General features: G+C 44.9%; 53 protein-coding genes, 4 tRNA genes, 1 other RNA gene and 2 pseudogenes (1 of these 60 running past the window's edge). 35 read left to right on the forward strand and 25 right to left on the reverse strand.

The window, feature by feature from the left end:
* The 3 genes from A9E74_RS14325 to greB form a co-directional block, all read left to right on the forward strand.
* A partial coding sequence (locus A9E74_RS14325; protein WP_176718897.1) for a hypothetical protein occupies nt 1-1,439 on the forward strand: 1,439 nt, incomplete at its 5' end.
* A gap of 105 nt (nt 1,440-1,544) precedes the next feature.
* Nucleotides 1,545-2,891, forward strand: a complete 1,347-nt coding sequence (locus A9E74_RS02500) for an FAD-dependent oxidoreductase (RefSeq protein ID WP_069295089.1) — start codon at nt 1,545-1,547, stop codon at nt 2,889-2,891.
* Nucleotides 2,891-3,358 carry a transcription elongation factor GreB gene (gene greB / locus A9E74_RS02505; RefSeq protein ID WP_069295090.1) on the forward strand — a complete coding sequence of 156 codons (468 nt, stop codon included), beginning with the start codon at nt 2,891-2,893 and terminating at the stop codon, nt 3,356-3,358. Before A9E74_RS02500 ends, greB begins: the two co-directional genes overlap by 1 nt.
* Here the strand turns inward: greB and A9E74_RS02510 are convergent.
* From A9E74_RS02510 to A9E74_RS02530, 5 genes and pseudogenes are all read right to left on the reverse strand, one after another.
* Nucleotides 3,355-4,461 (reverse strand): PQQ-dependent sugar dehydrogenase, encoded by a 1,107-nt coding sequence (locus A9E74_RS02510; protein WP_069295091.1) that lies wholly within the window; start codon nt 4,459-4,461, stop codon nt 3,355-3,357. The two genes, greB and A9E74_RS02510, sit on opposite strands and share 4 nt — an antisense overlap.
* Nucleotides 4,462-4,478: 17 nt before the next feature.
* Nucleotides 4,479-6,107 (reverse strand): protein adenylyltransferase SelO, encoded by a 1,629-nt coding sequence (locus A9E74_RS02515; protein WP_069295092.1) that lies wholly within the window; start codon nt 6,105-6,107, stop codon nt 4,479-4,481.
* Between the two features lie 102 nt (nt 6,108-6,209).
* Nucleotides 6,210-8,961, reverse strand: a pseudogene (locus A9E74_RS02520) (valine--tRNA ligase).
* Between the two features lie 87 nt (nt 8,962-9,048).
* Nucleotides 9,049-9,483 carry a DNA polymerase III subunit chi gene (locus A9E74_RS02525; protein WP_069295093.1) on the reverse strand — a complete coding sequence of 145 codons (435 nt, stop codon included), beginning with the start codon at nt 9,481-9,483 and terminating at the stop codon, nt 9,049-9,051.
* Nucleotides 9,484-9,493: 10 nt separating this feature from the next.
* Nucleotides 9,494-10,981 carry a leucyl aminopeptidase gene (locus tag A9E74_RS02530; RefSeq protein ID WP_069295094.1) on the reverse strand — a complete coding sequence of 496 codons (1,488 nt, stop codon included), beginning with the start codon at nt 10,979-10,981 and terminating at the stop codon, nt 9,494-9,496.
* An 86-nt stretch (nt 10,982-11,067) separates the two neighbouring features.
* Here A9E74_RS02530 and lptF point away from each other — a divergent pair, with 86 nt between their 5' ends.
* Together lptF and lptG are read left to right on the forward strand one after the other, a co-directional pair.
* Entirely contained in the window at nt 11,068-12,198 is a 1,131-nt protein-coding gene (gene lptF / locus A9E74_RS02535; protein WP_245652019.1) for an LPS export ABC transporter permease LptF, read from the forward strand.
* Nucleotides 12,195-13,256 (forward strand): LPS export ABC transporter permease LptG, encoded by a 1,062-nt coding sequence (gene lptG, locus A9E74_RS02540; protein ID WP_069295095.1) that lies wholly within the window; start codon nt 12,195-12,197, stop codon nt 13,254-13,256. The genes lptF and lptG overlap by 4 nt, the downstream gene beginning before the upstream one ends.
* Before the next feature lie 23 nt (nt 13,257-13,279).
* Here lptG and A9E74_RS02545 read toward each other — a convergent pair whose 3' ends face one another.
* The 3 genes from A9E74_RS02545 to A9E74_RS02555 form a co-directional block, all read right to left on the reverse strand.
* On the reverse strand, nt 13,280-13,858 hold the full coding sequence (locus tag A9E74_RS02545) for a hypothetical protein (RefSeq protein ID WP_141696756.1): 579 nt from the start codon (nt 13,856-13,858) through the stop codon (nt 13,280-13,282).
* A gap of 151 nt (nt 13,859-14,009) precedes the next feature.
* Nucleotides 14,010-14,085 (reverse strand) — tRNA-Glu (locus tag A9E74_RS02550).
* 24 nt (nt 14,086-14,109) lie between these two features.
* Nucleotides 14,110-14,185: transfer RNA gene (locus tag A9E74_RS02555), tRNA-Ala, on the reverse strand.
* Between the two features lie 285 nt (nt 14,186-14,470).
* Between A9E74_RS02555 and A9E74_RS02560 the strand changes: the two genes are divergently transcribed.
* The 9 genes and pseudogenes from A9E74_RS02560 (at nt 14,471) to A9E74_RS02595 (ending at nt 22,529) form a co-directional block, all read left to right on the forward strand.
* On the forward strand, nt 14,471-16,711 hold the full coding sequence (locus A9E74_RS02560) for an LPS-assembly protein LptD (RefSeq protein WP_069295194.1): 2,241 nt from the start codon (nt 14,471-14,473) through the stop codon (nt 16,709-16,711).
* A 250-nt stretch (nt 16,712-16,961) separates the two neighbouring features.
* Nucleotides 16,962-17,911 (forward strand): annotated as a pseudogene (locus tag A9E74_RS02565) (peptidylprolyl isomerase); the annotation flags it as partial.
* 3 nt (nt 17,912-17,914) lie between these two features.
* The gene (locus tag A9E74_RS14985; protein WP_342670159.1) at nt 17,915-18,109 is read left to right on the forward strand and encodes a peptidylprolyl isomerase; all 195 of its coding nucleotides are present in this window, start codon (nt 17,915-17,917) and stop codon (nt 18,107-18,109) included.
* Nucleotides 18,106-19,101, forward strand: coding sequence for a 4-hydroxythreonine-4-phosphate dehydrogenase PdxA (pdxA, locus tag A9E74_RS02570; RefSeq protein ID WP_069295097.1), 996 nt, complete (start codon nt 18,106-18,108; stop codon nt 19,099-19,101). Before A9E74_RS14985 ends, pdxA begins: the two co-directional genes overlap by 4 nt.
* Nucleotides 19,098-19,904 carry a 16S rRNA (adenine(1518)-N(6)/adenine(1519)-N(6))-dimethyltransferase RsmA gene (gene rsmA / locus A9E74_RS02575; protein WP_069295098.1) on the forward strand — a complete coding sequence of 269 codons (807 nt, stop codon included), beginning with the start codon at nt 19,098-19,100 and terminating at the stop codon, nt 19,902-19,904. Before pdxA ends, rsmA begins: the two co-directional genes overlap by 4 nt.
* A 207-nt stretch (nt 19,905-20,111) precedes the next feature.
* Nucleotides 20,112-20,384 (forward strand): HU family DNA-binding protein, encoded by a 273-nt coding sequence (locus A9E74_RS02580; protein ID WP_014707392.1) that lies wholly within the window; start codon nt 20,112-20,114, stop codon nt 20,382-20,384.
* Between the two features lie 13 nt (nt 20,385-20,397).
* Nucleotides 20,398-20,472: transfer RNA gene (locus tag A9E74_RS02585), tRNA-Val, on the forward strand.
* 9 nt (nt 20,473-20,481) lie between these two features.
* Nucleotides 20,482-20,558 (forward strand) — tRNA-Asp (locus A9E74_RS02590).
* A gap of 78 nt (nt 20,559-20,636) precedes the next feature.
* Entirely contained in the window at nt 20,637-22,529 is a 1,893-nt protein-coding gene (locus A9E74_RS02595) for a SurA N-terminal domain-containing protein (RefSeq protein WP_069295099.1), read from the forward strand.
* Nucleotides 22,530-22,561: 32 nt separating this feature from the next.
* On the opposite strand, the gene A9E74_RS02600 is transcribed toward A9E74_RS02595, so the two are convergent.
* Nucleotides 22,562-23,779, reverse strand: a complete 1,218-nt coding sequence (locus tag A9E74_RS02600) for a dicarboxylate/amino acid:cation symporter (RefSeq protein ID WP_069295100.1) — start codon at nt 23,777-23,779, stop codon at nt 22,562-22,564.
* Nucleotides 23,780-23,862: 83 nt separating this feature from the next.
* The gene (locus A9E74_RS02605) at nt 23,863-24,651 is read right to left on the reverse strand and encodes an enoyl-ACP reductase FabI (protein ID WP_069295101.1); all 789 of its coding nucleotides are present in this window, start codon (nt 24,649-24,651) and stop codon (nt 23,863-23,865) included.
* Between the two features lie 120 nt (nt 24,652-24,771).
* Here A9E74_RS02605 and A9E74_RS02610 point away from each other — a divergent pair, with 120 nt between their 5' ends.
* The 13 genes from A9E74_RS02610 (at nt 24,772) to folC (ending at nt 40,218) form a co-directional block, all read left to right on the forward strand.
* Nucleotides 24,772-26,928 (forward strand): ABC transporter substrate-binding protein, encoded by a 2,157-nt coding sequence (locus tag A9E74_RS02610; protein WP_069295102.1) that lies wholly within the window; start codon nt 24,772-24,774, stop codon nt 26,926-26,928.
* Nucleotides 26,929-27,017: 89 nt separating this feature from the next.
* Complete coding sequence (pomA, locus tag A9E74_RS02615) at nt 27,018-27,791, forward strand: flagellar motor protein PomA (RefSeq protein ID WP_069295103.1); 774 nt, start codon at nt 27,018-27,020, stop codon at nt 27,789-27,791.
* Between the two features lie 21 nt (nt 27,792-27,812).
* Entirely contained in the window at nt 27,813-28,709 is an 897-nt protein-coding gene (locus A9E74_RS02620; RefSeq protein WP_069295104.1) for a MotB family protein, read from the forward strand.
* Nucleotides 28,710-28,915: 206 nt separating this feature from the next.
* Complete coding sequence (gene leuD / locus A9E74_RS02625) at nt 28,916-29,554, forward strand: 3-isopropylmalate dehydratase small subunit (protein ID WP_069295105.1); 639 nt, start codon at nt 28,916-28,918, stop codon at nt 29,552-29,554.
* 27 nt (nt 29,555-29,581) lie between these two features.
* A complete protein-coding gene (gene leuB / locus A9E74_RS02630; protein ID WP_069295106.1) occupies nt 29,582-30,652 on the forward strand; it encodes a 3-isopropylmalate dehydrogenase in 1,071 nt (356 codons plus the stop codon).
* 20 nt (nt 30,653-30,672) lie between these two features.
* A complete protein-coding gene (locus A9E74_RS02635; RefSeq protein ID WP_069295107.1) occupies nt 30,673-31,695 on the forward strand; it encodes an aspartate-semialdehyde dehydrogenase in 1,023 nt (340 codons plus the stop codon).
* Between the two features lie 33 nt (nt 31,696-31,728).
* The gene (locus A9E74_RS02640; protein WP_069295108.1) at nt 31,729-34,533 is read left to right on the forward strand and encodes a FimV/HubP family polar landmark protein; all 2,805 of its coding nucleotides are present in this window, start codon (nt 31,729-31,731) and stop codon (nt 34,531-34,533) included.
* A gap of 11 nt (nt 34,534-34,544) precedes the next feature.
* Nucleotides 34,545-35,324: a tRNA pseudouridine(38-40) synthase TruA gene (gene truA / locus A9E74_RS02645; protein ID WP_069295109.1), complete on the forward strand. Its 780-nt coding sequence runs from the start codon at nt 34,545-34,547 to the stop codon at nt 35,322-35,324.
* Nucleotides 35,325-35,361: 37 nt separating this feature from the next.
* The gene (locus tag A9E74_RS02650) at nt 35,362-35,976 is read left to right on the forward strand and encodes a phosphoribosylanthranilate isomerase (RefSeq protein WP_069295110.1); all 615 of its coding nucleotides are present in this window, start codon (nt 35,362-35,364) and stop codon (nt 35,974-35,976) included.
* On the forward strand, nt 35,969-37,189 hold the full coding sequence (gene trpB / locus A9E74_RS02655) for a tryptophan synthase subunit beta (RefSeq protein WP_069295111.1): 1,221 nt from the start codon (nt 35,969-35,971) through the stop codon (nt 37,187-37,189). Before A9E74_RS02650 ends, trpB begins: the two co-directional genes overlap by 8 nt.
* 10 nt (nt 37,190-37,199) lie before the next feature.
* Nucleotides 37,200-38,027, forward strand: coding sequence for a tryptophan synthase subunit alpha (trpA, locus tag A9E74_RS02660; RefSeq protein ID WP_069295112.1), 828 nt, complete (start codon nt 37,200-37,202; stop codon nt 38,025-38,027).
* Between the two features lie 19 nt (nt 38,028-38,046).
* A complete protein-coding gene (gene accD, locus A9E74_RS02665; protein ID WP_069295113.1) occupies nt 38,047-38,904 on the forward strand; it encodes an acetyl-CoA carboxylase, carboxyltransferase subunit beta in 858 nt (285 codons plus the stop codon).
* Between the two features lie 9 nt (nt 38,905-38,913).
* Nucleotides 38,914-40,218 carry a bifunctional tetrahydrofolate synthase/dihydrofolate synthase gene (folC, locus tag A9E74_RS02670; RefSeq protein ID WP_069295114.1) on the forward strand — a complete coding sequence of 435 codons (1,305 nt, stop codon included), beginning with the start codon at nt 38,914-38,916 and terminating at the stop codon, nt 40,216-40,218.
* Here the strand turns inward: folC and A9E74_RS02675 are convergent.
* From A9E74_RS02675 to trmB, 3 genes are all read right to left on the reverse strand, one after another.
* A complete protein-coding gene (locus A9E74_RS02675; RefSeq protein ID WP_069295115.1) occupies nt 40,201-42,015 on the reverse strand; it encodes an AMP-dependent synthetase/ligase in 1,815 nt (604 codons plus the stop codon). The two genes, folC and A9E74_RS02675, sit on opposite strands and share 18 nt — an antisense overlap.
* Nucleotides 42,016-42,017: 2 nt before the next feature.
* On the reverse strand, nt 42,018-43,316 hold the full coding sequence (locus tag A9E74_RS02680; protein WP_084002865.1) for an OmpP1/FadL family transporter: 1,299 nt from the start codon (nt 43,314-43,316) through the stop codon (nt 42,018-42,020).
* Between the two features lie 80 nt (nt 43,317-43,396).
* Nucleotides 43,397-44,083 carry a tRNA (guanosine(46)-N7)-methyltransferase TrmB gene (gene trmB / locus A9E74_RS02685; RefSeq protein ID WP_069295116.1) on the reverse strand — a complete coding sequence of 229 codons (687 nt, stop codon included), beginning with the start codon at nt 44,081-44,083 and terminating at the stop codon, nt 43,397-43,399.
* A 427-nt stretch (nt 44,084-44,510) separates the two neighbouring features.
* Here trmB and edd point away from each other — a divergent pair, with 427 nt between their 5' ends.
* The 3 genes from edd to A9E74_RS02695 are packed head-to-tail and all read left to right on the forward strand — an operon-like array spanning nt 44,511 to nt 46,998.
* Nucleotides 44,511-46,121, forward strand: coding sequence for a phosphogluconate dehydratase (gene edd, locus A9E74_RS02690; RefSeq protein ID WP_425412303.1), 1,611 nt, complete (start codon nt 44,511-44,513; stop codon nt 46,119-46,121).
* A complete protein-coding gene (locus A9E74_RS15045) occupies nt 46,088-46,333 on the forward strand; it encodes a dihydroxy-acid dehydratase domain-containing protein (RefSeq protein WP_425412304.1) in 246 nt (81 codons plus the stop codon). Before edd ends, A9E74_RS15045 begins: the two co-directional genes overlap by 34 nt.
* A 32-nt stretch (nt 46,334-46,365) precedes the next feature.
* Complete coding sequence (locus A9E74_RS02695) at nt 46,366-46,998, forward strand: bifunctional 4-hydroxy-2-oxoglutarate aldolase/2-dehydro-3-deoxy-phosphogluconate aldolase (RefSeq protein WP_069295117.1); 633 nt, start codon at nt 46,366-46,368, stop codon at nt 46,996-46,998.
* Nucleotides 46,999-47,083: 85 nt separating this feature from the next.
* Here A9E74_RS02695 and A9E74_RS02700 read toward each other — a convergent pair whose 3' ends face one another.
* From A9E74_RS02700 to A9E74_RS02715, 4 genes are all read right to left on the reverse strand, one after another.
* The gene (locus A9E74_RS02700; protein WP_069295118.1) at nt 47,084-47,827 is read right to left on the reverse strand and encodes an HvfC family RiPP maturation protein; all 744 of its coding nucleotides are present in this window, start codon (nt 47,825-47,827) and stop codon (nt 47,084-47,086) included.
* The gene (locus A9E74_RS02705) at nt 47,811-48,659 is read right to left on the reverse strand and encodes an HvfB family MNIO-type RiPP peptide maturase (RefSeq protein ID WP_069295119.1); all 849 of its coding nucleotides are present in this window, start codon (nt 48,657-48,659) and stop codon (nt 47,811-47,813) included. Before A9E74_RS02705 ends, A9E74_RS02700 begins: the two co-directional genes overlap by 17 nt.
* 77 nt (nt 48,660-48,736) lie before the next feature.
* Nucleotides 48,737-49,486 (reverse strand): hypothetical protein, encoded by a 750-nt coding sequence (locus A9E74_RS02710; RefSeq protein WP_245652020.1) that lies wholly within the window; start codon nt 49,484-49,486, stop codon nt 48,737-48,739.
* Nucleotides 49,487-49,520: 34 nt separating this feature from the next.
* Complete coding sequence (locus tag A9E74_RS02715) at nt 49,521-49,880, reverse strand: rhodanese-like domain-containing protein (protein WP_069295120.1); 360 nt, start codon at nt 49,878-49,880, stop codon at nt 49,521-49,523.
* A 217-nt stretch (nt 49,881-50,097) separates the two neighbouring features.
* On the opposite strand from A9E74_RS02715, the gene A9E74_RS02720 reads away from it, so the two are divergent.
* Both A9E74_RS02720 and A9E74_RS02725 read left to right on the forward strand, forming a co-directional pair.
* Nucleotides 50,098-51,078: an ABC transporter permease gene (locus tag A9E74_RS02720; RefSeq protein ID WP_069295121.1), complete on the forward strand. Its 981-nt coding sequence runs from the start codon at nt 50,098-50,100 to the stop codon at nt 51,076-51,078.
* Complete coding sequence (locus tag A9E74_RS02725; protein WP_069295122.1) at nt 51,071-51,877, forward strand: ferritin-like domain-containing protein; 807 nt, start codon at nt 51,071-51,073, stop codon at nt 51,875-51,877. Before A9E74_RS02720 ends, A9E74_RS02725 begins: the two co-directional genes overlap by 8 nt.
* Here A9E74_RS02725 and A9E74_RS02730 read toward each other — a convergent pair.
* From A9E74_RS02730 to A9E74_RS02740, 4 genes are read right to left on the reverse strand one after another with little or no spacing between them, the layout of a single operon-like run.
* Nucleotides 51,867-52,193 (reverse strand): RnfH family protein, encoded by a 327-nt coding sequence (locus tag A9E74_RS02730; RefSeq protein WP_069295123.1) that lies wholly within the window; start codon nt 52,191-52,193, stop codon nt 51,867-51,869. The two genes, A9E74_RS02725 and A9E74_RS02730, sit on opposite strands and share 11 nt — an antisense overlap.
* Nucleotides 52,180-52,620, reverse strand: coding sequence for a type II toxin-antitoxin system RatA family toxin (locus tag A9E74_RS02735; protein WP_069295124.1), 441 nt, complete (start codon nt 52,618-52,620; stop codon nt 52,180-52,182). The genes A9E74_RS02730 and A9E74_RS02735 overlap by 14 nt, the downstream gene beginning before the upstream one ends.
* A gap of 32 nt (nt 52,621-52,652) precedes the next feature.
* On the reverse strand, nt 52,653-53,054 hold the full coding sequence (locus A9E74_RS14990) for an SLC5/6 family protein (RefSeq protein ID WP_342670156.1): 402 nt from the start codon (nt 53,052-53,054) through the stop codon (nt 52,653-52,655).
* Entirely contained in the window at nt 53,051-54,028 is a 978-nt protein-coding gene (locus A9E74_RS02740; RefSeq protein ID WP_342670157.1) for a sodium-dependent transporter, read from the reverse strand. The genes A9E74_RS14990 and A9E74_RS02740 overlap by 4 nt, the downstream gene beginning before the upstream one ends.
* 76 nt (nt 54,029-54,104) lie before the next feature.
* On the opposite strand from A9E74_RS02740, the gene smpB reads away from it, so the two are divergent.
* The 3 genes from smpB (at nt 54,105) to A9E74_RS02755 (ending at nt 55,804) form a co-directional block, all read left to right on the forward strand.
* The gene (gene smpB / locus A9E74_RS02745) at nt 54,105-54,596 is read left to right on the forward strand and encodes an SsrA-binding protein SmpB (RefSeq protein WP_136553711.1); all 492 of its coding nucleotides are present in this window, start codon (nt 54,105-54,107) and stop codon (nt 54,594-54,596) included.
* 57 nt (nt 54,597-54,653) lie between these two features.
* Nucleotides 54,654-55,014: a transfer-messenger RNA gene (ssrA, locus tag A9E74_RS02750) on the forward strand.
* 259 nt (nt 55,015-55,273) lie between these two features.
* Nucleotides 55,274-55,804: an REP-associated tyrosine transposase gene (locus A9E74_RS02755; protein ID WP_069295125.1), complete on the forward strand. Its 531-nt coding sequence runs from the start codon at nt 55,274-55,276 to the stop codon at nt 55,802-55,804.
* A 113-nt stretch (nt 55,805-55,917) separates the two neighbouring features.
* Here A9E74_RS02755 and msrA read toward each other — a convergent pair whose 3' ends face one another.
* From msrA to A9E74_RS02775, 4 genes are all read right to left on the reverse strand, one after another.
* Complete coding sequence (gene msrA, locus A9E74_RS02760) at nt 55,918-56,424, reverse strand: peptide-methionine (S)-S-oxide reductase MsrA (RefSeq protein ID WP_069295126.1); 507 nt, start codon at nt 56,422-56,424, stop codon at nt 55,918-55,920.
* Nucleotides 56,421-56,882: a peptide-methionine (R)-S-oxide reductase MsrB gene (msrB, locus tag A9E74_RS02765; RefSeq protein ID WP_069295198.1), complete on the reverse strand. Its 462-nt coding sequence runs from the start codon at nt 56,880-56,882 to the stop codon at nt 56,421-56,423. Before msrB ends, msrA begins: the two co-directional genes overlap by 4 nt.
* A gap of 238 nt (nt 56,883-57,120) precedes the next feature.
* Nucleotides 57,121-57,591 (reverse strand): nuclear transport factor 2 family protein, encoded by a 471-nt coding sequence (locus A9E74_RS02770; protein ID WP_069295127.1) that lies wholly within the window; start codon nt 57,589-57,591, stop codon nt 57,121-57,123.
* Nucleotides 57,592-57,605: 14 nt separating this feature from the next.
* On the reverse strand, nt 57,606-57,671 hold the final stretch of the coding sequence (locus tag A9E74_RS02775; RefSeq protein ID WP_342670160.1) for an SDR family oxidoreductase. It continues 627 nt past the right edge of the window; 66 of the gene's 693 nt are visible here — the last part of the coding sequence; its start codon lies off the right edge, out of view — the gene reads right to left on this strand; it ends in the stop codon at nt 57,606-57,608.

Genomic DNA, 57,671 nt, shown 5'->3' on the forward strand with positions numbered 1-57,671 from the left:
AAGCCGAAGCCGAAGCCGAAGCCGAAGCCGAAGCCGAAGCCGAAGCCGAAGCCGAAGCCGGATTTGATAACGAGGCAGAAAGACTGTCCGGGATTATGGCGTCGCAACCTACACCTGAAGATTTGGCTGATGACAACGTCAATAATCTGGCTCAAACCGAAGATGAACCGCTTAATGAAATCGACAAACTGCGTGCCAAGTTACGTGAGCGGACTGAGCGATTAAAAGCCGCCAGACAGCAGCGGATGGCTGAAAATCAATCAGAACTATCTACTTCAGAGCAACCAACGCCATTAGATAATTCAACTGAGACTATCGAGCAACCATCGACTTTCGAACAAACTGCTTTCTCTGAACCATTAGCTGATGAAACGGCTATTAGGACGGATAGTGATACAGCAACCAATGCTCTAGTTATTGAAGATGTTATTGAGCCGCAAACCGAAGAGGATCTGTTACGACAAAAACTTGCCGCTGCACAAATGGAAATCGCTACCGATGATAACGCTGAGCAGGTGGAGCCCAATGAAGACACGATCAGTGCTGAAACACTTCAAACCATTGAAGAACCTCTAGTCGAGGAAGCTCAATCAGTTGAATCGTTTGATTCTCTGGCTACCGATGATGCAGCCGATGTTGAAGAAATCGCGATTGGAGATGAAGAAAATGATTTTGTCGTTGAAGAGATTGAACTGATTTCTGATGAGAATGACTTAGCGGAATTTACCTCGCCACAAGAACTTGAAGATGAGCCGAGTCAGCCTAACGAAGCAGCAATATCATCTGGTGGCGAAAAACGCTCGTCAGTGGCTGATGAATGGGTTGCCGAACTGCTTAATGAAGAAGAGAGTATTGCTGAGGTTTCAATTGATGAGCTGGAAATTGAACCATTATCCGAGCAAACGGAAACGGTAGAAGAGATGTCGACTGACTTGTCAGTCGAAGATGCATTACCCGAGTCAACTGAAATACTAGCTGCCGAAGCCGAAGCCGAAGCCGAAGCCGAAGTTGCACTTTTACCGGAGGAAGATTCTAAGCCGCGGGATATCGATAGCACCAAGGCTGAATTGGACTTTGCTGCTGCACTTGAAGCAGAAAAAGCCCAGGCAGAATTGGATCGCAAACAGACCCTGTCTGAAATAGCGGTTTTTGATATTCCTGAGCAGCCAGATCTACCTGAACCGGAGCAGCTGGAATCTTTACTCAAAGATGTCGAACAGCTGCAGGCCTCACAGCCAGCTGAACCTGCGTCACTAATTCCGCCGACTCAGCAAGCACCACTACCAGATCCTGCGCAATTGGATAATTTATTAAATGAAGTTGATAAATTAACCTCGGCTAAAAAACCGGTAAAGAGCAAAAAGAAACGCAGTGAGTTACAAGCGATTCTTTCAACAATACCGTCTTTCTCTGGCAGTAAAAAAACGAAATACAAATAAACAGAGCTAATTTATCCAGCTTTACTGCTTAAAACAAAGTGATATTTTTAAACGGTCTGATTAACGGTTTGCTAAAATTTCCGTCGTTTTAGCACGGGAAAATATATGACCGACCAAATTCATCAGGTAGCCATTATCGGTGGCGGTGTCTGTGGCACCGCGCTGCTGTATATGCTGGCTGAATACACTGATATCAATGACATTGTCCTGCTGGAAAAATACGCCGGGGTGGCCAGGGTCAACTCGCATGGCCGTAACAACAGCCAGACCATTCATTGTGGTGACATTGAGACCAACTATACTTTGGAGAAAGCCACCAAAGTGAAGGCGGCAGCCGAGATGCTGGTGAATTTTGCTGCTGAGTTACCCAATGTTGATCAGGTTATTTTCAAATATCCCAAAATGGTTTTAGGGGTTGGCGATCAAGAATGTCGTCAGCTTCGTCAGCGCTACCAAACCTTCCGCGAAGTGTTTCCCAATATGCAATTGCTGGAGAAATCCGATATTGCCTCCCATGAACCTGCGGTTGTGATGATTAACGGGGAAATGCGTCCTGAGCCATGCGTTGCGCTTGCTGTTCTGGATGACTACAGCGCAGTGGACTATCAGCGCCTATCCGAAGCCTTTGTCGATAAAGCCAAAGCCAAAACGGATAAACAAATTCAATTATTGTTCAACAGTGAAGTCGATGACATTGTCGAAAAAGACGGTGTGTTTTCTTTGGTCACTGGCGATAAGATCATCAAGGCTCGCAGTGTGGTGGTTTCGGCTGGCGGACACAGTTTGTTACTGGCGCAGAAGATGGGTTACGGCTTGGAATTCTCTTGTCTGCCGGTCGCCGGAAGTTTCTATTTCACTCCGCAAGTGCTGCGTGGCAAGGTGTATACCGTACAAAACGATGCGTTGCCATTTGCTGCGGTACATGGCGATCCAGATGTATTGATTGAAGGTAAAACCCGCTTTGGACCAACGGCTTTATTACTGCCGTTATTAGAGCGTTATAACAACAAGACCTTTTTTGAGTTTCTGCGGGTTTTACGCTTGGATAGCCGGGTGATGAAAGTGTTCTGGGATTTATTCCGCATCAAAGACATCCGCAACTATATTTTCAAAAACTTCCTGTTTGAAGTGCCGTTATTGCGTCGCTGGTTGTTTCTTAAAGATGCCCGCAAGATCGTTCCCGGCCTGCAATTGAAAGATATTGAATTTGCCAAAGGCTTTGGTGGTGTCAGGCCGCAGCTGATTGATAAAAAAAATGCCAAGCTGTTAATGGGAGAGGCCAAGATCAATCCCGGCACAGGTATTGTTTTTAACATGACACCCTCACCAGGAGGCACCAGTTGTCTGGAAAATGCTGAAACCGATATGCGAATAATTGCCAGCCGCTTAGGCGCAACGATTAATGAAGCTGTTTTAAACGACACCTTACATAAAACAGCAACGCTCAATTAATGGCTTCATCACCTTATATCACCGCAGATGGCATGTTCCGGATGAATCAGGAACTGAGCGAGCGCTGGCAACGGCGTAGGCATGTAGTTCAGGCACTTGCGGCAGCGGCTGCGGAAGGTGATCGTTCTGAGAATGCAGAATATATTTACCGTAAAAAAGAACTCAGGGAAATAGATCGACGAATCCGTTATTTGCAAAAACGCATTCCTGATTTGCTGGTGATAGATCGTATTCCGGATAATCAGGATGCGGTGTTTTTTGCGGCGTATGTGACTTTATTAAAAGATGATAGAGAAGAGGTTCAATACCGGATTGTTGGCCCGGATGAAATTGACCACGCCAAAGGTAATATCAGTGTTGATTCACCTTTGGCGCGGGCTTTGTTAAAAAAACAGATTGATGATGAAGTCACCATTCAGGTTCAGGATGGCGGTCATCGATATCTGATTCTGGATATCAAATATTAATTTGAAGCAGGCTGGATTCGATAAATCTCGCCATTATCGGTTGAGACGTATAACCAGCCTTCAGGGCTTTCAATAACGTTGCGAATACGTTTATTTAACGATTTTAAATAACGCTGTTCATCTACCGCTTCATTATTCTCAAGCTTTACCTGATTAAGATGTTGTAGAGCAAGCGCGCCGGAAAATAGATCTCCCTGCCATTCCGGAAAAGCATCCCCTTGATATTGCACCAGACCACTGGGCGCGATTGAAGGAGTAAAGATCTTTATTGCGTTTTCCATACCTTCAACTTCTTTACCCTGACCAATCGATACCGGTGCGTAATACTCTTTGCCATGTGTGGCTTCTGGCCACCCATAATTTTTACCAGCTTCAATCAGATTGATTTCATCCCCACCACGCGGGCCATGTTCAATTCCCCAGAGTTCCTGAGTTTCAACGTTATAAAACAAGCCTTGTGGATTACGATGTCCGTAACTCCAGATTTCCGGCAACACATTCTTATCACCAACAAAGGGGTTGTCCTGCGGCACGCTGCCATCAAGGTTCAATCGTAAAACGGTACCGTTGTGATTTTTAAGATCCTGGGCCATATCACGCTCTCCACGATCCCCAATAGAGAAAAACAGATGACCTTGCTGATCGAAAACAATACGGCTGCCGTAATGCTGACCTTTGCTAGTGCGTGATTGGGTGACCAGCAAATCGTTCCAATCACTTAACGCATTACCATCCAACTTGGCACGGGCAAGTGTGGTTGCTCCCTGGCCGTCCACATCTTTGCTATAGGTGAAATAGATCCAGCCACTCTCGGCATAGTCAGGTGATAAGGCGACATCCAGGAAACCACCTTGGCCTTCTGCTTTAACCGACGGTACGCCGCTAATATCGGTTTTATCTCCAGAATCAAGTTGAACCAGGCTTAATTTGCCCTCACGCTGGGTGACCAGCATTTTGCCGTCCGGCAAAATAGCCATTCCCCAGGGAATACCAAGACCTTCTGCAACCTTGTCAATTTGCAGTGAGTCGTCTTCTGTATTGGCATGAGATGGAATAGCAACTGTCCATATGGATGCTGCAAGCAGCACGCTCATCAATTTCATCTGATTAACTCCTTAACTTAAGAACTACATGACAACATTGAGCAGCCAGGTTTATCTCTGGCCCAGTCGGGACGTTTGGCTGCATATTGTTGATACTGAGGTTGTTCATCATAAGGACGGTGCATGACCTCTAAAAGTTCATGAATCAGGCTGTAATCACCCTCATGGGCTTTATCAATCGCCTGTTGGGACAGATAATTGCGTAATACATACTTCGGGTTAACCTGATTCATTCTGGCTTTTCTATCCACATCGCTAGTGCCATCCTGTTGCACACGAAGTTGGTAACGTCGCAGCCAGTCACAGATGTCTTTTTTATCTTCTTTTGATAAAGCATCTGGTGCGTAAAAAGCCTCCATCAACGGAGCTAGCAAGTCTTCATCGCTGAGATCATTCTCTTCACAGCTGACATCCGCTAATTTACGATAGAAAATCGTCATATCGGTTTCAGCCAGTAACAGAATTTTCTGTAATTGCTGATTCAATTCATGATCGGCATCACCCAGATATTCGTTCAGACCCAGTTTGTCGGCTCGCATCTGTTGCCATTTATTGGTGTAATGCTCGACATAATCCGTGAGGATTTGCTGTAACGGTTCGGCTTCATCAATTAAAGGATAAATCGCATTGCCGAGCTGCAGCAGGTTCCATTGCGCGATTTGCGGTTGTTGACCAAACCGGTAGCGTTTACCCGTTGCATCGGTGGTGTTGGGAGTCCAGTCGGGATCGTAATTATCAATCCAGCCATAAGGGCCATAATCAATGGTCAGGCCTAAAATAGATGTGTTATCGGTATTCAACACACCATGCACAAAACCGATACGCATCCAATGCACCACTAAATCCGCTGTGCGTTCACACACTTCTTTAAACCAGGCTAAATAGGTTTCTTTGGAAGGTTCACCCAGATGTGGAAAATGATGGCGAATGGTGTAATCGACCAGTAAACGAAGATTGTCGACATCGCCTCGCGAGTTAAATAATTCATAATTACCAATGCGCAGAAAAGAAGGCGCGACTCGACAGACAATAGCACCGGGTTCCGTTTGCGGGCGGCCATCGTAAAACATATCGCGGATTACGCCTTCACCAGTGGTCACCAGACTCAAGGCACGGGTTGTGGGTACGCCAAGATGAAACATGGCTTCACTGCAGAGAAATTCACGTACCGAGGATCGTAATACGGCTAGGCCATCAGCCGAACGGGAGTAGGGGGTTTCTCCAGCACCTTTGAGTTGCAGCATTTGCAGCTGGCCGTGAATATCCTGAACTTCACCAAGATTAATGGCACGGCCATCACCCAGTTGTCCTGCCCAGTTGCCAAATTGATGTCCGCCATAGCACATTGCATGAGGCTGCATACCTTTTAAAACTTCATTGCCGGCAAACACGTTAGTAAATTGTCGGCTTTCACAATCAACCGGTCTAATGCCTAAGTCGGTGGCTAAATCCATGGAATAGACCACAAGCTTGGGATCGGCCACAGGCGTAGGATTCACAAAGGTATAACAGGCACCCAGCACCTGACGGCGAACATTTTCGGTATCCGGATCGGCGGGGAGCTCCCGTACAAACCGGTTATCGAACTGCAGCCGTGTCATTGGCGTAGTGGTGGCGTCGTTGGGATTAAATTCTTTAGTAGTCATAGGCCTATTACAACAGATAGCAGCCGGTGAAAACACCGGCTCATTGTGATGATATTGACTGACTAACTGACGAGGAAAGTTCCTGAAAAGAACTATTGGGTTTTAGCCTAAAGCGGTACGCTGTTGCTGTAACTGACTTAACGATTGTTCCAGCTCTGCCAGTTTTTCACGTTCTTTGGCAACAACATCTGCGGGCGCTTGGCAACATAGTTTTCATTACTCAGTTTGCCTGCTGATTGTTTGATGATCTTATCCAGTTTGCTGATTTCCTTGTCCAGACGGGCAATTTCAGCATCCTTATCAATCAGACCTTCCAGTGGAATCAGGATTTCCATTTTGCCAACCAGTGCAGTAGCAGCTGCAGGCGCTTCGCCTGTCAGAAACTCTACAGACTCCAGATTGGCTAAACGACTGATAAAGTCGTGGTTATCCTGTAAACGCTGTTTATCAATTTCAGCGGCATCCTTGAGCAGTACGGGTAATTGTTTTTTCGGTGCAATATTCATTTGTGAACGGATAGAACGAATACCGTTAATGAACTGCATCACCCATTCCATATCGGCAACAGCAGTGCTATCAATTTTGTTAGCGTCAGCTACCGGATAGGCTTCACGCATAATGGTTGAGCCTGTTTTACCGGCTAATGGTGCGATGGTGTGCCAGATTTCTTCAGTAATAAACGGCATAAATGGATGCGCTAATCGCAACGTGGCTTCCAAAACCCGAACAAGGGTACGGCGGGTACCACGTTTGGCAGCGTCACTGGCTGCATCGTTATTTAATACCGGTTTGGACAGTTCCAAATACCAGTCACAATAGTTATTCCAGATAAACTCGTAAATTGCTTGCGCCGCCAAGTCAAAGCGGTAGCTTTCGATGGCGCGGGTTACATCCTGTTCAGTTTGTTGCAGTAAAGAAATGATCCAGCGATCGGCTAGACTGAGTTCAACTTCAGCGTTATCAATACCGGTATCCTGACCTTCGGTATTCATTAATACGTAACGTGCCGCATTCCATAGTTTGTTACAGAAATTGCGGTAGCCAGCAATACGATTCATATCAAAATTGATATCACGTCCGGTGGTGGCTAATGAGGCAAAAGTGAAACGCAGCGCATCGGTACCATGAGGCGCGATACCCTCTGGAAATTCCTTGCGGGTGGCTTTTTCGATTTTGGCAGCCAGTTGCGGTTGCATCATGCCACTGGTACGTTTGGCGACCAAAGATTCCAGATCAATACCGTCGATAATGTCGATTGGGTCCAAAACATTGCCTTTTGATTTCGACATTTTCTGGCCATGTGAATCACGCACCAGCCCATGGATATAGACTTCTTTAAAGGGCACATCATCCATAAATTTAATACCCATCATCATCATCCGAGCCACCCAGAAGAAGATAATGTCAAAACCGGTGACCAATACACTGGTGGGGTACCAGGTTTTCAAAGCCGCATCGTCGCTGGCCAGCCCAAGGTTGAGAAGGGCCATAACGCTGAAGAGAACCAGGTATCCAGCACATCTTCATCCTGCCTGAGTGCTACAGAATCCGCTATTTGGTGTTTTTGACGCACATCGGCTTCATCATGACCGACGTAAATATTGCCTTGTTCGTCGTACCAGGCAGGGATACGATGGCCCCACCAGATTTGCCGTGAAATACACCAGTCCTGAATGCCATCCATCCAGTTATAAAAAGTTTTATCCCAGTTGGCTGGGACAAATTTGATTTTGCCTGACTGTACCGCTTCAACTGCGGGTGCTGCGAGTACATCGGCTTTGACATACCATTGATCGGTTAATAACGGTTCGATAACCGCATTGGAACGATCGCCACGCGGCACCATCAGTTTGTGGTCCTGAATGGTTTCCAGTAAGCCTAACGCTTCAAAATCGGCAACGATTTGTTTTCGCGCTGCATAGCGATCCAGCCCACGATATTTTTCCGGTGCATTGTCATTAATGGCTGCATCAATGGTCAGAATATTAATTTGTTCAAGGTTATGACGGTTACCGACTTCAGCATCATTGAAATCATGCGCAGGAGTGATTTTGACACAGCCACTACCAAACTCTGGATCGACATAGTCATCACCGATAATCGGTATTTCACGACCAACCAGCGGCAGAGTTATTGTTTTACCGATCAGATGTTTATAACGCTCATCTTCCGGATGGACTGCAACGGCCGTATCACCAAGCATGGTTTCCGGACGGGTGGTTGCAACTACTAAATGACCGCTGCCATCGCTTAACGGATAACGGAAATGCCATAGATGACCGGCTTCTTCTTCCGATAAAACTTCCAAATCCGATACGGCGGTATGCAGCACAGGATCCCAGTTCACCAAACGTTTGCCGCGATAAATCAAACCTTCTTCGTGAAGTTTGATAAATACATGTTTTACCGCTTCGGACAAATTGTCATCCATGGTGAAACGATCCCGGGACCAGTCTAGAGAGGATCCAAGACGGCGCAACTGACGGGTGATATTGCCACCGGATTCGGCTTTCCAGTCCCAGACGCGATCGATAAACGCATCACGCCCTAAATCATGGCGGGTTTTGCCTTCGGCATTCAACTGACGTTCCACCACCATCTGCGTGGCGATACCGGCATGATCGGTACCCGGTTGCCACAACGTGTTATCGCCTTTCATGCGGTGGTAACGGGTCAGCAAATCCATGATGGTGTTATTAAACCCATGACCCATATGCAAGCTGCCGGTGACATTAGGCGGCGGCAACATAATGGCGTAGGGCGTGCCTTCACCAGAAGGTTTGAATTCGCCGTTTTGTTCCCACTGTTGGTACCAGCGTTGTTCTATTGCATCGGGATTATAGGTTTTGTCCATGCGTCTCTGCGTTTATCTGTTCGGAAAAAGAAAAGCGGGCATTATACCCGCTTAATGTACGCCCGGTCATGAGTGAGCCGGATTGCGTTAATTGTTTATCTGATGCGTATCGAGATGATATCCACGATCTTTATAAAACTGATAACGAACGCGTCCCTGTTTTTTGATTTCTTCATCGCCATTAATAATTTCGGCCAGCCGTTCAAACTGACTGAAAAATAATGGCTGAACCGGGTTTAGATTGATTAATACATCCATTAATTTAGGTGGCGCAGTATTTTCATGGCTGATTAATACCGGAGCTTTAATTTCGTCGTCAGTTGCTAAAATCTGATGTGGCACAAAACTGTCTGGCCGAAAAGCCCATAACGCCTGATCCATAGCTTCACTCTGAGTCTGATCCTCAGTATGAATAAATACCTGATGACCCTTTAGATAAGCTTTTTCCGCCAGCCGGCAGGCAAATTGCTGCCGGTCAAGCGGATCGGTTGTAGCTAAAATATAAAAACTGACTTTGGTCATGAACTAACTATCAGTCTTCCAGGCGGTTCAGAATATATTGCATTAATAATGGCACTGGACGGCCGGTTGCACCTTTTTCTTTGCCACCATTCCACGCAGTACCGGCGATATCCAGATGTGCCCATTTGAACTTCTCAGTGAAACGGGACAGAAAGCACGCTGCAGTAACACTGCCAGCTTCTTTGCCGCCAACATTGGCGATGTCGGCAAAGTTACTATCGAGTTGTTTTTGATAGTCATCCCATAACGGTAATTGCCATGCGCGGTCAAAACTGTCATTGCCAGCTTTAAGCAGATCATCTGCCAGGTCTTGATTATTGGCCATCAAACCCGTTGCATTGCTGCCTAAAGCAACAATAATTGCCCCGGTTAACGTGGCAATATCTATAACGGTGTCGGGATTAAAACGTTCACTGTAGGTTAGGGCATCACACAACAGTAAGCGACCTTCGGCATCAGTGTTGAGAATTTCAATAGTTTGACCAGACATGCTGGTAACCACATCGCCCGGCTTGTTGGCATCACCATCCGGCAGGTTTTCAGAGCTTGGAATAACCCCAATGACATTGATAGGTAGCTGTAATTCGGCAACCGCTTGGATGGTCCCTAATACACTGGCCGAACCGCACATATCGTATTTCATCTCATCCATGCCCGGGGCTGGTTTCAGGGAAATACCACCGGCATCAAAGGTCAGGCCTTTGCCGACCAATACGATAGGTTTGCTGGTGCCACCACCACCGTAATTTAATGTGATCAATTTTGCTGGTTCACGGCTGCCGCGTGAAACGGACAGGAATGAACCCATGCCTAATTCAGCGATATCGCTTTCTTCAAGCACATCAACGACCAGATTGTCTAAATCTTTGCCCATTTTTATGGCTTGATCAGCAAGGTAAGTAGGGGTGCAAATATTACCTGGCAAGTTGCCCAGTTCACGTGCCAGATTCATGCCCCTGCCAATTGCAGCGCCAGTTTTGCAGGCTTGCTCCAGTGAGTCGATATCAGCTTCGGTGGCCATAAAGCCGAACCTGGTCAGCGGTTTATCTACTGGTTTAAATTGGCTTTTGGTTTGGCTGTAGCGATATAGAGCTGTTTCGGTATTTATGATCGTTTGACGAATTTTCCACGCTGTTGTGCGCTCTTTGACAGGTGTTTCGGCCAGGCAGCTAATGGCTTGAGTTGCTGCACTTTCGTTTAGCCATTTAGCCATTGTTATGCAAGCTGTATTGAAGTCATTTTCCGTAGTCTTGTCATATTTACCGCAACCAACCAGCAGAACTCGTGGACTGGAAATGCCATCAATATCTTGTAACAGCATTGTCTGACCTGGCTTACCACTGATATCGCCGCGATCAATTACGCGTTGAATCAAACCATTACTTGCTGTGTTTAAGGTAGCCGCTGAGGGGCTGAGTTTGTTATCTTCAAATACGGCGACAGCAATACAGTCTATCGACTGGGTTGGTAAAACATCTTTGGTCACAAAATACTGCATGGATTTCTCCTGTTGATGTAGATGGTTTAGACTGCGCTTTTTATTGCAGTGAACTGACTGCCTATTCTAACGAAGACCACTGAATAATGCCCGCCCTTAAACGATTATTTGTTGAGCGTTTCAGCCTGATAGACCGATATATGCTTCGAGAGTTTTTACTTTCTCTGACAGCGGTTATTGGTGTGTTATGGCTGATATACGTGGCGACCCGCTTTGCCCGCTACTTGGCTCAGGCCGCTGTTGGTAATTTGCCTGCTGAAGTCATCTTCAATTTACTGTGGCTCAATTCACTTGGCGCGTTATCTATATTGTTGCCGATTGGCACATTTCTGGCGGTATTGCTGAGTTTGTCACGTATGAGCTCGGATAACGAATTAACCGTTATAGCGGCCTGCGGCATTGATGGTAACCGCATATTACGAAATGTTGTCATATTCAGTGGTGCGATGGCGATTATTACGGGTGTTTTGGCATTATTAATTGTCCCCGATGTTTTGTCCGGTCGCTATGAAATCGAACAGAAAGCCAAGGTAGCTGCCAATACCACCGGTTTGGTGGCCGGTAGTTTTAAAGAGAGCCAAAGCGGCGATTGGACCTTTTATTCTCAAAAACTCAGCGATGATAAAATTCACATGGAGAATATCTTCATCGAGATTCATCGTGATGAGAAACCACTGATTTTCCGTGCTGAGCGCGGACGTTTTGATATCGAAACCGACAGTGGTGACAAATTTCTGATCCTGGAAGACGGTTATCGTTATGAAGGCAATGCAGGCGATCTGGATTTTCGCATTGCCGAATATGCCACTCACAGCATGTTGATTGAACGTGGTGAATCAGTGCAGGTTCGTGAAAGGCATAAGTCTTTACCCACAGCCGAGCTTTGGGAACGCGGCGAACCACAGGATCTGGCTGAAATTCAATGGCGGGTATCCACTGCGTTAATGACTGTTATCTTAAGTGTGATTGCGATTACGTTAGCGCATACCGGTCCAAGGCAAGGGCGTTATGCAGGCTTTTTTCCGGCAGTACTGGTCTATGTGATTTACAGCAATTTATTAGGCGTTACCCGAGCCTGGGTAGAGAAGGGCGATCTGGCCCCCTGGTTTGGCGCAATTTGGGTACATTTGTTGATGATCGGCATTATGCTGATATTACAAAACCGGCTAAAACTTAAACGACTCTGGCAACAACGTAAGCGACCTAAAACAGCATGATTCTGCAACGCTATATCAGTAAAACCATATTAGGCAGTACCGCTTTAGTGCTGGTGGTATTGATGTCGCTGTATACCTTTATGGACTTTATCGCTGAATTGGATGATCTCGGCAAAGGCGATTATCAGCTCAGTGATATTCTGGCTTACCTCGCTTTGTCGATGCCAAAACGGGTCTATGAATTACTGCCAGTTGCTGCATTGTTGGGTAGCGTAATCGGACTAGGTACGCTGGCATCTCAAAGCGAATTAGTGGCGATGCGAGCTGCAGGCGTATCGGTTAAAGATATTAACAAGGCCGTATTGATTGTCGCCGGTATTTTAATGTTTATCGCTGTGGTGATTGGTGAATTTATCCGACCAATAACCGAACAGAAAGCCATGCAAATTCAGACGGCAGCACAGACTGGCACTGAAGGCAGTCAGTCGCAGTATGGCTTCTGGACACGAGATGGCAACCACTTCAATCATATCCAGCGCATTCACCGTGATGGCAGGTTTGAAGGCATTAAAGTGTATGAATTCGACGATAAGCATCAATTACGCATCGTTACCCAAGCTAAAGAAGCACGCTATGAAAATAACGAGTGGCTGATGCTTGATGTGGTGCAAAGCACTATAGATGAAAATGGTATAGAGGTCAGATCGATTGAGCGTGCCAAATGGCGATCCAAGCTCAATCCCGGCATGTTGAATGTGGTTGTAGTTCCGCCAGAGTTTTTACCGGTATGGAGCTTGATTGAATATGTTTCCTATCTGAAATCCAATCATCAGGCGGTCAGTCAATATCAATTGGCATTTTGGAGCAAAATCATGATGCCGCTCAGCTCAGCAGTGATGGTGTTTTTGGCCGTGCCATTTATCTTTGGCCCGTTACGATCAGCACCGGTTGGTGGACGAATTCTGGTGGGTGTTCTGGTTGGTATAGGCTTTCATTTGTTCAATCAAAGCTTCCAGCATATGGGATTGGTATTTGGTGTTTTGCCCTGGCTGGCCGCATCGTTTCCAACAATCATCTTTGCCGGTATCGGCATATTTATGTTGCGAAGGGTGCGCTAGGGTCTATTAAAGATAAATAGACCCTATTTCAGCGATATCTCGCGAATTTCTTCATTCAGATTATGTGTTTTAAGTAGTGCAGCGATTTGGTCACCATGTTCTTTGACCATGGCGTTTGCAGCTTTAAAAGCTTGTGGATCGTTTTCCCGAAAAGCGAGCATCAAATTCACCGATACATCGCGTAGCTCAGCAACAATAGTGCTTAACGCTTGTTCCGGACGATTTGCCAAGAATTTCTCGTTAGTCTTGGCAACCTGCTGACTCTCATCATTTAACGCGTCAAACGACGGTGTAAAGCCTCTCAGATGCCAGACATTAAAGCCTCGTGGGTCACGCTTTTGCTGGTATAGCTGAAAATATTTTCCGAGTAACTCAACCTGTTCGTAATAACGATGGCTCAACTTGCTTACGTAAGTAGGGAGATTAGCTTCGTTAAGCTCTGCAAACTCAGTGACAAAGGATTCCGTGTTTTCCTCATTTGCTTGCGCCACCGGAATAGACAACATCAAACAAAAGATGAATAAGCCCAACAACTGGTTGATAGCTTGTCTTGATGTAAGGGAAAGAAGAAAAGAATTTCCAGAGAAAAAATTGACTGTCATGTTGCTCACCATTGAAAAACTGCTGGCTGATTATCTGTGAGCGTAATAGGGAAGTAAAGCTAATGCGTAACGCCAAAAACAAAAAAGGCGGTGAGAAATCTCACCGCCTTTTTATAACACCCAATAACACTCAGTTAATGGTTGCCTTATATGGCGTCCCCAAGGGGATTCGAACCCCTGTTACCGCCGTGAAAGGGCAGTGTCCTAGGCCTCTAGACGATGGGGACCTAAAACTGTTTTCTTTCGTATCTTGGTGGAGCTAGGCGGGATCGAACCGCCGACCTCTTGCATGCCATGCAAGCGCTCTCCCAGCTGAGCTATAGCCCCCGAAAGGAAGCGCATACTATAGGGATTGAGATTTTCTGTGTCAACAGAATATTTAAAAATAATTACACGTAGCCTGGTTGGTTACACGGGGAAATGAAGATATGTACCCATGCCTGTGATAGCTGAATAAAGCTAAGTTATTGATGAATGGTAAATATATCATTTTGAGGGTACTTAATTAGATAGGAGATTTGATGAAAGCATATTTCTGTGCGATAAATTGGCAGTTATTTATCGAATGGAAATGGCCGATTTTTCGGTCATCAAGGCTGCCCGGGGATGTTGATGCGCAAACTGATGATTTTATCTGCAGGTATTGTTTCCTGTTTTGCTCCTCTTGTTTCTGCAGAGCCTTATCATGTGCCAAGTCATTGCCCTCGTCCTGATGCCAATTTTTTCCTCCCCGAAGATGCGCTTACTGAAGAAAGTGAAGTTGATGTTAAAGCCGATACTGCCCAATTAGTCGATTTAGGAACTTCTGTATTCACTGGTAAGGTGGATGTTCGACGCGGAGGTCAGCAATTAAATGCCAATCGCGCTACCTACAACCAATCAACAGGAAAAGTTACAGCACAGGGCGATGTGCGTTTACGCGATAGCGAGATGTCGATTTTCGGAGATCAGGCTGAATGGGATCTGAATGAAGATCGTGGCACGTTGATTGATGCCAAGTACCAAATGAAGCAGATGAATGCGCGAGGCGAAGCGACCCATGTGAATCGTCAAGGCACTCAATCAACGCATTTGAAAAATGCCATATATACAACGTGTATGGAAGACGACGATTTCTGGAAGCTAAGAGCCGGAGAAGTGGATCTTGATCATGAAGAGGGCGTGGGTCGGGCTTACGATGTTGTGCTTCGCATGATGGATGTGCCAGTTTTTTATACACCCTATATCAGTTTTCCATTAAGCGATGAGCGTAAATCAGGCTTTTTAATTCCTTCGATTGGAAGCTCTAACGAAACTGGCTTTGATGTTAGTACGCCTTATTACTGGAATATTGCTCCGGAGATGGACGCTACACTGACACCACGATATATGTCTGATCGAGGTTTGATGTTAATCGGTGAATATCGGTATTTGACTTCAAGTTCAGAAGGTTTAATTGATGCTGGGTTTCTCGGCAGTGACAGCCTGCGTCAAAATGGTGATGAAATTAATCCCAACTATAATGAGGACCGGAAACATTTCTCCTTTCAACAAGATGGAAGATATGCCAACCGCTGGCGAACGAACGTAGACTATAACTACGTTTCTGATCGTGCCTATCTGGAAGATTTCAGTGGTAATTTAAGTTTAAGTAGTACAACCCATCTAAATCGTTTATTAAATGTGAACTACTACGGGGATATATGGCGTTTTGGCGCCAGAGTACAAGGCTATCAAAGCCTTCTGCAAGAAGTAGAAGATCCTTATCAACGTTTACCTCAATTGACACTGAACGGTTTATTACCTGATCAAGCTTATGGATTGAGCTATGAGTTTAATTCCGAATTTACTGCTTTTGATCACAATGATCTAGTTACTGGACAACGGTTGAACTTAGAACCAGGCGTCAGTTTACCAATGGGCACAGCAGGTTTTTTTGTCACGCCAAGAGTTGCCTTAAAACAAAGCTACTATTCACTGGATAACATACGTGCGCAATCTCAATTTGATGAAAGCTCAATTAACCGGACCCTGCCGGTAGTGAGTCTGGATAGCGGTCTGATTTTTGAAAGGCCAATGAGTTTTGCTGGTAACAAAATGATCCAGACATTAGAGCCAAGAGCTTTCTATCTTTATATTCCATACCGTAATCAGGATGACATTCCTTTATTCGATACTAATCTTCGCACCTTTGGTATGGGCAGTATGTTCAGCCATGACAGGTTTACAGGTCCAGATAGAATTGGTGATGCAAATCAAGTGACCGTTGGCTTAACCAGCCGGTTTATTGACGAAGAAACTGGACGTGAAAAATTAAGAATGACATTGGGGCAAATCCAGTATTTTTCTGATCGGAAAGTGAATTTAAGACCTGATGCCAGAGAAACTACATCGGATTCTGATTACATAGCTGAAGCCGTTGCCAGTATTACCGAAGAATGGGCCTTGGCAGGTCAAATTCAATGGGATCCTGATAGTTCGCAATCTAATATGTCCTCTTTACAATTACGTTATCGTAGTGATGATGGCGGCGTATTTAACATTGCCCATCGTTATCGAAAAGATGATGGAGAAAATCGCTTCCCTTTAGAGCAAGTTGATGTGTCGGGTAGTGTGCCGATTAACGATCAGTGGAGTCTTATCGGACGTTATTATCGTTCATTAATGGACAGTACCACGCTTGAGGCCTTGGCTGGTGTTGAATATCATAGCTGCTGCTGGGCGACACGAATGGTCTTCAGAGATTATATCAACGACATCAATGCCGACAGCCGTAACAAAGCGATCTATTTCGAAATCGAGCTGAAAGGTTTGGGCCGTTTCGGTAAGAAATCAGAAAGTCTGTTGGAAAACAGCATTATGGGATATGAATAAAGTCACCATCAACACTCAACTTTCTAAGGGCTAACTTTGTCAATAATTCTGATAAATACTTGGTTGGCCGTTAGGTCATAATGTTTTGAACCGCTATAATGTCGGCCATCAATTTACGGAGTTTGTATAGTTCATGATTAAATATTTGCTTGTCGGCTTATTGCTGGCTAACAGCGGATGGGCCGCACCGCTTGATCGTATCGTCGCTGTCGTCAATAACGAAGTGGTTTTAGATAGTGAACTGGTCGAAATGGAGCAGACAGTTCGTCAACAACTTCGTCAACGTAATGCCACTATTCCATCTTCAGAAATACTGCGTCGTCAGGTACTTGAGCGGATTATCATGCAAAGACTGCAAATCCAGCGGGCTGAGATGTCAGGTATACGAGTCACCGATGATGCGTTGAATGCTGCGATTAGACAAATCGCTGAAAGTAATAATCTAACGTTACGCCAATTCCGTGATGCCTTAGAAAGCGATGGTTATGATTTTGCTGAATTTCGCGAAACTATCCGCGAAGAAATGGTCATTAATCGTTTACGCAAAGCTGAAGTTGAAGATTCAATTGTCGTTTCCGAACGTGAAGTAGATAACTTTTTAGCGACACAAAACTTGCAGGGTGATTCAGAGCAAGCTTTTAGATTGCTACATATCCTTGTTGCATTACCTGATGCACCAGCACCGGAACAGGTTCAGGCAGCAGAGGAAAAACTAGCTGAAATTCAGGGTTTGCTGGATCAAGGTGGTGATTTTTCTGAAGTTGCAGCCGGTTATTCTGATGGTCAAAATGCGCTAGAAGGAGGGGATTTAGGCTGGCGCAAGCAAGCTGAGTTACCTACTTTATTCGCTAGTGCAGTTCCTGCTTTAGCCGTTGGCGAAGTCAGTGACGTTATTCGAAGTGGTAGTGGTTTTCATTTAGTTAAACTGGCTGAAAAACGTAGTGAAGAAACCCATTTGGTTAAACAGACTAAAGCACGTCATATTTTAATTAATACCAATGAATTAGTGACTGACGAAGTCGCTCAGAACAGACTTAACCAATTACGTGAGCGAATCACTAATGGAGAAGACTTTGCTGAGCTCGCAAGAGCGCATTCTGAAGATACAGGTTCTGCCATTGATGGTGGTAGCCTAGGCTGGACAAGCCGGGTGTGATGGTGCCCGAGTTTGAAGAAGTCATGAACTCATTGGGTGAAGGTGAAATGAGTGAAGTATTCCAAAGCCGTTTTGGTTGGCATCTGGTCAGAGTGGAAGAGCGTCGTGAACAAAATATGGCGGATGAGTTCAATCGGAACAAAGCTCGTGAACAACTCAAGCAGCGTAAAATTGAAGAAGATCTTGAAAGCTGGTTAAGAGCTATGCGTGACGAAGCTTATATTGAGTATCGTGGACTTTGAGTAATGTTCGCCGGATAGCGCTGACCGCGGGAGAGCCAGCCGGAATCGGACCAGATTTATGCATAAAGTTAGCGCAAAGTGTTCAACCCAATGAAATTGTTGTAATTGCTGACCCCATTCTTCTGCAGCAGCGAGCTGATGAATTAGGTTTACCAATAGCATTAATGCAGTTTGATCCCAATGTGCCAGCTGAACCTGGGGTCGCTGGGAGAATTGTCTATTTACCCTGTGAATTAGCTGAAAAAGTTGTCGCCGGGCAACTCAGCACCGCAAACGCGCCTTATGTTCTGAAAACTTTACAAACGGCACTAGATGGTTGTCTCACTAATACATTTGATGCTGTCGTAACTGCGCCAGTTCATAAAGGTGTGATTAACGACGCACAGGTTGCTTTCAGTGGGCATACTGAGTTTTTTGCCGATGGCGCCGGTGTCGAAAAGGTTGTGATGATGCTTGCAACTCCAGAGCTTCGCGTGGCATTAGCCACTACGCATTTACCACTGCGCGATGTTGCGGATGCCATTACCCAGGAAAGTCTGCTAAAGATTATGCAAATCCTGTCTGACAGTCTGCAGCATGATTTTGGATTAAAGCTGCCTCGTATAGCCGTTTGTGGATTAAATCCACATGCAGGTGAGGGAGGGCATTTGGGAACTGAAGAACAGTCGACTATTGAGCCCGCAATAAAATCTATGCAACAGCAAGGATATGACTTTACCGGACCTTGGCCCGCCGATACGATTTTTGTAAAGTCTCGCCTAGCCGATTATGACGCTGTTCTGGCGATGTATCATGATCAAGGTTTACCTGTATTAAAACATCAAGGTTTTGGTGACGCTGTTAATATCACACTTGGACTGCCATTTATACGCACCTCGGTGGATCACGGAACGGCATTGGATCTTGCCGGCACGGGCAAAGCCAGTTCAACGAGTTTACAAGCCGCAATCAATATGGCAGCAACCATGTCATCAAATAAAAGTATGCTATGAATGAGTCACGCCCCTATCCAAAAGCTCGCAAACGTTTTGGCCAAAACTTTTTACATGACGAAGCAGTAATCGCCGATATTATTGCTGCAATATCTCCACAAAAAGACCAACATATTGTCGAAATCGGCCCTGGTCGAGGAGCTCTGACTGGATGGTTATTGGAAGATGCAGGACGTCTGGATGTAATTGAATTGGATCGGGATTTGGTACCGATACTTGAAAGGCAATTCAGTTCAGCTACAAATCTATATATTCATCAAGCTGATGCCCTGGAATTTGATTTCAGTGTATTACCTCAACAAGACGAAAAACTGAGGGTGATTGGTAATCTTCCTTACAACATTACAACCCCTTTATTATTTCATTTGCTTGAGCAGGCCCCACTGATTGAAGACATGTGCTTTATGCTACAAAAAGAGGTTGTAGAGCGCATTTGTGCCGCACCTGGCAATAAAAGCTATGGTCGCCTAAGTGTAATGATTCAGTATCAATGTATAGTCGAACAATTGTTTATTGTTCCTCCCACTGCATTTGATCCACCCCCAAAGGTTGAGTCAGCGATAATTTATCTGCAGCCAAGAACACAGTTTGTCGGTGGTGGTGTCTGTATAAAAACCTTGAGTAATTTAGTGACGCAAGCCTTTAGCCAACGCCGAAAAACCATCGCTAACACTTTGAAAAATAGTGTATCCCTGTCTGAGTTAGAGGTACAAGGCATCGATCCAAAACAGCGACCTGAAACCCTCTCAGTTGAGCAATATGTATCTTTGGCTCAATCGCTTAATGCTTCAAATAAGCCTTAAATATATAAGTAAATGCTTAAATACTTAATTGTAAACAGTTTAGAGGCTGTTCACAAAAAATGTTAATGGCGAATGACACTAATGTTTTCCTGTCTTGACACACTGTTTTTGCTGTAGTTAGATACACACAACCAATGAGACGCGCCGAGGTGTTGTGTGTCCTTTGGGACTTGAACACATAATATAAATGACACGAGGAATTAAGCTGTGAATAAATCTGAATTAATCGATGCAGTTGCTGCGGCCGCAGACATTTCAAAAGCAAAAGCGGCTTTGGCTGTTGATGGTGTAACATCTGCTGTCACAAAAGCTTTAAGCAAAGGCGATCAAGTTACTCTGGTAGGTTTCGGTACTTTCTCTGTTCGTGAGCGCGCTGCTCGTACCGGCCGTAACCCACGCACCGGCGAAGAAATTAAAATTGCAGCTGCTAAAATTCCTGCATTTAAAGCTGGTAAAGCTCTTAAGGATGCTGTAAACTAGTTTCTTTTTTCTGGGGTGCTTAGCTCAGCTGGGAGAGCATCGCCCTTACAAGGCGAGGGTCGGGGGTTCGAACCCTCAGCACCCACCAGGAATATCAGGAGCGGTAGTTCAGCTGGTTAGAATGCTGGCCTGTCACGCCGGAGGTCGCGGGTTCGAGTCCCGTCCGCTCCGCCATTACAAAAGAAGGGCGCATTCTATGCGCCTTTTTTTTTGCTTAAATTAACCCACATTTCGTAAAGAAGGTTCACTGCTATGTTACATTTCATACGTGATCGCGCCCAAGGTTGGATTGCTTGGTTTATTGTTGCCTTGATAAGTATTCCTTTCGCTCTTTGGGGTGTTAACTCTTACGTTACCGGTCCAAGTGATACTGTTGTTGCGAAAGTTAATGGTGATGAGATAACTCGTTCTGAATTGTTACAAGCCGTACAACGTTATCGCGAACAAATGCGTGAAATGATGGGGGAAGAATTTAACCCTGAGCTTTTTGACAACGCTGAAATACGTTATGCAGTGATTGATGACCTTATCGAGCAACGACTGATTCGCTCGGCAACAGACACACTTGGTCAACGAGTCAGTGACCGCCAGATTGCCCAATTTATTCAACAGACTCCAGCATTCCAGCGCGATGGTAGATTTGATAGTGAGCAATACCAAATGGTATTGGCGCGTGCTGGATTTACGCCTGCTTACTACGAAGCGACCTTACGTAATGACCTGTTAGGACAACAACTTATTCAAAATGTTGAAGGCAGTACAATTGTGTCTCAGGTTGAGGTTGAAAGACTGCTGAAACTGGAAAACCAACAACGTGAAATCGCTTACGGTGTACTCAAACTTCAAGATTTCTTAGATCAAACCGAAGTTGAAGAGAGTGATGTGCGTGATTTCTATAACGCCAATCAATCAAGCTATACCACTCCAGAACAAGTTTCACTGGATTACCTCGAATTATCATTAGAAACCATTTCATCGCAGATGGAAGTAAGTGATGAGCAGTTACAACAATATTTTATTGATAATAAAATCCAGTTTGTCGGACCAGAGCTTCGGACTGCAAGTCACATTTTAATTAACGATAATGATGAAGCTGAACAAATACTCGCTGAAATACAAGCCAAGCTTGATGAAGGCGAAAGTTTTGCAGAATTAGCCAAGACCTATTCCATTGATGTCGGATCAGCTGCTTCAGGTGGTGATTTAGGCCCAATTCAACGTGACGTGATGGAACCAACATTTGAAGCTGCCGTATTTGCTTTGGAAAATGTTGGTGATATTTCTGAACCCGTTAAAACCGAGTTTGGCTATCACATCATTCAATTGACGGATATTGATCAATCCAGCAATGTTGAATTTGCTGATGTGAAAGACGAAGTTGCTCTGCAATACAGCCGCCAACAAGCTGAACGTCAGTTCTACGATAAAGCAGAAGAGTTAGCTAATCTCACTTATGAAAATCCGGAAACTCTGGATGTTGCCGCCGAAACCCTGGCCTTGGAAATCAAAACCTCTGGCGCATTCACTCGCAGTGGCGGTAGTGGAATCGCAGAAAACAACGCTGTAGTTCAAGCGGCGTTTTCGGATGATGTGCTCAATCAGGATCTGAACAGCCAAGTTATCGAATTGTCTGATACACGACTTGTCGTGGTTCGTAAAAACAGTCATATCGCTGCAACCTTGTTGCCGTTTGATTCAGTTGCGCCAGCCATTTCTGAACAAATTCGCTACCAGCGGGCCAGTGATTTAGCCTACATTCAAGGTGAATCGAGATTACAAGAATTGAAAGCTGGAACACCTGCTGAAGAAGTGTTTCCTGATTCTTGGCAAGCTGCTGCATTTTACGGACGAGATAGTCAGGAAATAAGTGCACAAATTTTGAACCAGGCTTTCACTTTGCCAAATACAGGTTCAGCACAATACGCGGGCTTTACAGCTGACAATGGAAACTATGTAGTGGTTGCTGTCAGCGAAGTTAAACAAGGTGATACTGACAACATTGAACCTGAAGTACGCGATGGTTTAGTATCAAACTTGATTCGCCTCAACGGCAGAGCCGAAATGGCTGCATTTATTAATGCTTTGCGTAGTGAAGCGAAAATCACTATTTACGAATCTCGTGTAACTTCTACTGAAGATGAGTAATTAGTAGTATTAGCAGTAAAAGAAAAAGGCGCTTAAAGCGCCTTTTTTATGACTAACGTATCGATTACTTTAGCACCCACGCTATCACCCCAGATATTGACGACAGTGCGGAATCTATCCAGAAACCAATCCACAGCTAATAACAGTGCAATACCGTCCAGCGGCAAGCCTACAGCACTTAATACAATCACCATGGTAACCAGTCCGGCTTCAGGTATGCCTGCTGCACCGATTGCGGCAAGGGTAGCGGTAATAAATACGATAACTTGCTGAGTCATTGTCAGATCAATGCCATAGGCCTGGGCGATGAATAACACAGCAGCTGCCTCATAGAGTGCGGTGCCATCCATGTTGACTGTGCTGCCGAGCGGTAAGACAAACTTGATGGCTTTATCACTGACCTTGTTTTCCCGAGCATTTTCCATTGTTAAAGGCAGGGTGGCAGTCGAGCTTGCTGTACCAAAACCGGTAAATAAGGCTCGGCTCATGCCCAGCAAATAACTAAAGCCCTTACCGGCAATCAGTTGAAGTAGTAACAACAAAAAACAAAAATGAATAAATAAGCCGGTTAATACCGTGACAACATGCCAGCCGACGGCCTGAATTTCTTTGAACAGTTCATCACCACCACCAGCCAGCCCTATGCGGGCTGCTATCAGCGCAAAAATGCCTAAAGGCGCAAAGTACATCACCCATATCACTAATTTCATCATGGCTTCATTGATGCCATCAAAAACTGCAAACACCGGCTTGGAGCGATCTCCAATAGTCGTGAGTGCCATTGCAAACAATATGGCAAATACGATGATCGGTAATAACTGCATTTCAGTTGCTGATGCAAACAAATTCGGTGAAATCAGTGACATGAAAATATCTGATACGCCGGTTCCCTGTTTTTCAAGAATGCGCTCAGGAACAGTGGCATTGCCTAGCTCAATTCCTGCACCCGGTTGGATGATATTAACGACTACCAAGCCGATAAAGACGGCGACAGCTGTTGTAAATCCATAATAAAGGATGGTGGACCCACCTAAACGCCCCAGCTTCCGAACATCTCCAAGTGCTCCAATACCGCTGATAACTGAGGCTACAATAAGTGGAATAATGATCATTTTCAGTGCATTGAGAAATAAATCTCCCATCCAGCCGATTTGCAGCGATAACTCTCCAAAAAACCAGCCAAATAAAACACCACTAATGGCACTCAAGATGATTAGGATTAATAAAATGACGGCATGTGAGTGAGGCATGAACTGTCCTTAATTTACAAAGGCTAAAACAAAAACAGGGCTTAAAGCCCTGTTTTAGATAACTGAATGAACATCGGTTTAGTTTACTTATCGCCAATACCAACGATATTGTAACCACCATCCACATAGGTGATTTCGCCAGTTACCCCGGACGCCAGGTCTGAGCATAAGAATGCGGCGACATTACCGACTTCTTCAATAGTGACGTTACGACGCAGTGGAGAATTACGCTCTCCATACGCTAACATCTTGCCAAAATCACCAATGCCTGCTGCGGCAAGGGTTTTTATTGGACCTGCTGAAACGGCATTGACACGAATACCATCTGGACCTAAAGAGTAAGCCATGTAACGAACAGTAGCTTCCAAGGCCGCTTTGGCCACGCCCATGACATTGTAGTTATCAATAGCACGTTCGGCGCCCAGGTAACTCAACGTTAATAATGAACCATTACGCCCAGCCATCATTTCTTTACCTGCTTTTGCTAAGGCAGCAAAACTATAGGCACTGATATCATGTGCTGCAGCAAAACCTTCACGGGTCACGCTGTCAACAAAACTGCCTTGTAACTGTTCGCGCGGGGCAAATGCTACTGAGTGAATAATACTGTCCAAGCCGTCCCATTGTTTGGCTAAGTCATCAAAAACGGCAGTAATCTGTTCGTCACTGCTGACGTCGCAAGGGAAAATTAATGCCGGATTGGAGCCACATTCTTCAGCGATCTTTTCAACGCGGGATTTGAGTTTGTCGTTTTGGTAGGTAAAAGCTAATTCAGCGCCTTCACGAGCCATAGCATGCGCAATACCGGCAGCGATAGAACGTGAGCTGGCCACGCCAACAATCAATACCCGTTTACCTTGTAGAAAACCCATGAAGTACTCCAGAAATTTTAAAACCGATAAACTTACCTGATTTTGACTGGGACGGGAAGAGGCGAGCCAGTTACATTCCCGATATACTCGTCATTTAATTGGCTTCGATTATGGATGGTTATGACCCGATTTAGTGTTTTAGTACAGGTCCTGCTATTTGCCTTACTGGCAGGGTGTGACCTTTCGGCTCTCAATTCACCATATCCTGCTGCTGAGAGTGAAAAGTCGGTAAGTTACAGCTCCTTTATGCTGCGTCCAAAACATCTCGATCCTGCTCGTTCTTATTCTGCCAATGAAAGTCTGATTACCGCGCAGATTTATGAGCCACCATTTCAATATCATTACCTTAAAAGACCTTACACATTAGAACCTCTAACGGCTGCAAATATGCCAGAGGTTGAATTGTTGGATATAAATGGTGAGCCATTACCGCCAGCACAACAAACAACAGAAAATGTTGCTTTTTCACGTTATACCATCACCATCAGACCGGGCATTGCGTATCAGCCACATCCTGCATTTGTTCAAGATAAAACCGGGCAATTTCTATATCACGATTTAGATAACCAATCATCCCGCAACATACAAACCATTATGGATTTCCCCAAGCAAGCGACGCGGGAATTAAAAGCTGCGGATTACGTTTATCAAATTAAACGTTTGGCCCATCCTGAAGTTCATTCACCAATATTGGGTTTAATGAGTGAACATATTGTCGGCTTGGGTGATTTCGCTGCCACACTTGGCAAAATGCGTCAGCAAAATGAACCGATTGATTTGCGAAAATTGCAGATAGATGGCGTTCAGGTGATTGACGATTATCGTTACCAAATTACCGTCTATGGTCAGTATCCACAGTTAAAATACTGGTTGGCAATGCCATTTTTTGCTCCGATTCCTTGGGAAGCCGATGTGTTTTATCAACAAGCAGTGCTTGTAGCTAAAAATATCACTTTGGATTGGTATCCGGTGGGAACCGGCGCTTATCAGATGATCGAAAACGATCCGAATCGGCGCATGGTGATGGTGAAGAATCCCAACTATCACGGAGAAACTTATCCCACAGAAGGAAATCCCGGTGATGCCGCAGCGGGATTATTGGATGACGCCGGTGTGCCAATGCCATTTATCGATAAGATTATTTATACCCTTGAAAAAGAAAGTACCTCCTATTGGGGGAAATTTATTCAGGGTTACTACGATGTCAGTGGTTTGACATCAGACAGTTTTGATCAGGCCATTCAGGTATCTTCAGGCGGTTCATTTGGTTTAAGTGAAGATATGATGAAAAAAGGTATCGACCTGCAGTCTGCCGTTGGTACGACGACCCATTACATAGGATTCAATATGTTGGATTCTGTTGTCGGCGGCAACGAAGAAAGGGCTCGCAAATTGCGTCAGGCCATTGCCATTGCGATTGATCAAGAAGAATTTGTGTCGATTTTTTTTAACGGCCGCGGTATTCCTGCCCAAGGGCCGATACCACCAGGAATTTTTGGCTATCGGGAAGGTAGGGCGGGACTGGACCCTTACGTGTATGAATGGCGTGATGATGCAGTAAGAACTAAACCTATCGAATACGCGAGAAACTTATTGGCCGAAGCGGGATACCCAAAAGGACGCGATGCCGAAACAGGACAGCCTTTAGTTCTGTATTTTGATGTGGCAGCAGTTGGCCCCGATGCTAAGGCCCAATTAGACTGGATGCGCAAGCAATTTCAAAAACTTAATATCCAGCTAGTTGTTCGCTCAACTGATTACAATCGTTTTCAAGATAAAATGCGCCGAGGTCAAACGCAGATCTTCAGAATAGGTTGGAGTGCTGATTATCCCGATCCGGAAAATTTTCTATTTTTGCTATATGGCCCAAATGCTAAAGCTATTCATAATGGCGAAAATAGTGCGAATTATCAGAATCCTGAATTTGATAGATTATTTGAACAAATGCGCGTTATGCCGGATGGGGATGAGCGCCAGCAAATTATCGATGAAATGGTAGAGATTGTCAGGCATGATGCCCCATGGGTCTGGGGATTTCATCCCAAACAACTAACCTTATTTCATGCATGGAATAAAAACATCAAACCAAATTTGATGGCAAACAATACATTAAAGTATCACCGTATTGATCCGCTATTACGAGACCAGTTAAGAGCAAAATGGAATCAACCAACCATTTGGCCATTTGTCTTGTTATTATTTTTGATTATCCTGGCACTGTTGCCAGCAATCATTATTTACCGACGGAAAAAATATCAACAGGCTGTGAGTTCTTGATACTGTTGATTTTGGAAAGCATCCGGTACAATTAAAACGCAAAAAATGCTCTATGACTTCAGGCAAGACTTAATCAGGGAGAACAGCACGTGGATTTGGCTACTTTACTGGGTTTTTTAATCGCCTGGAGTCTGATTATCGCCACTATCGCACTTGGTGCAGCGGCGAGTACCTTTATCAATACCCCCTCATTTATGATCGTTGTCGGCGGCACTTTCGCTGTGGTGATGATGCGCTTTACGCTCAAACAGTTTATCGGTTCGATGAAAACGGCGACTAAAGCCTTTCTTCATAAATCAGAAGATCCCTCGGAAATTATCGCCAGTGTTGTGCAACTAGCCGGTATCGCCCGCAAAGAGGGTTTATTGGCGCTTGAACGACAAGAAGTTAAAAATCCGGCACTTGCTTTAGGTATCCGTATGCTGGTTGATGGCCATGAGCCTGCTGTTGTCAGAAAAGCGCTGAATACCGAAATGAATGAAACCGTTAATCGTCACAGCATCGGACAACAGATTTTCCAGCAAATTGGTGATGCTGCACCGGCAATGGGCATGATTGGTACGTTAGTGGGATTGGTGCAAATGCTATCAAATATGTCTGATCCAAAGTCAATTGGGCCAGCTATGGCGATTGCATTATTGACGACACTTTATGGTGCCATGATTGCCAATATGTTTGCCCTACCGGTAGCCGATAAACTTGCCCTTCGTAGCAACGAAGAGTTGATGAATAAGAGCATTATAATTGAGAGCGTTATGGGGATTCAGGAAGGGCAGAACCCGAAAGTATTGGAAGAGTTACTGAAAAATTATCTCCCGGCTTCCAAGCGGGATGCTGAAGCTCCGGCTCCAGCCGAAGCTTAATCTGCTGAAGTCGACTTAAAGATGAGTGAGTCTGAAACGCAGAGTTTCAAAAAGCAACAAAAGAAAGGTTTACCCGCCTATATGGCGACATTTGCTGATTTAATGTCGCTACTAATGTGTTTTTTCGTGTTATTGCTGTCTTTTGCAGAGATTGACGCCATCAAATATAAAATGGTGGTCATGTCCTTGGAAAAAGCATTTGGTGTACAACGTGAGGTCATTGATGAAGCGATACCTAAAGGCACCAGCATTATCGCGCAGGAGTTCAGCCCCGGTGAACCTAAGCCCACACCATTAAACATTGTTCGCCAAGAAACCACCGACGATACGCGAGATGTCTTGAAAATCACCATGGATGCGGAAGCGGTTGCAGAAGCGCAGGCAAAGCAAGTGGCAGAAGAAGTAGAAGAATTTAAACAGGCTTTGGAGTCGGAAATCGAAAGGGGCTTGATCGTTGTTGAAAATCAGCTCAACCGTATCGTCATTCGAATTCGCGAACGCGGTTCTTTTCCATCGGGTGATGCCACATTGAATCAGGACTTTATTCCAATCCTGAAAAAAATCAACGAAGTGTTAAGTCAGACCGATGGTTTAATTGCCGTGGCTGGTCATACCGATAATATTCCAATTAGTACGGCCCGTTATCGTTCTAATTGGGAGTTATCCACCTCAAGGGCTACTTCAGTGGTTCATGAGCTACTGAATTACAATACGATACCGCCAGAGCGATTTGTATTGGAAGGTTATGCGGATACTAAACCTCTAGCCCCGAATGATTCCGCTGCTAATCGAGCGACCAACCGTCGTGTGGAAATTGTTGTACTAAAAGGTTCAATAGACGCTGACTTTACGCAGTCTATAGACGAGTTGATTCAACAACATGACGCGATTGAAAGTGAAATTCAACAAGTCCGTTAAACTCCACTAGATTGCCAGCAAAGCAATATATCACTGCAAACAATGGTATTATTTGCAGGTTTTTGATATTGCCCATATCGCTTGCAAGATCAGCATAAAAAGAGAATTACAGCAGGTTAAACAACCTTGATTTAATAAGAAATGACCCCTAAAACAACAAAATAGTCATTACACAAGGCCCTGCGATAAAAAATTAAGAGGTGAACATGCAAAAAATTTCTGTCGAAACCGGAATAGTCATACCAATGGATCGGCCGAATGTCGATACCGACGCGATTATTCCAAAACAGTTTTTAAAATCAATTAAACGCAGTGGTTTTGGGCCGAATCTGTTTGATGAATGGCGTTATCTGGATCACGGTGAGCCTGGACAAGATTGCAGTAATCGACCGTTAAACCCTGATTTTGAATTGAATCAACCGCGTTACAAGGGCGGCACTATCCTGTTGGCAAGGGAAAACTTTGGTTGCGGTTCGAGTCGTGAACACGCTGTATGGGCATTGGAAGACTTTGGTATTCGGGTGATTATCGCCCCGAGTTTCGCTGATATCTTTTTTAGCAACAGCAGTAAAAACGGCATTCTCACTATTAAGCTTGATGAAAAACAGATCGATACATTATTCGAGCAAGTCGAGGCAACTCCCGGTTACCAGCTGACAGTTGATTTACCAGAGCAAACTATTTTGTTGCCTAATGGTGAAAAATTTCATTTTGAAATTGATAGCTTTAAAAAACACTGTTTGATTGAAGGGCTGGATGATATCGGTCTTACCCTGCAGCATACCGATGATATTAAAGCTTACGAAGCCCGTCGTCGCGAACAAGCGCCGTGGCTTTTTTCCTAATTTATTCATTTATAAGTAATAACATTCATGACAAAAAAAATTGCAGTATTAGCCGGTGATGGAATCGGCCCGGAAATTGTTGCCGAAGCCGTTAAAGTTTTAAACGCTTTTAAACAAGACGGTTTGGACATTGAACTGGAATACGGTTTGATTGGTGGTGCCGCCTATGATGAAACCGGCAGTCCGCTACCTGAAGAAACCTTGCAAATGGCAAAACAGGCTGATGCCATTCTATTGGGGGCAGTCGGTGGTTATAAATGGGAATCTCTAGACATCAGTGTACGTCCTGAAAAAGGTTTATTGGGTATTCGTTCACAATTAAACCTATTTGCCAATTTACGTCCGGCCTTGTTGTATCCACAATTAGCCGATGCTTCTACGTTAAAACCAGAAGTGGTTTCTGGTTTGGATCTAATGATCGTGCGTGAGTTAACCGGTGGTATTTATTTTGGTCAGCCCAGAGGTATTCGTATCTTGGAAAATGGCGAAAAAGAGGGCTATAACACCCTGGTATACCGTGAGAGTGAAATCAATCGTATCGGGCGTGTGGCGTTTGATATTGCTCGCAAGCGTCAAAGCCGAGTTTGTTCGGTGGATAAAGCCAACGTGCTGGAATGTACTGAATTATGGCGTGAGACAATGACTGCATTGTCCAAAGATTATGCCGATGTCGAATTAAGCCATATGTATGTGGATAATGCGGCGATGCAGTTAGTGCGGGCACCTAAACAGTTTGACGTTATGGTCACCACTAATATGTTTGGCGATATATTGTCAGACTGCGCGTCGATGCTGACTGGCTCAATCGGTATGTTGCCGTCAGCGTCACTGGATGAGAATGGCAAAGGCATGTACGAACCAATTCATGGTTCAGCGCCAGATATTGCTGGCCAAAACATTGCTAATCCGCTGGCAACGATTTTGTCAGCTGCTATGATGTTACGTTACACGCTTGACCAGCCGGCTTTTGCCGATCGCATTGAAAGTGCAGTGAGCAAAGTGTTGGATCAAGGTTTAAGAACAGCAGATATTTTCTCCGCGGGCATGACTCGCGTGACTACTGCTGAAATGGGCGATGCCGTTGTGGCAGCGCTGTAACAAAAGAATTTAGGTGAATTGTGACTAAACAAATTGATATTGCTGTAGTAGGTGCAACTGGTGCGGTGGGTGAAGCCATGCTGGATATCCTGCATCAGCGTAAATTTCCTGTCGGAAAAATCTATGCGTTAGCCAGTGAACGTTCGGCTGGTTCTACCGTGCAATTCGGGAATAAGTCGTTAATGGTCGAAGACTTGGCTCAATTTGATTTTTCCAAAGTGCAGATTGGTTTATTCTCGCCTGGTGCCAGTGTTTCTGAAATTTATGCTCCAAAAGCGGCTGCAGCAGGTTGTATTGTTATCGATAATACCTCGCAGTTTCGTTATGACGATGATGTGCCGTTGATTGTGCCTGAGGTTAATCCAGATGCTGTCGCTGGTTATAAACAGCGAGGCATTATTGCTAATCCAAATTGTTCAACTATTCAAATGTTGGTGGCGTTAAAACCAATTTACGATGCAGTTGGTATTAAACGTATCAATGTCTGCACTTACCAAGCCGTATCTGGCAGTGGTAAACCTGCTATGGATGAACTGGCAAAACAAACTGCGGCGTTATTAAACGGCCGCCCGGCGGAACCTGAGGTTTATCCAAAGCAAATCGCCTTTAATGTGATCCCGCAAATCGATGTTTTCATGGAAAACGGCTACACCAAAGAAGAAATGAAAATGGTGTGGGAAACCAAGAAAATAATGGGTGACAATGATATTCAGGTGAATCCAACTGCGGTTCGTGTGCCAGTGTTTTTCGGTCACTCCGAAGCCATTCATATCGAAACTCGAGACAAAATTACTGCTGCAAAAGCCAAAGAATTACTGTCGGCTTTTGATGGCATTGTGGTCATTGATGAGCATAAAGATGGCGGATATCCAACCGCAGTCACAGATGCATCAGGTCAAGATCCTGTATACGTAGGACGTATTCGTGAAGATATTTCGCATCCTAACGGCTTGAATTTGTGGGTAGTCGCTGACAATGTGCGTAAAGGCGCGGCACTTAACAGTGTGCAAATTGCCGAGCTTCTGGTAGATCAATACCTCTAGGCATAGATGAGAATGTCAAGGAAGGGGAGTTAAATGAAACAGAAAACGTTGACCAGTTTGTCGGTAGCCACGGCACTTGGTTTATTAACTCCTCTTCCAAGTTATGCATTTGGACTTGGCCAGATAACCCTACATTCGGCTCTGAATGAACCTTTCAGAGCTGAAATTGTAGTTAATGCCTTGAGAGATGATGAGCGCGGCAATCTTGAAGTCAGATTGGCTTCGACTCAAGATTTTGAACGAGCAGGGCTGGATCGCAATTTCTTACTTACTCAACTTAAATTCGAGGTGGTGGAAGAGGCAAACTCCACCCGCATAATGGTCACTTCTGATGTGCCAATTAAAGAACCATTTTTAGGGTTCTTATTGGCAGCCACTACCGGCCAAGGGAAATTACTGCGCGAATATACCGTTCTCTTAGATCCTCCTAAAGAGCTGTATCGTGATCGAGTAACCAGTACGCCATCCCGATCGATAACGCCTCCGCAAACACAAGCACCAACTAATCTTTCACCTTCACAAGCTGCAACTTGGTCGCCAAGCCCGGACGCCAGATCAGAGTATAAAGTTCAGTCACGCGACACTTTATGGAGTATTGCTGAAAGAACCCGTCCATCTGCAAATATAACAATGCAGCAAATGATGATCGCATTGCTAAATGCCAATCCAGCGGCATTCCAGCAGAATAATGTTAATAGTCTATACGCTGGCAGCACGTTAAGAATACCTTCTACAGATGAAATCACTCGACTATCAGCTAATGCGGCAAAAACGGCGGTTGATCAACAAAACGCAGCTTGGCGTAATCGGAACCGTTCACAACAGACTGCATCTCCTGCAGCAGTGACAGCTGCCCCTTCGCCAGCGGAAAATAAAGTAGTCCCCTCAGAAACAAAGGCTGAATTAGCAGAACCAGAAACTACTGATGCCGAGGCACCCACAACGTCAGATGAACAGGCATCGGCTGATGAAACCGCGCGTTTAAAATTAATTGCGGCAACCGAAGACAGTCTGCTGGATGCTGATCCTGAAATTAACGGCGATCCTGATTTACAACGTATCAGTGAGCAATTAACCCTTGCTCAGGAAACCATGGAAGCGCAATCTCAGGAGAATATCGATTTTAAAAATCGTATGGATGCGCTGGAACGTCAACTCGACACTATGCGCCGACTGATTTCGCTTAAAGATGCGGATTTGGCAAGACTGCAAAGCCTGCTTGAACAAGATGAATCTCAAATGGATCTTGCTGCATTAGTCAGCGAGGCCAATGCCATTATTGATAGTGGTTCAACGAACACTGATGCAGAAGAGTGGGAACCTGTCCCCCTTGATGACCTGGATCTTCCAGCCTCGAACGATGAAGCTAGTGAAATAATGGCTGCCAATGAAACGATATCACCTGATACTGATTCATCTTTGGACGCCAATGATTCGGAGCAAAATGATCCTACAGCAAATCCTGAAACGGATGATGCAGCAGAGTTAGATTCCGCGTCGGCAGATGTTGATGTAGCCATTGACGAAACAGCACAAATGCTGGATTTGGATCAGCAGCAGATAGACTCACTATTTCATCGTGTTCAAGCATTTGTCATTGCACATAAAGTTGAATCACTGCTGGCAATATTACTGCTTTTACTGCTTATCTGGATGGTCATTCGTCGTGGACAACGCGAAGTTAACTGGGATGATGCCGTTAGTAAAATAAATAAGACAAAACCTGCTAAGACAACACCGGAAATGGGTAGTGTGACCACTGTCACCCCAGTAGTGAACGAACCCGATGGTCCAGTAGAAAGCAAAACTAAATCAGTAGATGAATTAGTTGAACAGGCTGATATGTTCGTAGGCTATGCCGATTACGTCCAGGCAGGAAGTGCACTGGAACAAGCTCATAAACAAGCGCCTATTGATAAAGATATCGCTACAAAATTGATGTTTGTTTATTACAAACAACAGAAATCTGCTGATTTCATTGCTTTATTAAATACCTCCGGAATCGATGATAGTGATCCGCGGTGGCCAGAAATTAGAGTTTGGGGCCATCAGTTGTTGCCACATAATCCTTTGTTTGCTGAAGAACCTGAATCAACTGATGAAGCTGAGATGGTTGAAGAATTTGTCGAGCTAGAGCATAAAACAATCAACGTTGAAGAAGATTTTACTGCAGAAGAAACCATTGAATCTGCTGAAGTGGAGGAATCTGACCACATTGACTTTAATCTGGATGATTACCAAGTCGACTCAACAAAACCGTCGCAAGCCGATGAGGTCTATAAACGCGACGAAGAAGAGTTGTTGCAGTTTGATACCAGTTACTCGTCCGTAGCAAAAGACACTGATATTGAAACGGACCAACCAGAAATCGAGACGTTTGCCGAAGACGATGATTTGAGAATCGATTTAGGTGAGGACAATGTGTTAAAGCCTGATTCATCGGCCCCCGAAATTCTGGATTTAACTATTGATGAGTTAGAAGACGAAACAGACGGTATCGCAATAAAAGAAGCTGAGGAAATCTTAAAACTTGAACCAGTGGATTCGGATGAACTGGATTTGTTGGACTTTGAAAACGAAGATGAGACATCAATAGAAACGGATGATGTTATTGAAGATTATCTGAATCTGGATAGCGGTATTGATGATGAAGAGCTGGATTTTGATCTAAGCGACTTTGACTCGATCGATGAAGCTGAAACGAAACTTGAACTTGCGGCTGCCTATTCAGATATGGGCGATCCTGAAGGTGCCAGGGGTATTCTGGAAGAAGTACTCGAACAGGGTACTGACGAACAGAAAAAACGAGCACAAGAACTGCTCGATTCTCTGTCATAACGAGTTTTTTTGTGAGGTTAGCACTCGGTGTCGAATATGACGGCAGTCGGTTTCATGGTTGGCAGTTTCAGCCGGCACAGCGAACTGTCCAGGGGGAACTGCAAAAGGCCCTATCGCTGATTGCCAATGAACAGACCGAAGTATTTGCCGCAGGCCGCACTGATACAGGGGTGCATGCTTTAAATCAAGTGGTGCATTTTGATACTACAGCCTTTCGAGAAGAACGGAACTGGCTATTAGGATTAAATTCCAATTTACCGCATGATGTCAGTGTTAAATGGGTAAAACCGGTCCCTGAAGATTTCAATGCTCGATTCAGCGCGACAAAGCGCCGTTATCGTTACTTAATCCTCAATCGTGACAGTCGTTCAAGTGTGCATCATCAACGCATGTGGTGGGTTTATAAATCCCTTGATGAACACAAAATGCAGTTGGCTGCCAATTTGTTACTTGGCCAACATGACTTTTCAGCTTTCAGAGCGCAGGAATGTCAGGCCAAAAGTCCAATCAAAACCTTGGATAAATTGATTGTCACTCGTTGTGACGATTGTATTGCTGTTGATGTTGAAGCCAGGTCGTTTTTACATCATATGGTGCGTAACTTACTTGGGGTGTTAGTGCCGGTGGGGGAAGGCAAAAGACCAGTTGAATGGGCACGTGAAGTATTACAAAGCCAGGATCGTAATATGGCTGGTGTTACCGCTCCACCGCAAGGTCTTTATCTGACCGATGTAATTTATCCCGATGAATATTGCCTGCCGACAGTGTCAGGTTTCCCAGTGCTCTGGTAAAGTACTAGGCTGACTTTTACAAAGCTGACATCCTCATATGAGAACCCGCGTTAAAATTTGTGGTATTACGCGACGCCAAGATGCTGAATTTGCTGTAAAAAGTGGGGCGGATGCTATTGGTCTGGTGTTTTACGAACCGAGTCCACGTGCCGTAACAGCCGCTCAGGCGGCGTTAATTACCGCGCAATTACCGCCATTTGTCGCTATTGTTGGTTTGTTTGTGAACGCTTCTGCTGAAATGGTACGTCAAACGCTTGAACAGGTTCCATTAAGTTTGTTGCAGTTTCATGGCGATGAATCTGCAGAATTTTGTGAACAATTTAATATGCCGTATATCAAAGCGGTGCGAATGCAAACAGCAGCAGATTTAACGCATGCTGATATGCAGTTTTCCAAAGCATCGGCATTATTGTTGGATAGTTATCAACATGGTGTGCCGGGCGGAACCGGTCAGACATTTGACTGGTCAATGATTACGGCTATCAGTAAACCTCTGATATTAGCCGGCGGTTTGACAACAGACAATGTTGCAGCAGCGATTAAACAGGTCTCGCCTTATGCAGTGGATGTGAGTGGCGGTGTAGAAGAGTCGAAAGGACTTAAAAGTAATAATAAAATAAGCGCATTCATGCGAGAGGTGGCAAATGCCTGATACACAGATTGATGATTACTTTAAAACTTACCCGGACGAGTCAGGTCATTTTGGACCTTATGGTGGGCGTTTTGTTGGCGAAACCCTTATGGGTGCCATTTATGAGTTGGAAGAAGCTTATAAACAATATAAAAATGATCCACAGTTTCAAGCCGAGATGGATAAGGATCTGGCTGATTTTGTGGGCCGTCCTTCGCCAATTTATCATGCCGAAAACTGGACCAAGAAACTGGGTGGCGCGCAGATCTATTTAAAACGTGAAGATCTAAATCACACTGGTGCACACAAAGTAAACAATACTATTGGGCAGGCTTTGCTTGCCAAACGCATGGGTAAGACCCGAATTATCGCCGAAACCGGCGCAGGCCAACATGGTGTTGCTACTGCAACTGTGGCGGCCCGATTGGGAATGGAATGTGTGGTTTACATGGGCGCGGAAGACGTTGCCCGCCAGGCTCAGAATGTTTATAGGATGAAGCTGTTAGGTGCTGAAGTCGTACCTGTGCAGTCAGGCTCTAAAACACTTAAAGACGCATTAAATGAAGCTTTACGTGACTGGGTAACTAATGTTGATGATACTTTCTACATCATTGGCACGGTCGCAGGCCCGCATCCCTATCCGGCAATGGTTCGTGACTTTCAATCGGTTATTGGTCGTGAAGCACGTCAGCAAATGCTCAATACCACCGGAAAACTTCCAGATGCATTAGTCGCCTGTATCGGTGGTGGCTCGAATGCTATCGGCCTGTTTTATCCTTTTATTCAAGACAAGTCTGTAGCGATGATTGGTGTTGAAGGTGCTGGACATGGTTTGCAAAGCGGCCAACATTCAGCGCCATTATCAGCTGGAACTCCAGGCATTTTGCACGGGAATCGTACTTATTTGATTCAGGATACTGCTGGTCAAATCACTGAAACACACTCAATCTCAGCCGGTTTGGACTACCCTGGTGTCGGTCCGGAACATGCGTGGTTAAAAGATATCGGTAGGGCTCAATACGTTACGGTAACGGATACAGAAGCCTTAGATGCTTTCCATGAATTAACACGTACTGAAGGCATTATCCCGGCTTTAGAAACCAGTCATGCATTGGCTTATGTTTCTAAATTAGCGCCAACAATGTCGGCGGATCAAAGTATCCTTATAAATGTTTCAGGACGTGGTGATAAAGACATGCACACGGTTGCGGCCATGGCTGGTCTGAATTTCTGAGGAATACAAAATGAGTCGTATAAGTGAATGTTTTAAAAATCTTCAGGCAGACGGGCAAACTGCTCTTATCCCATACGTCACGGCAGGTGATCCTGAGCCTTGGGTAACCGTACCGTTGATGCATGCTCTAGTTGAGGCCGGCGCTGATATTATCGAGTTGGGCGTACCATTTTCCGATCCGATGTCTGATGGTCCGGTTATTCAAAAAGCCTGTGAAAGAGCGTTGAAAAACGATGTCACGCTGGATTCTATTCTGGATATGGTTAAACAATTCAGAGAAAAAAATAGCCATACCCCAGTGGTATTGATGGGCTATTCCAATCCTTTGGAAGCGATGGGCTATCAAAAGTTTGCCGAAAAAGCTCAGGTTGTCGGTGTCGATGGTGTATTAACCGTTGATATGCCGCCTGAAGAATCTGGCGAATTCAAACAATTAATGGATAGCCACGATATCGATACCATTTTCCTGGTTGCTCCAACTACCTCTGCCCAACGTATGAAGAAGATTGCCGAATATGCCAAAGGCTTTATTTATTATGTTTCTATCAAAGGCGTGACCGGTGCAGCTGCTTTGGAAATTAATGAAGTCACTGCGAAACTTGAAGAGATTCGACGCTATACCTCATTACCGGTTGGTGTAGGCTTTGGCATCAGAGATGGCCGTTCAGCTGCTGCCGTAGCGCAGGTTGCTGATGCTGTAGTCGTGGGAAGTACATTGGTACGCTGTATTGAAGAACATGCCAATCGCCCACAAGAGTTGCCTGCTGCTGTGGCAAGTTTGTTAGCTGAAATGCGTCATGCGATTAATGCGCGTGATTTAGCCAGCGTCTCGGCTTAACAAGAGATAAGGTGAAACAATGAGTTGGTTTGAAAGATTATTACCGTCAAAAATTCGCACCAGCGGCCGTAGCCGTTCGGTTCCAGAAGGTGTCTGGTGTAAATGTCCTGAATGTGACAATGTTTTGTACCGGGCCGAACTTGAACGTAACCAGATGGTGTGTCCAAAGTGTGATCATCATCAACGCATCAATGCCCGTGTTCGACTGCAAAATTTTCTGGATGAAGCAAATCGCCAAGAAATCGGCACAGAAGTAAAACCAGTCGATACGCTTAAGTTTAAAGATAGTAAACGCTATAAAGATCGTATTACCCAGGCGCAAAAAGCCACGGGTGAAAATGATGCGTTATTAGCTATGCAAGGTACCTTAAAGGGATTACCTGTTGTGGTAGTAGCGTTTGATTTTGGCTTTATGGGCGGATCAATGGGGTCTGTGGTCGGTGAAAAGTTTGTGCGTGCAGCTAAGGTTGCATTAGCTAAAAAATTACCACTGATATGTTTTGCCGCCAGTGGCGGTGCACGTATGCAGGAAGGTTTGTTTTCATTGATGCAAATGGCCAAAACCAGTGCCGTGTTGTCTCAACTGGAAGAAGCCGGTATTCCATTTATCTCTGTTATGACTGATCCGACCATGGGTGGTGTTTCTGCTAGTCTGGCCATGCTCGGTGATGTGAATGTTGCAGAACCTAAAGCGTTAATTGGCTTTGCTGGCCCACGTGTTATTGAACAAACGGTTCGTGAAAAACTGCCAGATGGTTTCCAGCGTAGTGAGTTTTTGCTGGAACATGGTGCTATCGATATGATTATTGATCGTCGTGAAATGCGGGATCGTCTGAATAATCTGTTGACCATGATGCAAAATCGTATCGCTGTATAAACACAGTTTATGCGATTTGATAGCTTGCCACAGTGGCTGGCATGGCAAGAGAAACTCCATTTCACTGAAATCGATCCAGGTCTGGATCGGATTCGGGTGGTTTGGCAGAGAATGTATGCCGATAAAAAACCGCCATTTCGCATTGTGACAGTGGCTGGAACCAACGGTAAAGGGTCATCAGTTGCTCTGTTATCGTCCATTCTGTCAGCTGCTGGATATCGAACAGCGTGTTACACCTCACCGCATTTGTTGCGTTATAACGAACGTATTGTGATTGAGGGACAAACAGCAACCGATCAGCAGATTTGTGAAGCCTTTGATCGAATTGACACGGCACGTGAGGACGTATCTCTCAGTTATTTTGAATTTGCCACATTGGCTGCCGCCGATATTTTCTGTCGACAGAATATTGATATTGCCATCCTCGAAGTCGGAATGGGCGGGCGGCTTGACGCAGTAAACTTATTTGATGCCGATATTGCTCTAATCACTCCGATTGGCCTGGATCACACTGTATGGCTGGGGGATACTCGGGAGCTTATTGGCATAGAGAAAGCTGGCATTATGCGGGCTCATCATCCGGTGGTTTGCAGTGAATCATCACCTCCAGTTACAGTCATAGAAATAGCTCAAAAACTAGCCTCACCAGCGTATATAGCTGGCGAGGATTTCTCTTCTGAGACTAGCGGCAACTTATGGCATTGGCACAATGCCAATGAACAATTTAAGGATCTGCCTCACCCGGCATTACTTGGTTGTTATCAAATTCAAAACAGTGCAGCCGTTTTACAGGTCATCAGTTTGTTAAAAGCTGCTGGCATGGAAAAGATTAATGAATCCGCCATTCGAACCGGTTTACAGCAAGTCAAATTGTCAGGTCGTTTTCAGCTTATTGATGGACCAGTTACCCATATCTTTGATGTCACCCATAACCAGCAAGGGGCAGACAATCTGGCGAAACTTTTACAGGAAATTCCTTGTAAGGGTAAAACTCATGCGGTAATTGCCATGTTGCGTGATAAAGATAGCCGTGCAGTTTTTGATGCCTTGCTGCCGGTTATTGATAATTGGTTTCTTGGCGGACTAACTGGAAATCGAGGACAGTCAGCAGATGAGTTGGCTTCCGGGTTGAAGGGTAAAATTTCGGATGACAGAGTGCATATCAGTGAAACTGTCGAAGCAGCTTATAATCGTGCTGCTGAAGGCGCTGTCACCGGCGATCGTATTTTGATTTTTGGTTCATTTCACACCGTTGAAGCAATTATGCGGCATATTCCTGATTTTATAAGCCAGCCTTTATCTGTCAACGCCTGATGTATCTTTGTACATCGCCTGAATTTCCTTTTTGAATTTATCCAGCACCAAAGCACGTTTAACTTTTAATGTCGGTGTGAGCAAACCATTTTCAATGGTCCATGGCTCAAGCGTTAGATGCACTCGCCGAATTCGTGCATAAGCCGGAAATTCAAATAACCACTGTCTCAATAAACGCACAAAATGTTGTTTTAATACTTTGCTGCTAAGACTGTCATTTGATAACGGATCAATGCCAAGCTGTTGGGCAATCTGTGGCCATTTTTCACCATTAATGACCAGTAAAGCCGCTAAATAAGGCTGTCCTTCACCTAACACAACAGCTTGTTCAATCAAGCCATTACTGATAATTGCTGCCTCGATATCACCCGGCGGTACTTTTTCGCCATTATTCAGTACCAGAATATCTTTTATCCGACCCACAATCTGGATATGTCCGCTTTCGCTAATATGCGCTCTATCACCAGTATGCAGCCAACCGTCAGCATCGATAGTTTGAGCCGTGGCTTTATGATTATTCCAATAGCCAAGCATATTGCCCGGACCTTTTACTTCCAGCTCTTCATCCTTGCCGATTCGCACTTCAACACCTTGTATCGGTCGACCGACGCTGGCCGGATCATTACTGGATGGCTCATTAACACTGATTACAGGACTGGTCTCAGTAAGCCCATAGCCTTGCAGTAAAGTTAAATCCAGACCGATAAACATTTTTGCTGCATAGGTTGGTAATGCAGCGCCACCACTGACGGCTAAACGTAGTCGCCCGCCCAGACGTTGATGAAATTTGCCTACTACCAGTTTATTAAATAATGGCCATAACAGTAGAGAGGGTGACCAGTGTGATCGCCCTTGCTGATAGTGAAAGCGTTTCCAGCCGGTATTGACGGCCGATTTGAATATAAGCCGGCGAAATCTATTGGTTTCAGCCAGTTGTTTTTGCACACGATCATAAATTCGCTCAAAAATTCTTGGCACGGCAATCATAATGGTTGGCTGTACTTGTCGCATATCCTCTGCCAGCAAAGGAATGCTGCGCGAGAAAACGACTTTGGATCCCGCCATCATGGGCAAGTAGTAGCCGCCGGTTCGTTCCAGAGTATGAGATAGTGGTAAGAATGAAAGGAAAATGTCCTCAGGCAAGATTTCAAAAAACTGCAATGACCCATGTGCCACTGACAGCATATTCTGATGGCTCAGCATAACGCCTTTCGAACGGCCAGTAGTGCCAGATGTGTAGATAATAGATGCGAGTTGATCCGGAGCGGATGGGGAGAGCACAATTTCTCTATGCGTTTGATCCAACCAGTGGTTTAAAGTGGTAAATGGCTGGTCTTTTTCCGCCGATTCTTCATTTACGATAACAATGCGTTTAAGGCTATGTTCTTCAGGTAACACGGCTTTGATAGCTGACCATTGCTTGGCACTGTTTAACAGTAATAAGCGTACATCAGCATCCTGCAGAATGTAGGCGACGTTATCAGGGCGATCATCAGGATAAAGTGGCACCACGACCAAGCCAAGACTTAATGCAGCCAAATCGAAAAAAATCCACTCTTTGCTGTTACGCAAGTTGAGTGCAACCCGATCCCCTTTACGTAAATTTTCCTCTTGCAAGGCGTTTTGCCAGAGCAAAACAGCGTCTGCAACCTGTTGCCAGCTTAAACTTTGCCAGCTTTCGCTATCACTATCAAAATACCCGTAGGCGTCTTTGTCAGGACTACGTTTTACTCGTTCACAAAACAAACCATAAAGGGTTTGTGCCTCTTGCGGTGAAATGTAATCGCTAAAACTCATGATTAATCAAACAACCAACGTAATTGAACACCGACAATATCTACGGAATTTTTATATCGGCCTAGAAGTTGGTTTCCATTGGAATCAGTATCATCAATACTGGTGTCTTTCATGAAGATATGGGTATAGGCGGCATCCACAATAATGTTGTCGCTATAGTAATAACTTGCCCCTATGGCTAACCATGTTCTATCACTGTCAGGAATGCGAGGCGTACGTCGCTGTGCATTAGGGATTGGTGTTTCATCATAAGCAATACCAGTACGCCAAGACCAACGGTCATTCGCCTGATACTCCACACCGACGCCATAACGCATGGAGTTTTTCCAGTCCTCAGCTTTAACAGAATTCAGAGCTTGTACGTCAGAGTTAATGCGTAATTCTTCAAAGCGACTCCAACGAGTAAGACTGGCATCGGCCATAACGGCCCATTTTGAATTGAGTTGATGATATAAGGCAATTGATGCTGATTCAGGTAACGTTACCCGGCCATTGATATTACCATCCCGTATTCCCACCGCTGCTGCTTGGCCACTGACGTTTTGCGGGATACGAAACTCTCCATCACCGGTTAAATCATGAGTTATTTTTGAACGATAACTGATGCCCATGCGTGTCGCTTCAGTAAATTGATAGGTCATGCCAAGGTTATAACCCCAACTCCAATCATCCGCTGTTAAACGAACTCGACCATCATTTCCTTGAGGTTGAGCAGGATTCATCAGTAAGCCAAAGTTTGCAGCCTGGGAAAGTTCCAGATCGATATATTGCAGATTGACACCAAAGCCTAAAGACAGCTTTTCTGTGGCTTTAAATGCAATGCTGGGATTGATATTAACGGTCAATAAATCTGAGCGGATGGCATGGTAACGACCTTGCCAACTATCACCATAGTCAGTAACTAAGCCAAATGGTGCACCAACACCAATGCCCACAACAGTCGTATCATTCAGCGGATGAGCGTAATAAAAATGGGGTACCTTGGCCAGTTCACCTGCATTATTGCCATCTCCTCCAGTTAGTGGAGAGCCGTTCACATTAGAACCGCGATCTGAAAACTCGGCTCTTGGAGCGATCAGATTCAGTCCCATATTCATTTCTTTACGGGAGAGATTTGCCAAGCCTGCTGGATTAAAAAAGATGGTGCTTGCGTCATCAGCCACTGCCGCACTGCCAGAATATGCGCGGCCTAGACCAGTAATGCTTTGTTCAATTAATGCATAACCGGCTGCACCAGCAGAACTACTCGCCGCCCCGAACAAAACATAAAAACTGAATTGAGTTGAACGAGACATAGTCATGGCGGCGTTACCTAGAGAAAGTTATCAATATTAAGATGCAAAACTAGCCCATGAGTTCAAATGAAGCAAGTTTGTAATAATTAATTACGTTGAAACAAAAGATCCCAAACGCCATGACCCAGACGGTGACCACGTTGCTCAAACTTGGTTAAAGGCCGATAGTCGGGGCGGGGGATGTAATCTCCCGTTGGACTGGTATTGCTGAATTCTGAGCTGGCAGACAGATCTTGCAACATTTGCTCGGCATAATCCTGCCAGTCGGTTGCCATATGTAAGAAACCGCCAGGATGGATTTTTTGTGCCAGTATCGAAACAAAAGCTGGCTGAATAATTCGGCGTTTATGGTGGCGTTTTTTATGCCATGGATCAGGAAAATATAATTGAACGCGTTGCAGAGCAGTATCAGCAACCTGGTTTTTAAGTAATTCAACCGCATCGGTGCAGGCAACGCGTAAGTTAGTCAGATTATTATCTTCTATGGCTTTTAACAGTTGGCCGACACCGGGACGATGTACCTCCACACCGATAAAATTAAGCTCAGGTTGTTGTATTGCCATTTCAACCAGTGATGCGCCATTACCAAAACCGATTTCAAATACGACGGGCGCATCTCGACCAAACAGAGCTTGCATTTCAATGAGCTGTCCATCGGCTTCGATGCCAAACTTTGGCCATAAAAGATCTAAAGCTTTTTGCTGCCCGGGAGTTAACCGACCTTCACGTTTGACAAAGCTTTTTACCTGACGGAGGCGTTTACCTTCAGTCATTTTCTGTACCTTCATATTTGTGCGACAACTCATCAATAAGTCGATGAAAAATAGCGTGACATCATACCGAAGCCCTGCTGGAAAATCCTCCTGTAAAATTTTTTACCAAGCGCATTTTTGCCATTTACTGCATTGTAGAGTCAGCTCTATTTGCGACTTGAGGTCAGGAAGGTTTCCCATAAACCTGCAAAATAGCTGGTTGTTATCCTTGTAATAATCTGCGATTGACAAGTTGAGTGGAGAAAATGAATCACGATAAATTGCTAATTTGAGTGGATACAGTCCCACAAACAGTGCGAAAAACACATACAAGGACTATAATGCTTTGTCTGAATATTAGTTCTGATGGATTAACGCTGCTGCAATCACGTGGCCTCGAATCCCGCTACTTCGACATTTCAAGTAAACGAAAGAGAGACTCAATTATATGGTTCATCCGGTTTTAGACTCGCTCACTAACGAAGTGATCGAACGAAGTAAAAAATCTCGCACAGCGTATCTTGCTCGTGTTGATGAAGCTGCAGGCCAAGGTCCGCATCGTTTAACCTTAGGCTGTGGCAATCTTGCACATGGGTTTGCTGCTTGTGCCGCAACGGAAAAAAGTGATTTGGCTGGTGATAAAAAGGCCAACATCGGTATTATTTCTGCATACAACGACATGTTGTCTGCGCATGAGCCATACAAAGATTTCCCACCATTAATTAAGAACGCAGCGAAAGAAGCGGGCGGCATCGCACAATTTGCCGGCGGCGTACCTGCAATGTGTGATGGTATTACCCAAGGTTATCCTGGCATGGACTTGTCCTTGTTCAGTCGTGATGTAATTGCCATGGCCACAGCAGTCGGCTTGAGCCACAACATGTTTGATGCGGCAATGATGCTGGGTGTTTGTGACAAGATCGTCCCGGGTTTATTGATCGGCGCATTGAGCTTTGGTCATTTACCGACAATCTTTGTACCTGCCGGCCCAATGCCTAGTGGCTTACCGAATAAAGAAAAAGTACGTATCCGTCAGCTTTATGCTGAAGGAAAAGTCGGTCGCGAAGAGTTATTAAAAGCTGAATCAGAGTCTTATCACAGCCCCGGCACCTGTACTTTCTACGGTACTGCCAACAGTAACCAGATGATGGTTGAAATCATGGGGCTGCATTTGCCTGGTGGAACGTTTATCAATCCAAATACACCACTGCGTGATGAATTAACCAAAGAAGCTGCTCGTCAGGTATTGAAATTTACTGCCATGGGCAATGATTATCGTCCTATCGGCCATATGATCGATGAGAAAGCGATTTTGAACGCCATTATCGGACTGCTGGCAACGGGTGGTTCAACCAATCACACCATGCATATCGTTGCTGTAGCTCGCGCTGCGGGTATCTTGATTAACTGGGATGACTTCGATCGTTTATCACACATTGTTCCTTTGTTAAGCCGTGTATATCCAAATGGCAGCGCGGATGTGAATCACTTCCAGGCGGCTGGCGGTATGGGTGTGCTGATTCAAGAGTTGATATCAAATGGCTTATTGCACGAAGACATAATTACTGTTGGTAATGAAAAAGGCTTGAAACAATACAGCCAAGAGCCAAAATTAGTTGACGGTAAATTGATCTGGCAAGAAGGTCCTAAAGAGTCGTTAGATAAAGATGTTATTGGCTCTGTAGCGGAACCATTTGCTAAATCGGGTGGTGTACACCTTATTCAAGGCAACTTGGGGCGTGGTGTTTCCAAAGTCTCTGCTGTAGATGTACAGCATCGTGTTGTTCAAGCTCCTGCAATGGTATTTGATGATCAAGATGATGCAGTAGCAGCATTCAAAAATGGCGAGTTAGAGAAAGACGTTATTGTGGTATTGCGCTTCCAGGGACCAAAATCCAATGGTATGCCAGAACTGCACAAACTCAGTTCACCATTAGGCGTTCTTCAAGATCGTGGTTTTAAAGTAGCTTTGGTTACTGATGGCCGTATGTCCGGTGCTTCCGGTAAAGTGCTTCTGCAATTCAAATGTGTCCTGAGTCTGCTGATGGTGGTCCGCTGACTAGAGTGAAAGACGGCGATATCATTCATCTTGATACCGAAAAAGGCATTATGAATGTGCTGGTTGATGAAGCAGAATTTAATGCTCGTTTATCATGCATGATGGCTAATACCGAACATCATTATGGCAGTGGTCGTGAATTATTCGACAGCTTCCGTGCCGGCGTTTCTTCTGCAGAAGAAGGCGCCATTAATATGTTTAACGTTGAATAAACTATCACCAGAAATTAGGGATATCTTTTTATATGAGCAAAACGATTCACGAAATTATGCAAATCTCACCGATTGTTCCGGTGATGGTTATCAACAATGTTGAACATGCAGTACCACTAGCTCAAGCATTGGTTAAAGGCGGCTTAAAAGTACTGGAAATTACTCTGCGTACTGATGCAGCTCTGGAATCTATCCGTCGTATCAAAGCCGAAGTACCAGATGCAATCGTTGGCGCTGGAACGATTATTAATATTGAAACGTTAAATGCAGCGATTGATGCCGGCGCGGAATTTATTGTCAGCCCCGGTACAACGGATACGTTGATTGAAGCTGCATTAAAAACAGGTGTGCCTTTATTACCAGGTGTTGCTAACCCAAGTGAAGCGATGCGTTTACTGGAACGTGGTATTACGGCAATGAAATTCTTCCCTGCAGAAGCAGCGGGTGGGGTGCCGATGTTGAAATCAATTGGTGCGCCGATTCCACAAATCCTGTTTTGCCCAACCGGGGGCGTCAGCCAGAAAAACGTTAAAAACTACTACAGCTTGCCAAATGTCGGCTGTGTAGGCGGTTCATGGATGTGTGCAGCGAATTTGGTTGAAGCAGAAAACTGGGATGAAATTACCCGGTTAGCGGCTGAAGCTATTGAGCTTGCGACCAACTAAAGCACTACAAGTTTAAAAATTAAAACCGGGTTAGTTCGCTAACCCGGTTTTTTTATGTCTCTGGGATCTGTTGTCTTTTCAGAGCCTAGATCACAATGCCCCGTTCCAGCCAGTCTGCAATCAACTGTCTGGCACCTTGCGTAACAATATCGGGGTTAGGGTGTTGCAAAGCTTCAGCAATGGCTTCAGCGGCTTGCTGACCGGTCTGTCCGGCATCAAGCAAATCCAGTAATCGTGCACTGACCGGATTTAACTCGATGAACTTCACCTGATCTTCGGCATTACGATATAACAGCAGAAAAAAAGGTGTTTCCGCAGGTTGGTCTGGCAGATTGTCTGGCGCGATTAAGTGCACAGGATAATCATAGGCAAAACTCCAGCTTAAAGGCGAGCGCTGCAATGTGAGTTGCAGTATATCTTCCTGTTTATTGACTTCGCGTTTTTGAAAATCAGGGCTGGCAATACTCAATGCCAATTCAACCCATTCATAGTGTGCCAATTCGGCAATAAAAGGCATTGATGAATACTGCTGTGGATGGGCTTCCAGATAACTGACAAACTCGCGAGCGATGTCATTGAATAATGGCGAACTGCAACGATGCTGACGAATAAAGTCTGCAGCCAGATTGTGCCAGGGCTTTTCACCGAGAATCTGCTTTAGGACCGGACAGGCACTGCTGAGGAAGCTTTCGATATTGTTATAAATCAGCCGCTGATAAATCGCCATGCGACGTGATTCGACATCAGCGGGTTCAGGCACGCCCTGCGGATCACGAAGATGTGCCGTAAATTGCTGCTGAGTCTGTTTGAAATCAGGCGCTTGCGACATGGGCAGATCGATATTGAGACTGGATATCGCGGATCTTAGCCACCTCATCAAACAAGGTACTGAGTGCGGGGATATTAAAATCACGTTCCAGCAGAGTTGGAATCACCCCATGCTGCTGGTATGCGTGATGTAGTAATTGCCATACCGGGTCAATCACATCGGCGCCATGGGTATCGATAATGAGATCTTCCGCTTCATTATAGTGACCAGCAATGTGCATGTAGGCGATACGTTTACTGTCGAGCGCATCAATATAGCTCTTGGCATCGTAGCCATGGTTAATGCTGTTGACGTAAACATTATTCACGTCGAGTAATAATTCACAATCGGCTCGTTGCAGAATCGCATTGATAAACTCAATTTCGTCAATTTGTCGTCCCGGAGCGGCATAATACGAGACATTCTCGATGATCAGACGACGTTGCAGAATATCCTGTACCCGGCTAATGCGATCAGCCACATAGACAACTGCTTCTTCAGTAAATGGAATAGGCATCAAATCGTAGAGATGCCCATCATCGCTGCAGTAGCTTAAATGTTCGCTATAAAGGCGAACCTGATGCTGGTCGAGAAACTGCTTTATGCGTTTTACAAAGGCTTCATCGAGCGGGGCAGGGCTACCAATAGACAGAGAGAGTCCATGACATAACATGGGAAAACGCTCGCTGAAAGCACGCAATTTTTTTCCGAGTCGACCGCCCATTTCCATCCAGTTTTCTGGAGCGACTTCAATAAAATCGATAGGCGGATGATCCAATTGCATGATCTCGTCGATAAAGCTGCGTCTTAATCCCAGACCCGCTCCTTCAACGGCATAACCTTGTGTTCTCATGCGGTGACTCTTTTTCCATTGCGATAATAAACAGACGTTTTCGATCGCAATTTGTTACAGATAAACATTATCGAAGCTTAAGGAGCTTTTGGAATTTCAAACATGGATCGATCAACACCGACATTGCCTGTTTTGGCGTCGTATAAGTACACAACCGCTTTATAATGCCCCGGTTCTGTAATCGTAGTTTTGCCGCTGAACATGCCGGTCGGGCCGGTGAAATCCAATGTCACTTCATCGATGTTTTTATCATCACGCATGATGATGGCTTTAACTTCGTAGTTATCAGCCTGCCAGAGTCCATCTTTAGTGATAGGGCAGCCACACAGCAATGAAGCTTTGGTGTAAATATCCACCTGACCACCTTCCAACACACGGGTCCATGCATCCACAATAAAACCGGTCATGGTGATGATAATGCCATCGCCCAGAATATCTTTGCCGGGAACCACCCAACTGGTCACACTGGCTTCCTGATAGGCTTGCTGATAACCATAAGGCCCGATAAGTTTAAAACGTAAAAGTCGAGGTGCATCAATAGCCACGTTGGCTAAAAAGCCGGCTGTTTTTTCATCTGTCTGTGGTTCACTGCGTTTTAACGGGTTTTCCATTAGCACCGCAGTATCGCCAGTTCCACCATTAATCCAGCCTTGATCGAGAATTTCACCAGTTTCGGCATCTTCAACAATCACGCGAATCCCACCGACACTGGTACCAATAAATTTCGAATCAACGGCTTTAGCACGCACCATTATCTGTGTTTCAGCGGCGATGGCTGACAAGCTGAACATCATCAGAGCGACAATTACCCAAAAACGTGTGTACATGTCTTTCCCCTCTAGGACTTATTTCTATATCTAATTATTCAGTATCATTTGATGCGACAGACCATGCATCATAGCCTCCAATCATGGAATACACATTGGTATATCCAAGTTGCTGCAAAGTGGCCGTTGCCAACGCACTACGGCCGCCAGATTTGCAATACACCACAACCGGTCGAGTTTTCTCCTGTAAATCAGGATGGCTTTCGACAGAAAACTCCAACAAGCCGCGTGGAATATGTCTGGCATCAGCAATATGACCTTTAGCGAATTCATCAGGCTCACGAACATCCAGCGCGATACTGTCATCATTCAGCATCTGTTGAGCCTGCGATACACTAATCTCCTGTATCGCCGCTTTTGCTGCCTGAACCAGATCCATTGCTGTTTTTGCCATGCCATGCTCCCAAGTTAGTTAACGTTGTGACCATAGTAATCGTTAATAGTTGTCGAATAAACCAACAATATTAGCAATTGCTTGATAACCCATCTGAGGGTAGCACTGTTACAATGTTTTACCTTACATCTGTTAACCCTGCTGATCTGTAACTTGTGGCTGAGTCGTGCAATATCCACGACTTATTCCATAAGTTATAGCTGCACCTGAGACGATTATGCTGGCTTATATCATTCGCCGTATTTTGTATGCTTTTCCCATTTTGCTTGGCGTCAATGCGCTGACTTTTGCGTTGTTTTTTATGGTGAATACACCAGATGATATGGCGCGGATGCAGTTGGGTGAACGCTATATTACCGAGCAGGCGATTACCACCTGGAAGCAAGAGCGCGGCTACGATCGGGATTTGCTTTGGAATGACTCAGCAGAAGGCACTGAAAAATTCACCGATACTATTTTCTTTGATAAATCATTAGCGCTATTCAGCTTTCAGTTCGGTCAGGCGGATGATGGGCGGGATATCGGACAGGATATTAAAACTCGAATGTGGCCCAGCCTGGCAATTGCCATTCCTGTATTCGTGGTCGGTTTACTGGTCAATATTACTTTTGCATTGATGATGGTGTTTTTCCGGGCCACTTATGTGGATTTGGGCGGGGTAGTGCTGTGTGTTGTCTTGATGTCGATATCTAGTCTGTTTTATATCATCGCCGGACAGTTTTTAATCGGTAAGGTGATGCAGCTGGTACCGATATCCGGCTTTGGGGAAGGGCTTAATACGCTTAAGTTTCTGCTATTGCCGGTAGCGATTGGTATTGTTTCAGGGATCGGTTCCGGTTCACGCTGGTATCGCACCTTATTTCTAGAAGAAATCTCCAAAGATTATGTACGCACCGCCAGAGCCAAAGGTTTATCTGAAGTCCGCGTACTGTTTCAGCATGTATTGAAAAACGCGATGATCCCGATTCTGACTGGGGCGGTCGTGGTGATACCCACTTTATTCATGGGCAGTCTGATTCTGGAATCCTTCTTTGGCATCCCTGGCCTTGGTAGTTACACCATTGATGCAATACATGCGCAGGATTTTGCCATTGTGCGGGCCATGGTTTTCCTTGGTTCAGTTTTATATATTGTTGGGCTTTTGCTGACCGATATTTCATACACCTTTGTCGATCCAAGAGTACGCATGGATGGTTGATTCAAAAATTGATTTACGCGCTCGGGCATTAGAATGCCTGCTTATTAACGATGCGAGCGAAAAAGCCCAACAAACCCGGCAACTAGCGGCTGAATGTCATCAGCATGGCTACAGCATTGCTCATCAACCTCTACCGGTTCCCGTTAACCCAGGTCGGCCGGACAAACCGCAACTGGTTTCGCCACGTGATTTACCACGACGCCGTAATAACCAGCAAACTGGCCACACCACACTGATTCATGCGATTTGTCATATCGAGTTTAATGCGATTAATTTAGCGTTGGATGCGATAGCTCGTTTTACCAATATGCCGGATGATTTTTATCGTGACTGGCTGCAAGTGGCTGATGAAGAAGCCAAGCACTTTTCCATGTTATCAGCACACCTTCAGCAAGCCGGTTATGCCTACGGTGATTTTCCAGCCCATGATGGTTTATGGGAAATGGCGCGAAAAACGCATCATGATCCATTGACTCGCATGGCATTAGTGCCAAGAGTATTGGAGGCGAGGGGATTGGATGTGACACCGGGCATGATGAATAAACTACGAGCCAGTGGTGATTTGGCTGCAGTTGAAATTCTTGAAGTGATTTTGCGCGAAGAAATCGGTCATGTATCAATTGGCACACGCTGGTTTAATTATCTTTGTGATCAACGTGATTTAGAGCCGACACATACTTTCACCAGCTTATTAAAAACCTATTTTAATGGTGAAATACGTGGGCCATTTCATATCGAAGCCCGCAAACAAGCGGGCTTTACCAATGCAGAACTGGATTGGCTGGAATCTAATCGTTAGCGGCTTCTGCGGTTTTGTTTTTCTTTTCCATCTCGGCTTTTTGCCGACGCGATTCTTTCGGATCAGCAATTAACGGTCGATAAATTTCAATACGGTCTTTGTGGCTCAGCGTGGCATCCATTTTACAAATTTTGCCGAAAATCCCGACTTTATCTTTTTCAATATTGATTTGTGGATAACGTTCCAAAATACCAGAGCGTTTAACCGCCTGTTCAACCGTTGTATTGTCAGGGACTTCCAATGACAAAATCACTTGCTCATCAGGCAGTGCATAGGCAATTTCAACGGTAATTAATTTGGCATTAACGGGTTCCATATATTTCCTTGGCACGAATACAAAACGCTTCAACTAATGAACCAGATATTTGGGTAAACACGGGCCCTAATGCCAAATCTAGCAAGCGTGTGGAAAATTCAAAATCCATATCCAGTTGCACCCGGCAACCTTCATTGTCGCCAATCGGACTGAATTGCCAGAAACCTTCTAAATGTCGGAAAGGGCCATCAATCAGTTCAATACGGATCGATTCGCCATGTTGCAAGGTATTGCGAGTGGAAAATTCGTGATGAATACCGCCTTTAGCAATATCCAGCGTGGCGCAGATCACCTTATCGTTTTTACTGATGATTTTACTGCCACGACACCAGGGCAGAAAACTCGGATAGGCCTCTACATCATTGACCAGATCAAACATCTGATCCGGCGTATACATTACTAGCGAACTGCGCGTAATAGTCGTCATTTAGTGTTTACATTGACCTCAAATGAAAATAATCAAAAGATGAAATCCAATACACCCGTTAAACTCACAAAAACGACAAAAATCGCTATTGGTGTGACATACCGAACCAAAAAGCGCCATTCGTGATAAATCAGGTTGGATTTAATCCCCAGCTCTTCCTGAGTACTGCGTTGCGACATGATCCATCCGGCGAAAATTGCGATGAGCATTCCGCCCAAAGGCAACATGATATTGGCAGTGAGATAATCCAGCAACTCAAAGGCCGTCATATCCTGCCAAGTCCAGTCTTTCAAAACGTTAAATGAGAACAAACTTAGCAGTCCCAGCAACCAGACCAATATACCTACCCAGATGCAGGCGTTAAGCCGTTTTATATCAAAGTTTTCCACCAGCCATGTCACTACGGGTTCGACCAGGGCTATTGCTGAACTCAAAGCTGCAAAAACCAACAATAAAAAAACATACCACCGAAAAATGCGCCATTATCCATATGGCCAAAGGCAATTGGCAGGGTTTCAAATATCAGACTTGGCCCAGCACCTGGAGCCATATTATTGGCAAACACCAGCGGGAAAATCGCCAAACCAGCCAGAATCGCGACCGCCGTATCCATAAATGAAATCGCCAGTGAGACTTTAAATATAGAGGTTTTTTTCGGTAGGTAAGATCCATAGACCATAATCGCTCCCATACCCAGACTAAGAGTGAAAAATGCATGGCCCATGGCAGTTAAAATGGCCTCGGTGGTGAGTTTGGAAAAGTCGGGTTTGAATAGAAAGTTTACTGCCTGATCAAAATAAACACCGGTCTGATAGGCATATCCAACTAATACCAACAAAATCAGAAATAAAGCCGGCATTAAAAACCGCACTGACTTTTCCAAACCGCGTTGTACACCACGGCTGACAATCAACATGGTCAGCATCATAAAAATGGTATGCCAGGCTAACAGTTTTTCAGGATCGTTAATCAGCGTCAGATGCAGGTTACGCGCACCATCTGGCGTGACACCTTCAAATACACCGAATAATAAGCGAGGAACATAGGCCATCGCCTGACCGGCAATCACACTGTAATAAGAAAGAATTAAAAACCCGGCTAATACACCGCCAAAACCAAGATATTTCCAAAGGGAAGAGGCTTTTTCTTCTTCGGCCAAACTGGCCAGACTGTTAAACGGATTTTGTCGACCGCGTCGACCAATCAGAATTTCCGCCATCATGATGGGAACACCGATGGCAAAGATACAAGCAAGATAAACAAGGACAAACGCACCGCCGCCATATTCACCGGCGATATAAGGAAATTTCCAGATATTCCCCAGGCCAACTGCTGCACCAGTGGCAGCAAGAATAAAGGCCCAGCGTGAAGTCCACTCGCCATGAACCGACTTTAACGGTCTATCCATATCTCACTCATTAAAATAAATAGCCTCGATTCTGGGCGAATTTCCTAAAATGCTCAAGCCAAGCAGCAATGCGCACATGTATAATGCCGCGATGGCCACAAAGAATAAACCTCAACAAACCGACAATACTATCGCCCGTAACCGGAAAGCGCGTCATGAATTTTTTATAGAAGAAAAATTCGAGGCGGGTTTGGTGCTGGAAGGATGGGAAGTGAAAAGCTTACGTGAAGGTAAAGCACAGCTGAGTGACAGCTATGTGCTTATCCGTAATGGTGAGGCTTGGTTAGCCAATGCGTTGATCACCGCCTTGAAGACAGCATCTACTCACATCGTTCCTCAGCCACAACGCGACCGCAAATTGCTGCTGAATCGTAACGAGCTAAATAAGCTGATCGGTGCAGTTGAGCGCAAAGGTTATACCTTGATCCCGCTTAACATGTACTGGAAGCGAGGCAAAGCCAAGATTGAAATAGCGTTGGCAAAAGGTAAGCAAATGCACGACAAACGCGCCACCATGAAAGAACGTGACTGGCAACGCGATAAAGAGCGTTTATTTAAAAATATTTAATTATCGCAACAAGGAACTGTCGAATTCCGTATAATGTCTGACGTACTACAAACCTTTGGGGGCGACCTGGCTTCGACGTGGGTTACGAAACCTAAGGTGCATGCCGAGAACTCCAGTTCTTCTCGTTAAAAAGATTGGAAAAATATAGTTGCTAACGATAACAACTACGCACTAGCTGCTTAATAACCAGTGAATGCCGTTCGACCAGAGCCGTGCTTGTGCGTCTGGTATCGGGCGTCGACTCTCACAAGACCGTCTTGACGTATGCTTGGTACTGATAGACTAAAACTTAACAAGATCGCTTCTAGTTTTCCCTGTTCATCGGGTAGCTAGTAGTTAAATTAATAGATGAAATAAGCATGTAGAGCTGAAGGCAGAGGATTTGCGGACGCGGGTTCGATTCCCGCCGCCTCCACCAAAACAAAATAAACCACCTTTAGGTGGTTTTTTTGTGCCCGAAGTTTACTCAAATTAAATATTCATTTGAACACTGAGAGTCGAAATCTCGTTCCGATGCCCACGCTTTCGAATGTAGCTTAGGTGTTAGATTCCCACGGAGGACCGTGGGAACTAGTTAAACACATTTTATGACCTTTTCCTCGTTCCCACGCTCCCGCGTGGGAATGCCGGTGTGCTAAGCTTTAACTTCAGCAATGCAACGTAAAGGATTATGAGGCATGGGCCGAAGCCGCTATATATTTACCGATCCAACCCAACCACACTTTATGACCTTGACGGTATTAAATTCGATCCCCGTTTTCACCCGTCCAGACACTGTTAATATTTTATTCGACTCTTTTCGATTCATGATGAATGAGGGGATGAAAGTATATGCCTACGTAATTCTTGAAAATCACCTGCATCTTATTGCCCAAAGCGAGCAACTGGATAAAGATATCGCTCGATTTAAATCTTTTACTGCGCGTCGCCTAATTGGCTACCTTCAAGCTAATCGGATTCATACTATTCTGAAAGAGTTGGATTCTCATAAAAAAGCCCACAAACATAATCGGCCTCATCAATTCTGGCAGGAAGGTGTTCATCCAGAACTGATACAGGGTGAGGCAGTGATGCGTCAAAAAATTGATTATATTCATCACAACCCGGTCAAACGTGGCTATGTGGATGAAGCTATTCATTGGCGCTATTCCAGTGCAAGAAGCTATGCAGGAAGGGATGGTCTGTTGGAGATCTGTCATGAATGGTGACGTTGATATAACTGGCTGGGGTTCCCACGGGGGACCGTGGGAGCCAGAATAAACTTTAGTTTAAATGTATGTAGTTGAAATCTCGTTCCCACGCTCCCGCGTGGGAATGCAATTCAGCTTTTCGGCAATTTCCAATCCGGCCGAATGTAATGACAGGTATATCCAGTTGGATAATGTTGCAGATAATCCTGATGTTCGGGTTCAGCTTCCCAGAAATCACCGACAGGTTCTACTTCTGTGACGACTTTTCCGGGCCATATTCCGGATTGATTTATATCTTCAATCGTCTGCTTGGCAATTTCGGCTTGCTCATCGCTGGTGTAATAAATTGCTGAACGGTAACTCATGCCCCGATCATTGCCCTGCTGGTTAGGTGTGGTCGGATCATGAATCTGAAAGAAAAACTCCATTAACTGTCTGTAAGTAATCTGCTCAGGATTAAAGATGATCTCAATGCCTTCAGCATGGGTGCCATGGTTTGGATAAGTGGCTTTTGGAATATCGCCGCCGGTATAGCCGACTCGTGAAGAGATCACGCCTGGCAATTTACGAATCAAATCCTGCATACCCCAGAAGCAGCCGCCGGCCAGTACGGCACGTTCGGTATTTGTCTCGCTCATTTTGTTTCACCTAAGGTTTCTGAAAACAGCTTTTTAAATTCACCATAACCCTCGATGTCCAGTTCATCCACCGGAATAAATCGTAGTGAGGCGGAGTTGATGCAATAACGCATGCCACCGGCTTCTTCGGGGCCATCAGGGAAGATATGACCTAAATGACTGTCACCATGTACTGAGCGCACTTCAACACGGCGCATTCCCAGACTTTCATCAAAGTTTTCGGTGACATTCTCGGTCTGCACCGGACGGGTAAAACTCGGCCAGCCGGTGCCACTATCAAATTTATCTATTGATGCAAACAACGGCTCACCCGACACTACATCCACGTAAAGACCGGCTTCGTGATTGTCCCAATAGGCATTATCAAATGGTGGTTCGGTGCCGCATTGCTGGGTTACATAATGTTGTTCAGGTGAGAGACGTTCAACGGCTTCTGCTGCTTTTTTGTATTTTGTCATGACAATCAAACCTTTATAAAAAGTGTAATCGTGAAACTGTCCATGAATAAAAATGCTGATATCCAATCGGGAGTTTAAGTTTTGAAATTTTTATCGATGACATACTGACCTGTCCACCCGCCAGTCGTTCCCGAATAGAAACTCAGTATATAGCTCAAAGGCTACATCAGCGATGTTCTGCAACGAAAGTAATAACCGAAATGACCAAACCACCGTTTTGTCAGATTAAACGTCTATTTCAGTCATCGTTAACATCAAGTGCCATCACTGCATCGTAAGCATTTAAATCAAGCACTGCTCTGACATTAGTGACTTGCCCTTGCAGCATGGTAAAAAACCAGGCGTAACTGTTTTGGTATCTTTCACCATTAATCAAGGTAGCCTCAGCCTCAAACAAAATGATGACTTCATTACCAGCCTGATAAGTATCATGCACCCTAGGTTTTAACGGGGTCGCAAGCCGTTGATTGAAAGGCTTAACAACCATCTCCTGGAAGTCTGGCAGATTATAGGTTTTGGCTGACTCAGTCGGCCCCATAATGGTCCATTGTGCATCTGCTGCGAGTAAATCAAATGGCGATCCTGTGCCTTGGCTACATTGATTGAAAGCTTGTTCGACCAGCTGTTTATGATTGAGCGGCTCTGCCATCACAGAGCCACTCAATAGATAAAACCAGACAAACACCGTCAGAGACTTAAATGTTTTCATCCTGAGCCCCACGCTTAAAAGGCATGGCCATAACAGGCCACAGTGCGAATCACCAACTCATTCACATCCACATTGTCAGG

The organism is Methylophaga muralis, from assembly GCF_001720165.1.
Classification (GTDB): Bacteria; Pseudomonadota; Gammaproteobacteria; order Nitrosococcales; family Methylophagaceae; genus Methylophaga; species Methylophaga muralis.

Coding starts and splice junctions, on each gene's coding strand:
- greB (WP_069295090.1), top strand. CDS start 2,891: ATGGCTTCATCACCTTATATCACCGCAGATGGCATGTTCCGGATGAAT.
- A9E74_RS02720 (WP_069295121.1), top strand. CDS start 50,098: ATGCTGGCTTATATCATTCGCCGTATTTTGTATGCTTTTCCCATTTTG.
- rsmA (WP_069295098.1), top strand. CDS start 19,098: ATGAATGAGTCACGCCCCTATCCAAAAGCTCGCAAACGTTTTGGCCAA.
- A9E74_RS02530 (WP_069295094.1), bottom strand. CDS start 10,981: ATGCAGTATTTTGTGACCAAAGATGTTTTACCAACCCAGTCGATAGAC.
- leuB (WP_069295106.1), top strand. CDS start 29,582: ATGACAAAAAAAATTGCAGTATTAGCCGGTGATGGAATCGGCCCGGAA.
- trpB (WP_069295111.1), top strand. CDS start 35,969: ATGCCTGATACACAGATTGATGATTACTTTAAAACTTACCCGGACGAG.
- A9E74_RS02525 (WP_069295093.1), bottom strand. CDS start 9,483: ATGACCAAAGTCAGTTTTTATATTTTAGCTACAACCGATCCGCTTGAC.
- A9E74_RS02675 (WP_069295115.1), bottom strand. CDS start 42,015: ATGAGTTTTAGCGATTACATTTCACCGCAAGAGGCACAAACCCTTTAT.
- A9E74_RS02710 (WP_245652020.1), bottom strand. CDS start 49,486: ATGTACACACGTTTTTGGGTAATTGTCGCTCTGATGATGTTCAGCTTG.
- A9E74_RS02560 (WP_069295194.1), top strand. CDS start 14,471: ATGCGCAAACTGATGATTTTATCTGCAGGTATTGTTTCCTGTTTTGCT.
- A9E74_RS02715 (WP_069295120.1), bottom strand. CDS start 49,880: ATGGCAAAAACAGCAATGGATCTGGTTCAGGCAGCAAAAGCGGCGATA.
- A9E74_RS02620 (WP_069295104.1), top strand. CDS start 27,813: ATGAGTGAGTCTGAAACGCAGAGTTTCAAAAAGCAACAAAAGAAAGGT.
- trpA (WP_069295112.1), top strand. CDS start 37,200: ATGAGTCGTATAAGTGAATGTTTTAAAAATCTTCAGGCAGACGGGCAA.
- lptG (WP_069295095.1), top strand. CDS start 12,195: ATGATTCTGCAACGCTATATCAGTAAAACCATATTAGGCAGTACCGCT.
- A9E74_RS02640 (WP_069295108.1), top strand. CDS start 31,729: ATGAAACAGAAAACGTTGACCAGTTTGTCGGTAGCCACGGCACTTGGT.
- A9E74_RS02740 (WP_342670157.1), bottom strand. CDS start 54,028: ATGGATAGACCGTTAAAGTCGGTTCATGGCGAGTGGACTTCACGCTGG.
- A9E74_RS15045 (WP_425412304.1), top strand. CDS start 46,088: ATGTGTCCTGAGTCTGCTGATGGTGGTCCGCTGACTAGAGTGAAAGAC.
- A9E74_RS02705 (WP_069295119.1), bottom strand. CDS start 48,659: ATGAGAACACAAGGTTATGCCGTTGAAGGAGCGGGTCTGGGATTAAGA.
- A9E74_RS02725 (WP_069295122.1), top strand. CDS start 51,071: ATGGTTGATTCAAAAATTGATTTACGCGCTCGGGCATTAGAATGCCTG.
- trmB (WP_069295116.1), bottom strand. CDS start 44,083: ATGACTGAAGGTAAACGCCTCCGTCAGGTAAAAAGCTTTGTCAAACGT.
- A9E74_RS02610 (WP_069295102.1), top strand. CDS start 24,772: ATGACCCGATTTAGTGTTTTAGTACAGGTCCTGCTATTTGCCTTACTG.
- A9E74_RS02510 (WP_069295091.1), bottom strand. CDS start 4,461: ATGAAATTGATGAGCGTGCTGCTTGCAGCATCCATATGGACAGTTGCT.
- A9E74_RS02770 (WP_069295127.1), bottom strand. CDS start 57,591: ATGAAAACATTTAAGTCTCTGACGGTGTTTGTCTGGTTTTATCTATTG.
- A9E74_RS14985 (WP_342670159.1), top strand. CDS start 17,915: ATGAGTGAAGTATTCCAAAGCCGTTTTGGTTGGCATCTGGTCAGAGTG.
- A9E74_RS02735 (WP_069295124.1), bottom strand. CDS start 52,620: ATGACGACTATTACGCGCAGTTCGCTAGTAATGTATACGCCGGATCAG.
- A9E74_RS02650 (WP_069295110.1), top strand. CDS start 35,362: ATGAGAACCCGCGTTAAAATTTGTGGTATTACGCGACGCCAAGATGCT.
- leuD (WP_069295105.1), top strand. CDS start 28,916: ATGCAAAAAATTTCTGTCGAAACCGGAATAGTCATACCAATGGATCGG.
- A9E74_RS02500 (WP_069295089.1), top strand. CDS start 1,545: ATGACCGACCAAATTCATCAGGTAGCCATTATCGGTGGCGGTGTCTGT.
- lptF (WP_245652019.1), top strand. CDS start 11,068: ATGCCCGCCCTTAAACGATTATTTGTTGAGCGTTTCAGCCTGATAGAC.
- accD (WP_069295113.1), top strand. CDS start 38,047: ATGAGTTGGTTTGAAAGATTATTACCGTCAAAAATTCGCACCAGCGGC.
- A9E74_RS02605 (WP_069295101.1), bottom strand. CDS start 24,651: ATGGGTTTTCTACAAGGTAAACGGGTATTGATTGTTGGCGTGGCCAGC.
- A9E74_RS02595 (WP_069295099.1), top strand. CDS start 20,637: ATGTTACATTTCATACGTGATCGCGCCCAAGGTTGGATTGCTTGGTTT.
- A9E74_RS02700 (WP_069295118.1), bottom strand. CDS start 47,827: ATGTCGCAAGCGCCTGATTTCAAACAGACTCAGCAGCAATTTACGGCA.
- edd (WP_425412303.1), top strand. CDS start 44,511: ATGGTTCATCCGGTTTTAGACTCGCTCACTAACGAAGTGATCGAACGA.
- A9E74_RS02545 (WP_141696756.1), bottom strand. CDS start 13,858: ATGACAGTCAATTTTTTCTCTGGAAATTCTTTTCTTCTTTCCCTTACA.
- A9E74_RS02600 (WP_069295100.1), bottom strand. CDS start 23,779: ATGCCTCACTCACATGCCGTCATTTTATTAATCCTAATCATCTTGAGT.
- A9E74_RS02730 (WP_069295123.1), bottom strand. CDS start 52,193: ATGGAACCCGTTAATGCCAAATTAATTACCGTTGAAATTGCCTATGCA.
- A9E74_RS02515 (WP_069295092.1), bottom strand. CDS start 6,107: ATGACTACTAAAGAATTTAATCCCAACGACGCCACCACTACGCCAATG.
- smpB (WP_136553711.1), top strand. CDS start 54,105: ATGTATAATGCCGCGATGGCCACAAAGAATAAACCTCAACAAACCGAC.
- A9E74_RS02695 (WP_069295117.1), top strand. CDS start 46,366: ATGAGCAAAACGATTCACGAAATTATGCAAATCTCACCGATTGTTCCG.
- A9E74_RS02755 (WP_069295125.1), top strand. CDS start 55,274: ATGGGCCGAAGCCGCTATATATTTACCGATCCAACCCAACCACACTTT.
- msrA (WP_069295126.1), bottom strand. CDS start 56,424: ATGAGCGAGACAAATACCGAACGTGCCGTACTGGCCGGCGGCTGCTTC.
- msrB (WP_069295198.1), bottom strand. CDS start 56,882: ATGACAAAATACAAAAAAGCAGCAGAAGCCGTTGAACGTCTCTCACCT.
- A9E74_RS02680 (WP_084002865.1), bottom strand. CDS start 43,316: ATGACTATGTCTCGTTCAACTCAATTCAGTTTTTATGTTTTGTTCGGG.
- folC (WP_069295114.1), top strand. CDS start 38,914: ATGCGATTTGATAGCTTGCCACAGTGGCTGGCATGGCAAGAGAAACTC.